Annotated in this window: 49 protein-coding genes; 30 read left to right on the forward strand and 19 right to left on the reverse strand. The window is 64.0% G+C overall.

From position 1 onward, the window contains the following. The 7 genes from AADZ90_RS20945 to AADZ90_RS20975 form a co-directional block, all read right to left on the reverse strand. The coding region (locus tag AADZ90_RS20945; RefSeq protein ID WP_367312534.1) for a hypothetical protein at positions 1-618 on the reverse strand (618 nt) is incomplete at its 3' end. A 67-nt stretch (positions 619-685) separates the two neighbouring features. Beyond that, the gene (locus AADZ90_RS20950; protein WP_367312535.1) at positions 686-1,069 is read right to left on the reverse strand and encodes a VOC family protein; all 384 of its coding nucleotides are present in this window, start codon (positions 1,067-1,069) and stop codon (positions 686-688) included. 12 nt (positions 1,070-1,081) lie between these two features. Next, on the reverse strand, positions 1,082-2,032 hold the full coding sequence (locus AADZ90_RS20955) for an ester cyclase (RefSeq protein ID WP_367312536.1): 951 nt from the start codon (positions 2,030-2,032) through the stop codon (positions 1,082-1,084). Between the two features lie 101 nt (positions 2,033-2,133). Further along, positions 2,134-3,459, reverse strand: coding sequence for a histidinol dehydrogenase (gene hisD / locus AADZ90_RS20960; protein WP_367312537.1), 1,326 nt, complete (start codon positions 3,457-3,459; stop codon positions 2,134-2,136). A gap of 75 nt (positions 3,460-3,534) precedes the next feature. Continuing rightward, positions 3,535-4,881, reverse strand: a complete 1,347-nt coding sequence (locus tag AADZ90_RS20965) for an MFS transporter (protein ID WP_367312538.1) — start codon at positions 4,879-4,881, stop codon at positions 3,535-3,537. Between the two features lie 128 nt (positions 4,882-5,009). Continuing rightward, a complete protein-coding gene (locus AADZ90_RS20970; RefSeq protein ID WP_367312539.1) occupies positions 5,010-5,747 on the reverse strand; it encodes an alpha/beta hydrolase in 738 nt (245 codons plus the stop codon). Next, positions 5,744-7,033, reverse strand: coding sequence for an MFS transporter (locus AADZ90_RS20975; protein ID WP_367312540.1), 1,290 nt, complete (start codon positions 7,031-7,033; stop codon positions 5,744-5,746). The genes AADZ90_RS20970 and AADZ90_RS20975 overlap by 4 nt, the downstream gene beginning before the upstream one ends. Positions 7,034-7,154: 121 nt before the next feature. Between AADZ90_RS20975 and AADZ90_RS20980 the strand changes: the two genes are divergently transcribed. From AADZ90_RS20980 to AADZ90_RS21020, 9 genes are all read left to right on the forward strand, one after another. Continuing rightward, positions 7,155-7,916 (forward strand): ArsR/SmtB family transcription factor, encoded by a 762-nt coding sequence (locus tag AADZ90_RS20980; RefSeq protein ID WP_367312542.1) that lies wholly within the window; start codon positions 7,155-7,157, stop codon positions 7,914-7,916. Beyond that, positions 7,913-8,332, forward strand: a complete 420-nt coding sequence (locus AADZ90_RS20985) for an MAPEG family protein (RefSeq protein WP_367312543.1) — start codon at positions 7,913-7,915, stop codon at positions 8,330-8,332. The genes AADZ90_RS20980 and AADZ90_RS20985 overlap by 4 nt, the downstream gene beginning before the upstream one ends. Before the next feature lie 141 nt (positions 8,333-8,473). Next, entirely contained in the window at positions 8,474-9,655 is a 1,182-nt protein-coding gene (locus AADZ90_RS20990) for an MFS transporter (protein ID WP_367312544.1), read from the forward strand. A gap of 86 nt (positions 9,656-9,741) precedes the next feature. Then, positions 9,742-11,688, forward strand: a complete 1,947-nt coding sequence (thrS, locus tag AADZ90_RS20995) for a threonine--tRNA ligase (RefSeq protein ID WP_367312545.1) — start codon at positions 9,742-9,744, stop codon at positions 11,686-11,688. A 154-nt stretch (positions 11,689-11,842) separates the two neighbouring features. Then, positions 11,843-12,145, forward strand: coding sequence for a BufA1 family periplasmic bufferin-type metallophore (locus AADZ90_RS21000; RefSeq protein ID WP_367312546.1), 303 nt, complete (start codon positions 11,843-11,845; stop codon positions 12,143-12,145). A 62-nt stretch (positions 12,146-12,207) separates the two neighbouring features. After that, a complete protein-coding gene (bufB, locus tag AADZ90_RS21005; protein WP_367312547.1) occupies positions 12,208-13,050 on the forward strand; it encodes an MNIO family bufferin maturase in 843 nt (280 codons plus the stop codon). Then, a complete protein-coding gene (locus tag AADZ90_RS21010) occupies positions 13,047-13,760 on the forward strand; it encodes an HvfC/BufC N-terminal domain-containing protein (RefSeq protein ID WP_367312548.1) in 714 nt (237 codons plus the stop codon). The genes bufB and AADZ90_RS21010 overlap by 4 nt, the downstream gene beginning before the upstream one ends. Then, positions 13,757-14,287, forward strand: a complete 531-nt coding sequence (locus AADZ90_RS21015; RefSeq protein WP_367312549.1) for a DoxX family membrane protein — start codon at positions 13,757-13,759, stop codon at positions 14,285-14,287. The genes AADZ90_RS21010 and AADZ90_RS21015 overlap by 4 nt, the downstream gene beginning before the upstream one ends. Positions 14,288-14,459: 172 nt before the next feature. Further along, on the forward strand, positions 14,460-14,666 hold the full coding sequence (locus tag AADZ90_RS21020; RefSeq protein ID WP_367312550.1) for a cold-shock protein: 207 nt from the start codon (positions 14,460-14,462) through the stop codon (positions 14,664-14,666). 31 nt (positions 14,667-14,697) lie between these two features. On the opposite strand, the gene thyX is transcribed toward AADZ90_RS21020, so the two are convergent. Next, entirely contained in the window at positions 14,698-15,603 is a 906-nt protein-coding gene (thyX, locus tag AADZ90_RS21025) for an FAD-dependent thymidylate synthase (protein ID WP_367312551.1), read from the reverse strand. A 139-nt stretch (positions 15,604-15,742) separates the two neighbouring features. Between thyX and AADZ90_RS21030 the strand changes: the two genes are divergently transcribed. Next, the gene (locus tag AADZ90_RS21030) at positions 15,743-16,171 is read left to right on the forward strand and encodes a VOC family protein (RefSeq protein WP_367312552.1); all 429 of its coding nucleotides are present in this window, start codon (positions 15,743-15,745) and stop codon (positions 16,169-16,171) included. A 62-nt stretch (positions 16,172-16,233) separates the two neighbouring features. Next, positions 16,234-16,983 (forward strand): DUF1194 domain-containing protein, encoded by a 750-nt coding sequence (locus tag AADZ90_RS21035; protein WP_367312553.1) that lies wholly within the window; start codon positions 16,234-16,236, stop codon positions 16,981-16,983. A gap of 19 nt (positions 16,984-17,002) precedes the next feature. Here AADZ90_RS21035 and AADZ90_RS21040 read toward each other — a convergent pair whose 3' ends face one another. The 3 genes from AADZ90_RS21040 to AADZ90_RS21050 form a co-directional block, all read right to left on the reverse strand. Beyond that, positions 17,003-17,512, reverse strand: coding sequence for a MarR family winged helix-turn-helix transcriptional regulator (locus AADZ90_RS21040; protein ID WP_367312585.1), 510 nt, complete (start codon positions 17,510-17,512; stop codon positions 17,003-17,005). A gap of 82 nt (positions 17,513-17,594) precedes the next feature. Then, a complete protein-coding gene (locus AADZ90_RS21045; RefSeq protein WP_367312554.1) occupies positions 17,595-17,864 on the reverse strand; it encodes an FAD assembly factor SdhE in 270 nt (89 codons plus the stop codon). Next, positions 17,861-18,244, reverse strand: a complete 384-nt coding sequence (locus tag AADZ90_RS21050) for a helix-turn-helix domain-containing protein (protein ID WP_367312555.1) — start codon at positions 18,242-18,244, stop codon at positions 17,861-17,863. Before AADZ90_RS21050 ends, AADZ90_RS21045 begins: the two co-directional genes overlap by 4 nt. A 75-nt stretch (positions 18,245-18,319) precedes the next feature. Here AADZ90_RS21050 and AADZ90_RS21055 point away from each other — a divergent pair, with 75 nt between their 5' ends. Together AADZ90_RS21055 and AADZ90_RS21060 are read left to right on the forward strand one after the other, a co-directional pair. Then, complete coding sequence (locus AADZ90_RS21055; RefSeq protein WP_367312556.1) at positions 18,320-19,522, forward strand: pyridoxal phosphate-dependent aminotransferase; 1,203 nt, start codon at positions 18,320-18,322, stop codon at positions 19,520-19,522. A gap of 91 nt (positions 19,523-19,613) precedes the next feature. Next, entirely contained in the window at positions 19,614-20,018 is a 405-nt protein-coding gene (locus tag AADZ90_RS21060) for a hypothetical protein (RefSeq protein WP_367312557.1), read from the forward strand. Between the two features lie 151 nt (positions 20,019-20,169). Here AADZ90_RS21060 and AADZ90_RS21065 read toward each other — a convergent pair whose 3' ends face one another. Next, the gene (locus tag AADZ90_RS21065; protein ID WP_367312558.1) at positions 20,170-20,754 is read right to left on the reverse strand and encodes a TetR/AcrR family transcriptional regulator; all 585 of its coding nucleotides are present in this window, start codon (positions 20,752-20,754) and stop codon (positions 20,170-20,172) included. An 88-nt stretch (positions 20,755-20,842) separates the two neighbouring features. Between AADZ90_RS21065 and AADZ90_RS21070 the strand changes: the two genes are divergently transcribed. The 7 genes from AADZ90_RS21070 to AADZ90_RS21100 all read left to right on the forward strand — a co-directional run bounded on the left by AADZ90_RS21070 (position 20,843) and on the right by AADZ90_RS21100 (position 25,365). Continuing rightward, positions 20,843-21,238, forward strand: coding sequence for an antibiotic biosynthesis monooxygenase (locus AADZ90_RS21070; protein ID WP_367312559.1), 396 nt, complete (start codon positions 20,843-20,845; stop codon positions 21,236-21,238). 4 nt (positions 21,239-21,242) lie between these two features. After that, complete coding sequence (locus AADZ90_RS21075) at positions 21,243-21,920, forward strand: glutathione S-transferase family protein (protein ID WP_367312560.1); 678 nt, start codon at positions 21,243-21,245, stop codon at positions 21,918-21,920. Between the two features lie 135 nt (positions 21,921-22,055). Next, complete coding sequence (locus tag AADZ90_RS21080; protein WP_367312561.1) at positions 22,056-22,343, forward strand: GNAT family N-acetyltransferase; 288 nt, start codon at positions 22,056-22,058, stop codon at positions 22,341-22,343. Positions 22,344-22,616: 273 nt separating this feature from the next. Next, positions 22,617-23,126 (forward strand): RrF2 family transcriptional regulator, encoded by a 510-nt coding sequence (locus tag AADZ90_RS21085; protein WP_367312562.1) that lies wholly within the window; start codon positions 22,617-22,619, stop codon positions 23,124-23,126. 14 nt (positions 23,127-23,140) lie between these two features. Then, on the forward strand, positions 23,141-23,596 hold the full coding sequence (locus AADZ90_RS21090; protein ID WP_367312563.1) for a carboxymuconolactone decarboxylase family protein: 456 nt from the start codon (positions 23,141-23,143) through the stop codon (positions 23,594-23,596). A gap of 47 nt (positions 23,597-23,643) precedes the next feature. After that, positions 23,644-24,015: a bleomycin resistance protein gene (locus tag AADZ90_RS21095; RefSeq protein WP_411997139.1), complete on the forward strand. Its 372-nt coding sequence runs from the start codon at positions 23,644-23,646 to the stop codon at positions 24,013-24,015. Between the two features lie 87 nt (positions 24,016-24,102). Continuing rightward, positions 24,103-25,365, forward strand: coding sequence for a glycosyltransferase (locus AADZ90_RS21100; protein WP_367312565.1), 1,263 nt, complete (start codon positions 24,103-24,105; stop codon positions 25,363-25,365). A 430-nt stretch (positions 25,366-25,795) separates the two neighbouring features. Here AADZ90_RS21100 and AADZ90_RS21105 read toward each other — a convergent pair whose 3' ends face one another. From AADZ90_RS21105 to AADZ90_RS21130, 6 genes are read right to left on the reverse strand one after another with little or no spacing between them, the layout of a single operon-like run. Beyond that, complete coding sequence (locus tag AADZ90_RS21105; protein WP_367312566.1) at positions 25,796-26,677, reverse strand: TonB family protein; 882 nt, start codon at positions 26,675-26,677, stop codon at positions 25,796-25,798. Further along, positions 26,674-27,060: an ExbD/TolR family protein gene (locus AADZ90_RS21110; RefSeq protein WP_367312567.1), complete on the reverse strand. Its 387-nt coding sequence runs from the start codon at positions 27,058-27,060 to the stop codon at positions 26,674-26,676. Before AADZ90_RS21110 ends, AADZ90_RS21105 begins: the two co-directional genes overlap by 4 nt. After that, on the reverse strand, positions 27,057-27,422 hold the full coding sequence (locus tag AADZ90_RS21115; RefSeq protein ID WP_367312569.1) for a biopolymer transporter ExbD: 366 nt from the start codon (positions 27,420-27,422) through the stop codon (positions 27,057-27,059). The genes AADZ90_RS21110 and AADZ90_RS21115 overlap by 4 nt, the downstream gene beginning before the upstream one ends. After that, positions 27,412-28,083: a MotA/TolQ/ExbB proton channel family protein gene (locus AADZ90_RS21120; protein WP_367312570.1), complete on the reverse strand. Its 672-nt coding sequence runs from the start codon at positions 28,081-28,083 to the stop codon at positions 27,412-27,414. Before AADZ90_RS21120 ends, AADZ90_RS21115 begins: the two co-directional genes overlap by 11 nt. Next, entirely contained in the window at positions 28,080-28,523 is a 444-nt protein-coding gene (locus AADZ90_RS21125; protein ID WP_367312571.1) for a hypothetical protein, read from the reverse strand. Before AADZ90_RS21125 ends, AADZ90_RS21120 begins: the two co-directional genes overlap by 4 nt. A gap of 14 nt (positions 28,524-28,537) precedes the next feature. Further along, positions 28,538-30,565, reverse strand: coding sequence for a TonB-dependent receptor domain-containing protein (locus AADZ90_RS21130; protein ID WP_367312572.1), 2,028 nt, complete (start codon positions 30,563-30,565; stop codon positions 28,538-28,540). A 224-nt stretch (positions 30,566-30,789) separates the two neighbouring features. Between AADZ90_RS21130 and AADZ90_RS21135 the strand changes: the two genes are divergently transcribed. The 10 genes from AADZ90_RS21135 to AADZ90_RS21180 all read left to right on the forward strand — a co-directional run bounded on the left by AADZ90_RS21135 (position 30,790) and on the right by AADZ90_RS21180 (position 38,782). Next, positions 30,790-31,830 (forward strand): hemin-degrading factor, encoded by a 1,041-nt coding sequence (locus AADZ90_RS21135; RefSeq protein ID WP_367312573.1) that lies wholly within the window; start codon positions 30,790-30,792, stop codon positions 31,828-31,830. Further along, entirely contained in the window at positions 31,827-32,699 is an 873-nt protein-coding gene (locus tag AADZ90_RS21140; RefSeq protein ID WP_367312574.1) for a heme/hemin ABC transporter substrate-binding protein, read from the forward strand. The genes AADZ90_RS21135 and AADZ90_RS21140 overlap by 4 nt, the downstream gene beginning before the upstream one ends. Further along, entirely contained in the window at positions 32,689-33,765 is a 1,077-nt protein-coding gene (locus AADZ90_RS21145; protein WP_367312575.1) for a FecCD family ABC transporter permease, read from the forward strand. The genes AADZ90_RS21140 and AADZ90_RS21145 overlap by 11 nt, the downstream gene beginning before the upstream one ends. A gap of 3 nt (positions 33,766-33,768) precedes the next feature. Further along, positions 33,769-34,542: a heme ABC transporter ATP-binding protein gene (locus AADZ90_RS21150; RefSeq protein WP_367312576.1), complete on the forward strand. Its 774-nt coding sequence runs from the start codon at positions 33,769-33,771 to the stop codon at positions 34,540-34,542. Positions 34,543-34,737: 195 nt separating this feature from the next. Then, entirely contained in the window at positions 34,738-34,866 is a 129-nt protein-coding gene (locus AADZ90_RS21155; RefSeq protein ID WP_367312577.1) for a hypothetical protein, read from the forward strand. A gap of 64 nt (positions 34,867-34,930) precedes the next feature. Beyond that, on the forward strand, positions 34,931-35,620 hold the full coding sequence (locus AADZ90_RS21160) for a DUF4332 domain-containing protein (RefSeq protein ID WP_367312578.1): 690 nt from the start codon (positions 34,931-34,933) through the stop codon (positions 35,618-35,620). A 1,069-nt stretch (positions 35,621-36,689) separates the two neighbouring features. Further along, on the forward strand, positions 36,690-36,884 hold the full coding sequence (locus tag AADZ90_RS21165) for a transposase (protein WP_367312580.1): 195 nt from the start codon (positions 36,690-36,692) through the stop codon (positions 36,882-36,884). 134 nt (positions 36,885-37,018) lie between these two features. Beyond that, complete coding sequence (locus AADZ90_RS21170; RefSeq protein WP_367312581.1) at positions 37,019-37,252, forward strand: IS3 family transposase; 234 nt, start codon at positions 37,019-37,021, stop codon at positions 37,250-37,252. Positions 37,253-37,300: 48 nt separating this feature from the next. Continuing rightward, positions 37,301-38,311, forward strand: coding sequence for a hypothetical protein (locus AADZ90_RS21175; RefSeq protein ID WP_411997140.1), 1,011 nt, complete (start codon positions 37,301-37,303; stop codon positions 38,309-38,311). Between the two features lie 45 nt (positions 38,312-38,356). After that, on the forward strand, positions 38,357-38,782 hold the full coding sequence (locus tag AADZ90_RS21180) for a class I SAM-dependent methyltransferase (protein WP_367312583.1): 426 nt from the start codon (positions 38,357-38,359) through the stop codon (positions 38,780-38,782). Here the strand turns inward: AADZ90_RS21180 and AADZ90_RS21185 are convergent. Then, positions 38,779-40,854, reverse strand: coding sequence for a glycosyltransferase (locus AADZ90_RS21185; protein ID WP_411997141.1), 2,076 nt, complete (start codon positions 40,852-40,854; stop codon positions 38,779-38,781). The two genes, AADZ90_RS21180 and AADZ90_RS21185, sit on opposite strands and share 4 nt — an antisense overlap. Positions 40,855-41,596 lie beyond the last annotated feature (742 nt).

A 41,596-nucleotide genomic window follows, 5' to 3' on the forward strand; every position in this document is an offset into this window, starting at 1 on the left:
CCCCCCGCCCAGCGCAACGCCCCGGACAGGCGGAAAATCCGCATACCGCGCACGCCGGGCCTCCGCGCTCTCAGATGGCTCTTCTCCCGCGCGCAGAAGCATCCCGCGCGGCACAACGTAAGACGAGATCGTCCGCCGCGGCACCGCCCGCCATACCAGGTTGAACGCACAGAGCTTGGGGAAAAACCATATCTCGGAATAGGGCAGATGATCATGCACCCACCAGGCCAGATCCCGCCAATCCCGCCCTGCCTCATAAAGATCGGCGAACCAGGGAATAATGATACTCGCCCCGGCAACCGCTTCCTCCCCGGACGCCCAATCCCAGATATGGCATTCCATGGGGTTATCGTTCCGCGCGCAGTTCAGCTTGTTCGCGTTGCCGAACGCATTCACCGCCCGCGAGCGATATCCCGACCTTACGGCGACCCGCCCAAAGGTCTCCTCCAGCGGATCGAGCAATTCCGTACAGAACCGCGTCCCCGTCTCCACCACCAGATCGGGATCGTCCGGGATATTCTGCATCCCGTAAAAATTCGCGACCTCGGAATACAGAAACTCGCGCATGTAAAAGTACTTCGACAGCCGCACCCGCCCCAGCGTCTCGAGGCTCCACATGCTTCCCGGCCGCCGCAGAGCCTAGACTCCCAGCTTCATCTGGCCAAAAATACTCAAGAATCCCGCCCTACCAACTCGGCGCTTCGGTCTGGGGCGAATAGGTGCCGAAACTCCACTCATGCCCTTCGGGATCCTTGGCCCGCCACCGCTGCGTGCCCCACTCCGTGTCCTCAGGCGGATAGACCTCCACAGCCCCTGCCGCCATCGCCTGCCGGTGATGCGCCGCCACATCCTCGACCACCAGATAGATCCCCGGCGATCCCTTCGGCAGCTCCGCCGTCCCCATCAGGATCACGCCATTCCCGTGTCGCAGCTCCGCGTGCTGCAAGACGCCGTCGTCATCCTCCTGCTTGAACAGCAGCTCCAGCCCGAAGGCCGTCGTCAGAAACTCGATCGCCGCGGCCCCATCCTTGTAGGACAGGTACGGCACAACACTCGGATGATCGGCCATTCCACCCTCCGTTCAAAGAATCTCCCGCATCCTTCCTAGCACATCGACACCGAGCTGCGCCCACACATCCAGCGGATCGATCAGCACCCAGTTCTCCCGGATCTTGCCGTCCGCAACCCGCCAGAAATCCAGTGATCGCATGGTGATCCGCTGCCCCGCCGGCGCGATCCCCAGCCAGCCGTCACCGGTCACCGTCATGTGCATCCCGGGCCAGCCGGTGAAGCCCACGTAATCGCCCTGCGCAAACAGGTGCCCGTTCGCCGGATCCCCGTTCCTGTCAGGCAGGGCGTTCAGAAACGGCACCTGATGATGCGCCCGAAATCCATCGATCCCGCGCGCCGTCCCGATCCCCGCGGGCCCGTACCACGAGCAATGCGGGTGCCAAAACTCCGGCAGCCGCATCGCCTCCACGCTTTCGGTGGACTTGCCCAGATGCTCCAGCATCTCCCGCACGACGTCCAGCGCCGCAGCGCCATCCCCGGACACGCGCAGACCATCCTGAGTCTGCGGCCCAGGCACCTGCCACTCCCGCCCGATCGACGGCCCCATCGGCCAGGCACCGGCCTGCCTCATCAGCTCTGGAATATCCCAGACCGCCTGCACTTCCACGATCTTGCCGTCCTCGATCCGGAAGAAATCGTGATACCGCATCGCCGCGATCCGGCCCGTCGGCGGGATCCCAAGATAGGGCGCCGCGAACCGCCCGGCCCAGTACCCGCACACGCCGATCCACGCGGCCCCATCGGCATCGCGCCCGGCGACCCGGATCAGGTCGCGCCGCTCCAGATCCGGGAACGCAGCGAACAAAGGCGCCATACCAAGCTCGAACAACCCCTCCGCCCCGACCGCGTCCCCCAAAGGATGACACAGGCGAACCGCCGCCTCGGGCGCCAGAACAGCCCGTAGCGCGTCCCGGTAGCCTTCGGGCCCCTCATCCGCCGCCAACACCAACGCCTCGATCACAGCGTCACCCCATCCTCATCTTGCCCGAAATACGCCCGGCGAAGCCGAACGGGACGGTGGGCGGGGCGACGCGCGATAGCGCGAGCGTCGTCCCGCTGTCCCTATTCCGCCGCCTCGCGATACGGCGCGCCCTCGCCATAAGGCACGTTCACCCCGCCATAGCGCCGAACCCGGACATTGCACTGCTCCGCATGCCCCACGAACCCCTCGAGGATACACAGCCGCGACCCGTAGGCGCCCACCAAGGCCGCCGCCTCATCAGTCGTGATCTTCTGGTAGGAGTGGGTTTTCAGAAACTTCCCGACCCACAGCCCGCCGGTATACCGCCCCGCCTTCTTCGTCGGCAGCGTGTGGTTCGTCCCGATCACCTTGTCGCCATTGGCCACATTGGTCCGCGGCCCGAGGAACAGCGCCCCGTAGGAGTGCATGTTCTCCAGATACCAATCGTCGCGGTCGGTCATCACCTGCACATGCTCCGACGCGATCTCGTTGGCGAGCCGTAGCATCTCGTCGTGATCCCCGCACAGGATCACCTCACCGTAATCCCGCCACGACACCTCCGCTGTGTCCCGCGTCGGCAGGATCTCCAGGATCCGGTCGATCTCGGCCAGCGTCGCCTCCGCCAGCTTGCGAGACACCGTCAGCATCACCGCCGGCGAGTTATACCCATGCTCCGCCTGCCCCAGCAGATCCGTCGCGCACATCTCGGCATCGACCGTGTCATCGGCGATCACCATCGTCTCGGTCGGCCCGGCGAACAGATCGATCCCCACCCGTCCGAAAAGCTGCCGCTTTGCCTCGGCGACAAAGGCATTCCCTGGCCCCACAAGCATATCGACCGGCGCGATCGTCTCGGTCCCCAGCGCCATCGCACCCACCGCCTGCACGCCGCCCAGCACATAGATCTCGTGCGCCCCGCCCATCTGCATCGCCGCCACGACCGCCGCGTTGGGTTTGCCCTGAAACGGCGGCACGCAGCCCACGATGCGCGGCACGCCCGCGACCGTCGCCGTCGCGATCGACATATGGGCCGAGGCGACCATCGGGAACTTGCCCGCCGGCACGTAGCAGCCCACCGATTGCACCGGGATCGTCCGGTGACCCAGGATCACCCCGGGCATCGGCTCCACCTCGATATCGGTGATGGACGCCCGCTGCGCCTCGGCAAAGGCCACGACCTGATCGTGGGCGAACCGGATATCGTCCATCTCCCGGTCCGACACCTCGGCGATCAGATCCGCGATCTCCTCCTCCGACAATCGGTAGCTTTCTCGCGAGAACCCGTCGAATTTCTCGGCCATCTCGCGCACGGCCGCATCGCCCCGCGCTTCGATATCGGCCAGCAGCCCCTCGACCGTGGCGCGCACCTTCGCGTCGTCCTCTGCCCGGTCCTGCTGGCTCCGTGCCGTTTTCAGATGCTCCGCCATCGCTCCCTCCCGTCCCGACTCGTCACCTTCGGATCATAGGGAGAGCTTTGCGTGCCTCAACGGCAAATGCCCGGCTCAGCCGCGCGTCGGCAAAAGCGCCCGCTCGGCCGGCCGATAGATCCAGACCAGCGCCAGGATCGAAAGCGCCAGCAGCCCGGCAGGCAGCAGCGTCGCCGCGGCCAGCAGCGCCCAGACCGCATCGGGGGATTGCGCCACCACCTCCCCGCCCGATGCCTCCAGCCACCCGAACGCTCCCAGCACCAGCGACAGGATCAGCGGGCCGATCGCATTGGCCGCCTTCTGCCCGAATAGCCAGATCGCCGAAAACGCCCCCTCGATCGCCTCCCCGGTCGCGCGCCGTGTGACGTCCATAAGATCCGGATAGATCGCCCAGGGGATCTGCTGATAGGCCCCGTTCGCCGCGCCCACCAGCAGGAAGACGCCGCATACCAGGCCCAGGACCTCGGACGGCAACACCACATAAACCAGACACAACACGCAGATGTAGAAGATCAGCCCCGACACCAGCGCCCGCACCTTCCCCAGCCGCGCCGACAGCCAGACCCAGACGGCCTGGCTCAGGATCGAGCCCACCACGAAGGCCGCGAACATCAGCGACGCCATCGGCAGCCCGGTCGCCGCCTGACTGAACACCGATGTCCCCGGATCCAGCACCAGATAGACCGCCGCAAACGGCACTGCCGCCGTCAGCACCGCGATCCCCAGCGTCATCAGCCCGTAGATCAGGACAAGCCGCATGAAGGCCCCGTTTGCCAGCACCAACCGCGCCAAGGCAACGAACGACCCCTCCGCCGGTGTCACGATCTTCGGCGCGCCCGCGGTCAACCCGACCGAGCCCCAGACGGCCACCACCGTCACCGGCGCGAAGACCAGCATCGCCTGAAAGAACCCGACCGACCCCGCCAGCGCCGGGATCGCCGCCCCGCCCACAAGGATCCCGAGCGAGGCGAAAGCCATGCGCCACCCCGTCATCTGCGACCGCTCCCGCGGGTCCTGGGTCATCTCGCCCGCCATCGCGCCATAGGGGATCGCCACCATGGTGAACCCCACCGTCGCGACGACGAAGAACCCGCCGACCCAGGCCAGATCGGCCGACGCACTCCCATCCGGCGCGGCAAAGATACCGACCATCCCGCCCGCCAGAACGACCGCACCGGCAACCATCCACGGCACCCGCCGCCCGAACCGGCTCCGCGTCCGGTCACTCAGATAGCCGACAGCGGGGTCGGTGATCATGTCGAAGATCAGGATGCCGGTGGTCAGCGCCCCGGCCCAGACCACCGGAACGGCCAGGTATTGCGTCAGGAAGGACAGGACCAGCAGCTGCTTGACGACGACGAAGACGTTGATGCCCATATCGGCCAGGCCCCAGCCCGCCTTCTGCCGCATGCTCAACGCCATGGGACCTCTCCGAAACAACGCTCCAAAAAGCCTAGGTGCCCACCCCGACCAAAAACACCAGAAACGAAGCGCCACCGGAAGGTTGGGTGGGCGGGTGTCGCGCAAAGCGCGCAGTCGCCCCGCCAACCTCAGATCCGACCCAGAACCTCCTCGACCGCCCCTTCGATCAGAGCCAGCTCGTCCGGTCCGGAAAACCGGTGATCCGCCCCCTTCACCAGCCGCAGATGCACATCGCTCCCCTCGACATGCGCGAGCAACCGCAAGGCCCATTCCATCGGCACGTCCGCATCCGCCGTGCCCTGCAACATCCGCACCGGCACATCCAAGGCCAACGGCGTCCGCAGAACCAGCCGCGTCCGTCCATCCTCAATCAGCCGCTTCGTGATCGGATAGGGATCCCCGTACTCCGACGGCACCAGCACGACCCCCGCGCTCTCAAGCTCCGCCCGCTGCGTGTCCGAAAAGCCGGCCCAAGACCCGTCCTCCGTGAAATCCGGCGCCGCCGCGATCGTCACCAGCCCCGCGACCAACGCTGGCCGCTCCCGCGCGATCAGAAGCGAGATCCAGCCCCCCATCGACGAGCCCACGATCACCTGCGGGCCCTCCGTCACCGCATCAATGACGGCCAGCGCATCCTCGTACCAGTCGCCGATCGATCCGTCCTCGAATACCCCGTCCGACGCGCCGTGCCCGCCGTAATCCAGCCGCAGGAACGCCCGCCCGCGCGCCTTGGCCCACTCCTCCAGATGCACCGCCTTGGTGCCGGTCATGTCGGACTTGAAGCCGCCCAGGAACACCACGCCGGGCCCGTCGCCCTCGGTCCTCTCATAGGCCAGCCGCCCGCGCAGCCCATTGGTAAAGCTCATTCCACCTCCTTCAGCCCATAGGCGACAACGGCGCCCACAACCGACAAGGCGGCATAAAGCGCGATCACCCAGCCGACGCCCACCGACGCCACCGCAGCCGATAACCCGCCGGCCACCAACAACACCACCCCCACGACGGTGTTCGACACCGCCGTATAGGCCGCCCGCTCGTCCTCGGGCGCCATGTCGACTAGATAGGTCGACCGCCCGTTCCGCACCCCGTGATAGGCGATCATCAACCCGAACAGCACCACCGGCACGGCCCAGACTGTCCCGGCGAGCCCCAGCGCCCGCGCCGCCAAGGCCGCCAGCAGCGCGAGGGCCGAGGCCACGCCTGCCAGCATCAGAACCCGCCGCGACGACCGGTCCGCCATCCGCCCCCAGACGAAGGACGACAGCAGCGATGCCCCGGACGAGGCCAGAACCAGCACGCCCAGATTGCTCAGCCCGCTCTCCCCCGCCTCTTGCGCCAGCACCACCAGATACGGCGGCGCCAACGCCGTTCCCACCAACAGCGACCGCGCCGTGATGAACCGCACCAGCTGCGGCCGGTCTCTCAGCAGCGACAGCTGCCCCAAGGCCTCGCCCAGCGTGTTCTTCGGCGGCTCCGTGTCCGAGGCGATCTCGGTCAACGTCGCAAAGATCGCCCCCGCCAGCAGCCAGAACCCCGCCGCCAGCGCCACCGCGCCGATCACGATCGCATACCGGTCGCCCCACCCCGCGATCAGAACGCCCGCGAAAACCAGAACCGCCGCGGCCGATACCGACGAGGCCGCCCCCGTCACGGTCCCCCGCCGCGTCTTGCCCACCGTCTTGCCCAGCACATCCTTGAAGGCCACCGAACAGACCGACCGGCTCAGCGCCAGAAGCCCCAGCAGCGCCACAATCACCCAGCCCGCCGCGGCGCCCTCCAGCGTCAGCCCGGCCAGGGCGATCCCGCCCGCCGCGATCCCCTGCCCCGCAGCGCCCGCCGCCCAGGCCCATTTCCGCCGGGCCATCGCGTGGATCCGCGCCGCCGTGAAGAGCTGCGGCAGCAGCGCGCCGGCCTCCCGCACCGGCACCAGCAGCCCGGCAATCCCGGCCCCCGCGCCCAGATGAGTGACCAGCCAGCTCAGCACCAGCTTCGGGTCGATCAGCCCGTCGGCCATCTTCGACAGCGACAGGGCGCCTGCATGGCGCAGGAAGTTCCCGGGCTCGGCCGCCTGTTCCTTCTCCCCCAGCCCACCGGAAGCGTCCGGATCCTCCACCAGGATCTCGAACAGCTCTTCCTCAATCGACGTCTCCATACCCAACCCCCTCCTCGGAACCCTTTTCACGGGCGTCCAACCCGCAGCCGACCGGGAGGTTTCGGAAAAACATTAGGTGACTATATTGTCACGTGACTATAGAATCACATATAAGCCTCCCATGGACGCGATCTTCAAGGCCCTCGCCGACCCCGCCCGCCGGTCCCTGCTCGACAGCCTGGCGGCCAAGGACGGCCAGACCCTCAAAGAGCTCGAGGCCCAGCTCGACATGACCCGCTTCGGCGTCATGAAACACCTCAAAGTGCTGGAAGAGGCGGGCCTCGTGATCCCCCGGCGGTCAGGCCGGTTCAAACACCACTTCCTGAACGCCGCACCCTTGGAGGAGGCGATCGACCGCTGGATCGCCCCCTACCGCCCCGCCGCCAAGGCGACCCTCACCCTCAAGCAACGATTGGAGACACCGATGACCGACAAGCCCGATTTTGTGATGCAGACCTATATCCGCTGCACCCGCGACGCCCTCTGGGACGCACTGACCGATGCCGACCAGATGGCCGAATACCACTTCCTCGCCCGCAAGGTGACCGAGGAAGACAAGATCTACCGCTACTATTTCGAGGGCGGCGAACCGATGTTCACCGCCCGCACGCTCGAGGCCGAGCCCAAGTCCCGCATCGTCTCGACCTTCGAGCCGCATTGGGAAGAAGATGCCGTCGTCTCAAGATCCACCTTCCTGATCGACGAGGAAGGTCCCTATTGCCGGCTCACCATCGAACACCGTGACCTGAAATACCCGGTCGCCCCCGGCGAAGGCGTGGCCGACGGCTGGACCCGCTGGGCGGCGGGCCTCAAGACCTTCCTCGAAACCGGCCAATCCGTCCGCTTCTCCGCCGAGGCCCAGAAAGAGGACGAGCCCGCATGAGCGTCGAACTCTACGCCCTGACGGCCGTCGCGCTGCTGGCCGCATCGCTCTGGATCCCCTACATCGCCGGTGTGAACACGTCCGAACCGGGCAGCCCGGCCGATGCGGATAGCAAGGACTTCTCGCGCCCCGCGAACCCGGCACTCCAGCGGCCCTGGGTCCGCCGCGCCTACCGCGCGCACCTGAACCTGCTGGAACAGGGGATGCCATTTGCGATCCTCGTCCTGATCGCCTTCCAACTGGGCATCTCGTCGGGCGTCACGGTCTGGGCGTCCGTCCTCTTCGTCGCCCTGCGCCTCGCCCATGCGATCGGCATGATCACCGGCATGGCCCGGTTCCCGGCCCGCCCGATCATCTTTACCGCCGCCTGGGCCTGCTGCATCGCGATCGGGGTGGAGATCCTGCGCCTCGGATGAGGCCGCAGGGCAAGCCCCCGCCGCTGGAGCGGGGGTTTCGCACCCCCGCACCCCCGCGGGATATTTGACAGGCAAAGACAGGCGCAGCGCGCCTCTGCAAAAACGCCTCGCAAAAACCCCGCGTTTCGTCATTCTGTGCCGATGACCGAGACCGCCGCCCCCACCGCCGGAACCCGCAGCATCATCGCGATCCTGTCGACCAGCAACTTCGTCATCGGCATGGGCGCGTTCGTCGTCATTGGGATGCTGGAGCCCCTTTCCGACGACCTGGGCATCACCCCGGCCGAGGCGGGCTGGCTGATGACCATCTACGCGCTGGCCTATGCCGTCTTCTCCCCGATCCTCGTCTCGCTGACCGGGCGGATCGGGCGGCGGCGCATTCTGGCCGCCGCACTTGGCATCTTCGCGACCGCCTCACTTCTTGGTGCAATGGCGCCGGATCCAATCACGCTGAATGCAACCCGCATCCTCGCCGCAGCAGGCGCAGGCCTCTTCACCCCGAATACGGCCGCCGTTGCCGCGCTCCTCTCCGCACCGGAGGCGCGCGGCAAGGCGCTTGCCGCCGTCTTCATGGGCCTGACGCTCGCTCAGGTCGCGGGCGTCCCGGCGGGCAGCTTCATCGCCTATACCTTCGGCTGGCGCCTGGCCCTTTTGCTGGTGGCCGTCCTCGCCCTGCCGTGTCTCTGGCTGATCTGGACGCGCGTACCCGCGGGCCTCGCCTTCCAGCCCTCCCGGCTGTCCGACCTCGCAAGGACGCTCCGGCACGGGCCGACCATGCTCGCCGTGCTCTTCACCACGAGCTTCCTCGCCGCGATCTACGTTCTCTTCACCTATATCGCCCCGCTTCTGACCGCCCAGATGGGTTACGGGCGCAACGGCATCACCCTGATCCTCGTTGTCTTCGGGCTGGGCGCGGTCGTGGGCAACCTCGGCGGCGGCTGGCTGGCCGACCGGATCGGGGCCGTGCGCACCCTGACGCTGCTGGCCACGGCCCAGATCCTGATCATGCCGGTCTTCTCGATCCTGCCCATCGCGACCCCGGCCCTGATCGCCCTTGCCTTCACCTGGTCCGTCGCCGGCTGGTCTTTCATGGCGGGCCAGCAGCTGCGCCTGATCAGCCTCGCCCCGGCCGAGGCCAATGTCGTCCTCGCCCTGAATGCCGCGGCAATCTATGTCGGCGCGGCGCTCGGCTCCGCTGCCGGCGGCGCTGTGCTGGCCACCTTCGGCCCCGGCGCGCTCGGCCTCGCTGCAGGCGCCATGGCCATCCTCGCCCTGATCCACATCACCGTCTCCGCCCGGTTATCCGGCACCGCGCCCTCTTGACGCAGGCCCTGCGCCCCGTCATGTGAGGCGCACATAACCCGCAACCGGGCGTTCCGTGGGCGCCAAACCGACGAGGAGCTAGGCCGATGAGCCAGATTTCCCTGACCTTTCCCGATGGCAACAGCCGCCCCTTCGACGCGGGCGTGACCCCGCAAGAGGTCGCCGCGTCGATCTCCAACTCGCTCGCGAAAAAGGCGATCTCCGCCCAGGTCGACGGCGCCCATTGGGATCTCCAATGGCCGATCGACCGCGACGCCGCCATCGAGATCAACACGATGAAGGACGAGGCGCCGGCCCTCGAACTGATCCGCCACGACCTCGCCCACATCATGGCCCGCGCCGTGCAAGAGATCTGGCCAGACGTGCAGGTCACCATCGGCCCGGTCATCGCCAACGGCTGGTACTACGACTTCGACCGGGAGGAGCCCTTCACCCCAGAAGACCTCGGCGCGATCGAGAAGAAGATGAAGGACATCATCAACCTGCGCGCTCCCGTCCGGACCGAGGTCTGGGACCGCGATCGCGCGATCCAACACTACAAGGACGCGGGCGAACCCTACAAGATCGAGCTGATCGAAAGCATCCCGGGCGACGAGCCGCTGCGCATGTATTGGCACGGCGACTGGCAGGATCTCTGTCGCGGCCCCCACCTGCAGAACACCGGCCAGGTCCCCGGCGACGCCTGGAAACTGATGTCCGTCGCGGGCGCCTATTGGCGCGGCGACAGCGACCGCCCGATGCTGCAGCGGATCTACGGGGTGGCCTTCCGCAACAAGGAAGACCTCAAGAAGCACCTCCTGATGCTGGAAGAGGCCGCGAAGCGCGACCACCGCAAGCTGGGGCGCGAAATGAACCTCTTCCACATGCAGGAAGAGGCGCCCGGCCAGGTCTTCTGGCACCCGAACGGCTGGACGATCTACACCGAGCTTCAGGATTTCATCCGCCGCAAACAGCGCGCCGGGGACTATAACGAGATCAACACCCCCCAGGTCCTCAACCGGACCTTCTGGGAGAAATCCGGCCACTGGGAGAACTACGGCGACCACATGTTCGTCGTCGAGGTCGAGGAGGAGCACGCCAAGGAAAAGGCGATCAATGCGCTCAAGCCGATGAATTGCCCCTGCCACGTGCAGGTCTTCAATTCGGGGATAAAGAGCTACCGTGACCTGCCCCTGCGGCTGGCCGAATTCGGCTCCTGCTCCCGCTACGAGCCGTCCGGCGCGCTCCACGGCATCATGCGCGTGCGCGGCTTCACCCAGGATGACGGCCACATCTTCTGCACCGCCGACCAGATCGAGGCGGAATGCGTGAGGTTCGTCAATTACCTCGACGGTGTCTATCGCGACCTCGGCTTCGAAAACTTCGATATCCGCTTCGCCACCCGGCCCGAAAAGCGCGTCGGCTCGGAAGAGGTCTGGGACCATGCCGAAGCCGCCCTTGAATCGGCGGTCAAGGCCACCGGCCGCCCCTATCTGCTGGAACCGGGTGACGGTGCCTTCTACGGCCCCAAGCTAGACTTCTACCTGACCGACGCGATCGGCCGGGTCTGGCAATGCGGCACCTTCCAGGTCGACCCCAACCTGCCCGAACGGCTGGGCGCCACCTATATCGGCGAAGACGGCGCCAAGCACCGCCCTTTCATGCTGCACCGCGCCTGCCTCGGGTCCTTCGAGCGTTTCATCGGCATCCTGATTGAGAACTCCGCCGGTAAGCTGCCCTTCTGGCTTGCCCCCCGGCAGGTCGTCGTCGCGACCATCGTGTCCGAGGCGGATGAGTTCGCTCAGGAAATCGTCGAAACGCTCCGCAAGAACGGCGTCCGGGCCGAGGCCGACATCCGCAACGAAAAGATCAACTACAAGGTTCGCGAACACTCCGTCGGCAAGGTCCCCGTGATCCTCGCTCTCGGCGCGCGCGAGGTCGAGGACCGCACAGTTTCGTTACGGCGCCTGGGCGAAAAGCAAAGCCAGGTTCTGCCCTTCGATCAGGTCGTTACAGATTTGGCTGGCGAGGCCACGCCGCCAGACCTTCGCTGAAACAAAGCGCGACAAAATTAGGCGTTCCGCTAACGCCTGCGTGATGCACGGCGTCGTGAGTGGGACCGGATCCGCCTTTGCGCCACCCTGCGACCAGCCGCCGCGCCTGACCGGTGCGGCGTCTTCGTCACGGGAAACAGCAAAGGGAAGTTCCATGTCCAACACCGCGAAGACCCTCGCCATCGCCTCCGCCGTCGCGACCGCCGTCGCCGGCCTCGCCACCACGGCCCACGCCCAGGCCAACGAAAAGTGCTTCGGCATCAGCCTCGCCGGCGAAAACGATTGCGCCGCAGGCCCCGGCACCACCTGCGCCGGTACCTCGACCGTCGACTATCAGGGCAACGCCTGGACGCTCGTCCCCGCCGGCACCTGCTCCGAGATCGAGTTGCCCGCCATGGCCGACGGCACGCCCCGCGAAGGCTCGCTGGAAGAGCTCGACCGCGACCTGCCCGCATAAGACCAGAGGCGCCCGTCCCGCCACGGGCGGGCGCCAACTCTCTGAGATCAAAGGCAAACCCGATGCTCGACACGATCCGCGACGCACTCCCCAACCGGCCCGGCATCGGCTACAAATCCCAACATTTTCAGGACCTCCTCGACACGCCCGGCCCTGTCGCCTGGCTAGAGATCCACGCCGAGAACTATATGGGCGACGGCGGCCGCCCCCTCGCCCAACTGCGCGCTCTGGCCGACCGATTTCCGATCTCCGTCCACGGCGTCGGCCTCTCGATCGGCGGTGAGACACCGCTCGACCGGGACCACCTCGCGCGCCTCAAGCACCTCTGCGACTGGCTGCAGCCCGCCAGCTTCTCCGAACATCTCGCCTGGTCGACCCACGATGTCGGCTACCTCAACGACCTCCTCCCCCTGCCCTACAACGCGGGCACCCTGACCCGCGTCGCCGACCATATCGACCAGGTGCAACAGACGCTCGGCCGCCAGATGCTGCTCGAAAACCCATCGAGCTACCTGGCCTTCACAACCTCGACCTATTCGGAAACCGATTTCCTGGCAGAGCTCATCCGCCGCACCGGCTGCGGTCTGCTGCTTGACGTGAACAACGTCTTCGTCTCAGCCACCAACCTGCAAACCTCGCCCAAAGCCTATATCGACGCCTTCCCGACCGAGGCCGTCGGCGAAATCCACCTCGGCGGCCACGACGAGGACCATGACAGCGACGCCCCTCTCCTGATCGACAGCCACGGGAAACCCGTCGCCGATCCGGTCTGGGCGCTGCTCGACTACACGCTCGCGAAAACCGGCCCCAAGCCGCTCCTCATCGAATGGGACACCGACGTGCCCCCCTTCGCCACCCTCCGGGACGAAGCCGCCCGCGCCGAAACGGCCCTCGCCGCCCTATGACCGACTTCGTCTCGGCCCTCCTCGACCCGCAGCAGACCCCGCCCGCGGACCTGATCGACCCCACCGGGTGCCGCTTCAACGTCTACCGCAACAACGTCGCCGTCTCCCTGACCGAAGCGCTCGAGGCCGCCTTTCCGGTCACCAAGGCCCTCGTCGGCGACGAGTTCTTCAAGGCGATGGCTGGCGTCTTTCTTCGCCAGCATCCGCCCGCCTCTCCCCGCCTCGCCCTCTACGGTGACACCCTCCCCGCTTTCCTCGAGACCTTCGAGCCTGCGAAAAGCCTCCCCTACCTCCCCGACGTCGCGCGGCTCGAGCAGGGCTTGCGCGAAAGCTACCACGCCGCCGATCACACCCCGCTCGACGCCAATGCCCTCGCCGGAATGGCCGAGGGTACCCTCCTCAAAACGCGCCTCGTCTTCGCCCCCTCCACATGCCTGATCACCTCCGACTGGCCCATCGCCTCCCTCTGGCGCAGCCATACCGAGGGCCTCCCGATGCCGAAGATGGCCCCCGAAACCGTCCTCATCACCCGCCCCGAATGGGACCCGGTCCCACACGCGGTACCACAGCACAACGCGGCCACCCTCCAAAACCTCATGACAGGCGCGTCCCTCGGCGAAGCCCTGACACCAGAGGCCGATTTCGCCGCCCTTCTCAGCCTCCTGCTGACCCAAAACGCGCTCCAAGACCCCGAAAGGCCCACGACATGACCGCCGTCCTCGCCCGCGTGACCGAGCCGCTGACGCTCCCGCTCGACCGCGCCGCTTCCGCCGTTCTCCCGACCCTCGCACGCCTCGTCTTCGCGGGTGTCCTCCTCGTCTACTATCTCCATTCCGCGGGCACCAAGCATGAGGGCCTCAGCCTCTCTCTCGGCGCCTATGCCCAGATCTACCCCAAGGCGATGGCCGCCGCGGGCTTCGACATCACGCAGATGTCCGCCTTCCAGACCCTCGTCGTCACCGCCGGAACCATCGCCGAATACGTCCTGCCGATCCTTCTGCTTGTCGGCCTGCTCACTCGCCTCTCAGCCCTCGGGATGATTGGTTTCGTCCTCGTCCAGACCGCGACCGACATCTGGGGCCACGATGCCGGGCCCGAAACCATCGGCACCTGGTTCGACCGGCTGCCCGACGCCGCACTGGCCGACCAGCGCGCCCTCTGGATCATGCTCCTGCTGATTCCCGTCTTCCACGGCGGCGGCCCGCTATCCCTCGATCGCCTCTTTCTGAGGCGCTAGCGCGTCCCGGATCGGCAAGACATTACCGACCCCGCTCGTTTCGCCTTCGACGCTCTTGTTTTTTACAGAATCGCGCTAGCGTTGTAGCACCAGCCGACGTGACGTCCCTCACGAGAGGGCGCCAGACCAACGGCACCTGGTCCTTTTGGACGCGAAGTGAGGAGAGACGGAAATGCCCAGTGGCACCGTGAAATGGTTTAACACAACCAAAGGTTACGGGTTCATTGCGCCGGATGACGGCGGGAAAGACGTGTTCGTTCACATTTCGGCGGTCGAGCGATCCGGCCTGACCGGCCTCGCCGACGACCAGAAAGTGGAATTCGATCTGGAAGAGGGACGCGACGGCCGGACCATGGCCGGAAACCTCCGGGCGGTCTGAAACCGGGCGGCCTAAAGCCGCCAGGCCGCGCTTACTTCAGCGCGGCCTCGAATTCCCGCCACTCGCCCTTCGACATGCCCGACGTCTCGAACGTCACCTCTTCGCCTGCCAGCATCCGCTTGAGGCACGCCATGCCGGCGGCCGAGAACTGCTCGCCGCCCAACCGGTAATCCTCGAACGCGCCATAGGCCAGCGGCACCCAATCCTTGACGATCTGGCACATCAACTCGGCATAGACGCGGATCTCCATCTGCGCGTGGCTGTCCGCCCGCAGACGCAGGAAATGGAACAGGTTATGAAGGTCCACCTTCCAGTACCACTGGGTGTAGACATTGGCCGGCAGGTTCATCCGCGCCAGCTCCCGCGCCAACCCCTTCTGCCCGTCCTGTGACAGCATCTCTTCGTAATGGTCGTAGGCCCGCGTCGCGTCCGAGTTCAGCATCTCCAGCACCCGGTCCGCCTCGTCGCCTTCCAGCACCTCGCCGCGACCCTGGTTGTTCACCGTGGACTGCGCCGCCAGCGCGTCCGGCGCCGGAATATAGAACTCCCGGTCGAGGATCGAATAGCGCGCCGAATACTCGTTCACATTCGCCGTCCGGTGACGGATCCACTGGCGGGCCACGAAGACCGGCAGCTTGACGTGGAACTTGACCTCGCACATCTCGAACGGCGTCGAATGCCAGTGCCGCATCAGATAGCGGATCAGCCCCTCGTCGTTCTGAACCGACTTGGTTCCCCGCCCGTAGGACACCCGCGCCGCCTGACAGATCGCCGCATCGTCGCCCATATAGTCGATGACGCGGATAAAGCCGTGATCCAGCACCTCATGCGCCTTGTAGAGATGCTCTTCCATGCCGTCGCTGACAGCGCGGCGGGTCGGGCGCGAGACCTCCCGCAGCGTCTCGATCTCGGCCTGTTGTTCCGGCGTGACGGGCATGGCATCTCCTGACGGAAAAATGAGTCGCCTGATACCTTATATGGCGCGCCGGACCGATGCACGCCCCAGATCGTGTATCATGTTGTTTTGACGGCGCCGGTGCTAGATGATCGGCAAGACAGGGACGAAGGAATAGCTCATGAGCCTGAAATACCTACACACCATGGTCCGCGTCAAAGACCTGGAAAAGTCGATGGCATTCTACGAACTGCTCGGCCTGAGAGAGACCAAGCGCATGGACAACGAAGGCGGCCGTTTCACGCTCGTCTTCATGGCACCCACGGGTCAGGAGGAGTGCCCGGTCGAGCTCACCTACAACTGGGACGGTGACGACGCCCTGCCCGACGACAGCCGCCATTTCGGCCACCTCGCCTACCGGGTCGACGACATCTACGACATGTGCGCCAAGCTGCAGGAGGCCGGCGTGACCATCAACCGGCCCCCGCGCGACGGGCACATGGCCTTCGTCCGTTCGCCCGATAACATCTCGATCGAGCTTCTTCAGGCAGGCGACGCCTTGCCCCCGAAAGAGCCTTGGGCCAGCATGGAAAGCACAGGTCACTGGTAAAGACTTAAGTGTTGGTCGGGACTGGGTTTTAGTACAACACGTGTATTGGTAGGAACCCGCTCATGATTGATCAGGGACGGTTGTTCGGCCTCTGCGCAAGCGCACTTGCCTGCCTTGGCCTCGCGGCGCCACAGCAGGCAGGTGCAGCGGAATGCCGCCAGGCATTGGCGCTGGCGCTCGATGTGTCGGGATCCGTCGACCTGGCGGAGTACCGTTTGCAGCGCGACGGGCTTGCCGCCGCCCTTGCGGCCCCTGCGGTGCGGGCAGCCCTTCTTTCCGATACCGCGGCGCCGGTCCGGATCGCAGTCTACGAATGGTCCGGCCAGGACAACCAGCGCATCCTCTCGCCCTTTACCGAGATCGTGGACGATGCCGCGCTTGACGCGCTGATCGCCCGGATCGAGGGAACCGAGCGGCGCCCGGCCGATCCCGCAACCGCGCTCGGCGTCGCCATGCAATACGGCGCGTTTCTGCTGGCTGCCCAGCCCTGCTGGGTCCGCACGCTCGATGTCTCGGGCGACGGCAAGGCCAATACCGGCCCCCTGCCGCAATCCCTGAACCTGCCGGCCGATATCACCGTCAATGCGCTCGTGATCTCCGACCCGCCCGATCCGAACGGGCGGATGGCGGTCACCCGCGGCGGTCTGATCACGTATTTCGAGGATGCCGTTATCCGCGGTCCCGGCGCCTTCGCCGAGGTGGCCGCCGGTTTCGCCGATTACGAGCGGGCGATGACCCGCAAGCTGCTGCGCGAGATCGAAAGCATCGCCATCGGCGCGGTCGAAACAGAGGATGACGGCGCCCCGTCGTGACCGCCCGCCGACAGCAAGCTCAATAGATGTACCGGATCTGATCCGTCCAGTACCGCTCTACCCGGCGCAGCGCCCCGGTGATCGTATCCATGCCCTCGACCCCCAGAACGCCATTGTCCTGCAGCCCGCTCGCGTGGTTCTCGAACAGCTTGCTGACAACATCATGGATCATTCGGCCCTTGCCCGTCAGGCGCACGCGGACCGACCGGCGGTCGATCTCGCACCGCTGGTGGTGCATATACCCCGCCTCGACCAGCTTCTTGAGATTGTAGCTTACGTTGCTGCCCTGGTAGTAGCCGCGCGTCTTCAGCTCGCCCGCCGTCACCTCGTTGTCGCCGATATTGAACAGAAGCAATGCCTGAACCGCGTTGATCTCCAGAATACCCAGCCGTTCGAATTCGTCCTTGATCACGTCGAGCAACAGCCGGTGCAGACGTTCCACAAGCGCCAGTGATTCAAGATAGCTCGTCATGAAACCGGCCTTGTGGCCAGGCTCTGCGCCGAATTCCAGATCGGTATGCACCGTCATCGTCGTCTCCGTCATCCATTCGTCTGGGCGACAGGGATGACGCAGATTTCCTGACAATCGGTTAAACCGGCCTCAAAACCATCTAAAAGTCGACAGATCTCGCGATATGGGCGCGGATATCCCCCACGATTGCCGCATGGTCCGCGGGCGCCTCTTCCTGGCCGCTGACCCAGCGGTAAAGGTCCTGATCATTCTCCGACAAGAGCGCCTCGTACCGGTCGAGCGCCCCTGCATCCAGCCCCGCCAAATGGGCCTCGGAATAGGCCGAGAGGATCACGTCCATCTCCTTGATCCCCCGGCGGATCGACCGCATCCGCAGGCGCCGCAGTCGGATTTCTGGCGCCTCGCTCACGACAGCTCCACCAGCCGCTTGCGCAGGCGCTTTTCCAGCACCGCCAAGCGCTTACCGGTGCTTTCCAGTCCCGTCCGCAGATCGCGCATCTCGGCCAGCATCTTCTGCAGATCCGGATCGGCCTCCGCCGTCTCGGGCTCTGCGATGCCGTCTCCGTCTCCGGTCAGAAGCCAGCTCAGCGACACGCCCAGGATGCCAGACAGCATCTGCAGCTTGTTGGCCCGCGGCTCGTTCAGATCCTCTTCCCAGTTCCGAAGAGTGTTGACCTTGATACCCAGCCGCTTGGCCAGGTCCGGCGGCTCCAGCCCCGCCGCCTCGCGCGCGCCCGCGATCCGGTCGCCCAGGGTTGCCGTCTCCGCTCCGTACCAGCCATCGGTCATGCCCACCTCGCCTTGCGTGTAAAATCGCCTGCCCGTATGACAGCCGTATTGCCTGAATCCAACCGGGGGGCTCCGATGTCTTTCCTCTCTGCGACGCTCGATCGCGTGCAACCGTCGGCCACCATCGCCGTCACCAACAAGGCACGCGAACTCAAGGCCGCCGGCCGCGACGTCATCGGCCTCGGCGCCGGAGAGCCCGATTTCGACACGCCGGACAACATCAAGGAGGCCGCGAAGGCCGCCATCGATGCGGGCAAGACCAAATACACCGCCGTCGACGGCATCCCCGAGCTGAAAGAGGCGATCTGCGCCAAGTTCAAGCGCGACAACGGGCTGGACTACGCGCCCGCCCAGATCTCGGTCGGAACCGGCGGCAAGCAGATCCTCTACAACGCCCTGATGGCCACTCTGAACCCCGGCGACGAAGTGGTGATCCCCGCCCCCTACTGGGTCAGCTATCCGGATATGGTCAAACTCGCTGGCGGCACGCCCGTCTTCATAGAGGCGGGCGTCGATCAGAACTTCAAGATCACGCCCGACCAGCTTGATGCGGCAATCACCGACAAGACCAAGTGGATGATCTTCAACTCCCCCTCCAACCCCACGGGCGCGGGCTACACCGCAGATGAAGTCAAGGGCCTGACGGACGTGCTGCTCAAGCATCCCCAGGTCTGGGTGATGACCGACGACATGTACGAGCACCTGACCTACGACAACTACGTCTTCGCCACCCCCGCCCAGGTCGAACCACAGCTCACCGAGCGGACGCTGACCTGCAACGGGGTCTCCAAGGCCTATGCGATGACCGGCTGGCGCATCGGCTATGCGGGCGGGCCGGAAAAGCTCATCGCGGCGATGCGCAAGATCCAGTCGCAATCGACCTCCAACCCCTGCTCCATCTCGCAATGGGCGGCGGTCGAGGCCTTGAACGGCACGCAGGACTTCATCCCCGAGAACAACCGCACCTTCAAACGCCGGCGGGACCTCGTCCTCAAGATGCTGCGCGAGATCGACGGGATGACCTGCCCGACGCCGGAAGGCGCCTTCTACGTCTACCCGTCGATCCACGGCCTGATCGGCAAGACCTCCGCCGCGGGCACCCTGATCGACAGCGACGAGGCCTTCGCGACGGCGCTGCTCGAGGAGAAAGGCGTGGCCGTCGTCTTCGGGGCGGCCTTCGGCCTCTCGCCCGCCTTCCGCATCAGCTACGCCACCTCCGACGAGGCGCTGAAAGAGGCCTGCACCCGCATCCAGGAGTTCTGCGCAAACCTGACATGATTTAAAGAGCGACCAGCCGCCATATTCTCGTAGAGGTGGCGGCGGTCTCACGCCACTGTTAGGACGGTCGGGAACTACCCAAGGTCTACCAATGTCCAGCGATCTGCCTCCCTACTACTTCCGCGTCCGCGAAAACGGCGCCGCTGTGTTCCGCGTCGACACCCAGAACCGCCAGAGGCGGATCGAGATGGACCAGATCGCGGTCGTCAACATCCGCAACGGCGACGTCAAACCCCAAGGCGACCGCACCCTAACGGACGAGGACAAGGCCGAGATCGACCGCTGGATGACGGCCCGCCGCGAGGTGATTGCCCAGCGCGACATCGACGACATCCTCCGCGCCGTCGACTACCTGAACCTCACCACCCAATGGGCCCAGTCCAAGGCCACCGACACACAGCTGGAAGAGGTCACCGACGCTCTCCTGATGGCCATGCACGACCTCCGCTCCGTCCTCGTCCGCAAAAAGGCCGACCGGCTGCAGAAGGGCGATTGAGCGCGCTCCGCCCCCGGACCGGCACAGCTGAACAGGGACGTCCGAGAACCGCACGTCTAACGCCGATGCTTATGGATCAGTAATCGTCGGCAAGCGCACAGGTCGGCTTCAGGCGCCAAACTGCAGGATGCCGCGAGCATCCGGCTGACCGCTATCGGCTGATGAGTGCCTCGACAGCCTTCTGCAGCTCGACCTTCGATCGTCCTGCACGTGCCTCTGAAGACAGGCCGCGCATGGCGAGAATGACAGCATTTGCACTGGCCTCGGCATCCCGTGCGCCAAGAGACGTGAATTTTTCGGTCAGAAACCTGCGCGTCTGATCCACCAACACTTTTGCAGCTTGCCGCGCTTCGTTGTCGGCACTCCCATAGGCGGTTTCCAAAGCCAGACAGCCTCGCCGATCGGGATCGTCGGTGTAGATGTCCGCTGATGTCGAAAGCACCTTGCGTGTCAGATCGGCAGGCGTCTGCGATCGTGCGGCTTCCTCGGGGACAAAGGACGCAAACGGACCGCTCGCGTAGCGTTCGAGAGCTGCCTCGAAGAGGCCCGCCTTGCTGCCGAAGACGCGATATAGCGCCGGCTGGCGGACACCAAGCGCATCGCAAAGTGCCGCGACCCCAAGCTGGTCATATCCGTCACGGTGAAACAGGCGCTCGGCGATGGCTGCGCCTTCCCCCCTGCCGAGGCGCGCCGGGCGACCTCGGCTTCTTTTTGTATCGCTCGATATGTTTTTCATTGACAAGGAGCTCACAATTATCGTATCGAGCGATACGTAAAGAGTTATGGCCGTTCTGGCAAGCGCTCGAGACCGAAAGGATCAAACAATGAAACGCCTTCTGACAGCGGTCGCCGTGGCCGCCCTCTCTTCTGCTGCCCTGGCGCAGGATACCACGATCACTACCGACCGCGACGGCGTGGTCTTCGTCAACCTCATGACCCCGGCAGAAGGTGTGACGCTGGATCAGCTCGCAGCTGAACTGACCCGGGCGATGGAGACCGAAATCCGCTTCCAGCCCGGCTTTCGCGCCGCGTCGGTCCATGTCGCGCGCGACGGCAGCTATGTGCTGAACTACGCGCAGTGGGATAACACCGAAAGCGTTGATGCCGTGGTCGCGCTGGTTCAGGCGGGCGAATTACCTGAGCTGGCAGAGGCGTTCACGATATCCGCACCAGAGTTCCACCCCTATGACGTCGTATCTGTCACGCTTGCGGCGGAGTGACCCGATGATCCAACTTCACTTCCACCCCTCGCCGAACCCGATGAAAGTCCTCCTGATGTTGGAGGAAACCGGGCTCGATTACGAGATCACACCCGTCGACACCTTCAAGGGCGAACAACACCATACAGGTTTCACGGCAATCTCTCCCAACGCAAAGGTTCCGGTGATCGAGGACGATGGCACATTGATCTTCGACTCGAACGCAATCCTTCTGCACTTGGCCGACAAGACCGGTCAGTTTATCCCGCCGCCCGGAACGGAAAGGGCCGCGTTGCTGTCGTGGCTGTTCTTCGTGGCGACCGGTCTCTCGCCCTTCTCGGGGCAGGCGGTGCACTTCCTGCACATGTGCCCTGAAGACATTCCCTACGCGAAGAACCGCTATCTGAAGGAGGTGGAGCGGCACTACACAGTTATGGACAAACGCCTGAGCGAGGCCGAATGGCTGGCCGGGGCCGAGTATTCCATCGCCGACATGGCCGCCTGGGGGTGGCTCAACCTGTCATCTTACTTCTTCGGCGAGGCGGGGTTGTCGGCTTGGCCGAACCTTGCCCGGATGCATGCAAGGATATCAGAGCGTCCGTCGGCGGTCCGCGCGCTGGAGGTAAAGGATCAATTCGCCTTCAAGCAGGACTTGGATGCAGACGCCGCCCGTGCACTTTTCCCGCAAAACTATGCCGCATAGTACTGCGCATCTATCGGAAGCGGGCATTCGATCCGGTGCAGCGAATGCCAACTTCGTCCCGCCGACACGCCCCTTGAACCGGCACCGGATGCCGTACCCGCAGTGAATGCCTCCTCTGACAGGCCGCGGCGCAGCATGACCAAGGAGAACAAACTCCAACAGATGTATGTGTCGCCAAAAGCGCGCGGTTCCGGCGTCGCCCAAGCGCTGATGGAGGACGCCGAAAATCGTATCAGCACAGCGGGTCACCCCATGGCTTGGCTGGCTTGCGCTGTTGGTAATGGTCCGGCCAGCCGCTTCGACGAAAAGTCGGGCTGGACCAACGCAGGTCGGCACGTCGTGGCGCTCGATACCTCGGACGGAGCGTTCCCATTGGAGGTATGGCGTTTCGAGAAGCAGCTGAGCACGAGCAACGTCGGCTAGGCCGAAACGTCGGCGAAGTCGAGATCTTGCTTTAGGGCGAGCCGCTTTCGCGAGGCCAGCAATACTCCAACGAGGGCGGTGTACGCGCTGTTATCCCATACGTGCTCCCTACGATCTTTGACGTCTCCCAGAAAGGCTATGGCCAGGGCACAGGCCAACTTCGAGAAACGGCCTTCAATCTAAATCTCGATCAGCAAGAGGCGTAAAACTTCCGTGGGTTGACCACCATCATTATCGCAGATAATTTTTATCCACGAATCAGGAGCGCATCAAGTGAAGCTAAGCGACGGTGTTGAACAGGCTATCCACTCGGTGGCGATGCTGGCGGGCTTATCGCCTGGGCAAGTCCTGTCGGCGGCAGCATTGGCGGAGTTCCATGGCGTGTCGTCCAGCTATCTGCTCAAGCATCTGCAAGCACTCTCGCGGGTCGGCATTCTCGGAACGGTTCCCGGCCCGAAGGGAGGCTACCACCTTGCCAAGCTGCCGGAAGACATCTCGCTCCTTGCTGTCATTCTGGCGGTCGAGGGACCGGAACCCGCATTTCGGTGCAAGGAGATCCGCCGCAACGGTCCCGATCCGATGCCGGATAGCTACTTCACCGCCCCCTGCCAGATCAACGCGGCCATGCTGCGCGCCGAGAGGGCCTATCGCACCGAACTGAGCAAAGTGACCATCGCCGATTTGCTGGAGCAGGTCATAAGGGACGATGACGGCACTCTTGCCGCGCGCAGTTGTGCCTTTCTCGAAGCCAATGTCCGCAGCTCAAATTCAACAAGACGCTAGAAAGAGGAAAACCAATGCAGCCCCGTTTCGACTATATGAAGGCATCACCGGAAGCGTTTCAGGCCGTTTGGGCGCTCGAGCAGTTCGTCTCCAAGAAGGCCGGCCTGGACAAACGGTTTCTGTACCTCGTGAAGATCCGTGCATCTCAGATCAACGGCTGTGCCTTCTGCATCGACATGCACGTGAAGGAGGCCCGCTGGGAGGGGTTCGGCAACCAGTGGATCACACTGATTTCGGCCTGGCGGGAATCGCCCGTCTACGATGAGAAAGAGCGGGCGGTTCTGGCCTGGACGGATTCTCTGACCAATGTTGCGCAGACCGGCGCGTCGGATGGGGATTTCGAGCTTTTAAGGCCCCACTTCACCGATGAAGAGATCACGAAGCTCACCGTCGCCATCGGCACGATCAACATCTGGAACCGTATCGCTCTTGGCTTCCGCTCGCAGCACGCTGTCGATCCGACGAACTGACCTGCTCGACAAACGGCCCACACATGACGACACGAAGAGATGACGAGATGCTCAAAAGCGTATGCCCCATTCTGCCCAGCCGGGATTTCGACGCGACATCGGCGTTTTATGGCAAGTTGGGCTTCAGAGAGGCCGCGCGGTTCGATGTCGAGGGGTACTCAATACTCGTCCGCGACAACGTCGAGCTCCACTTTTTCAATCATTCCAAGCATGATCCCGACGTCTCCGAACATGGTGCCTTTGTCCGCGTCGACGATGCAGCGGACCTGTCAGCACGCTTTGAAACGATCGACCTGCCCTCCGAAGGCATTCCACGCTTCGCCAAGGCCGAGAACAAGCCGTGGGGTGTATGTGAATTGCAGATCGTCGATCCGGACGGGAACCTTCTCCGGATGGGGCATATTGTCGATGAGCGCTGATCTCTGGCGCAACCTTCGTCAGATTGGGACGGCCCGCCTATGCAAGGCGTCCCAATCCGCGCGTCTGCGTTTCGCGTTCGATGACACATGAACATTCTCGTACTGACATACGGCACACGGGGCGACGTGCAGCCGTTCGTCGCCCTGAGCCGGGGGCTTCAGCAAGGCGGCCACGCGGTGACGCTTGCCTCCGCAAAGCGCTTCCAGGCCCTGGTCCAGGCCCATGGCGTGGCATTCGAGCCGCTGGGCGACGAGTTGCTGAACATAATCGATACGCAGCAGGGCCGGCGCGCGATGGAAGGCGCTCTCGGCTTTTGGGGCATCCTGAAGGCCAATTTAAAGCTGCTGCGTCGCGTCAAACCGCTACAGGTGGCACTTGTCGAAGATTGCTGGACCGTCGCCGGCAAAGTCAGACCTGACCTCATTCTGTTTCACCCAAAGGCCTTTGCTGCCTATGCCTTGTCCGATCGGCTGAAAGTGCCGCTGATCATGGCGCTTCTCGCCCCGATGATCGTTCCCAGTCGAGAGACGCCGCACCTGGGCTTCCCGAAGCTCAAGTTGGGGCGATGGTACAACCGCCTGACGCACGGGTCCGTGCAGCTTCTGATGCGCCTTCCCGCGGGTAGGATCCTGAATACCTGGCGGCGTCAGCACGGTTTGGAACCAAAACCGCTAGAACTGTTCCGGGACGGCACTGGTGCCAGCATCCCGGTCGTCGCTGGCTATAGCGGTTCTGTTGTCGACACGCCGGGAGACTGGCCGGCCAATTCCGCAGTTACCGGCTACTGGTTTCTCGAAAGCGAGACCTCGGAAACTCTACCTGAAGAGGTCGAGATGTTCCTTCGCGACGGGAACCCGCCAGTTTGCTTCGGCTTCGGCTCGATGGTCGGCTCAGACCCGTCCCGCCTACGCGACGTGGTTCTGAACGCGCTCAAGCGGACGGGACAGCGTGGCCTGATCATCTCCGGTTGGGGAGGTCTGTCGATCGGGCCGACGCCAGAAGGGGTTCTTGAAGTTCCATCGGCGCCCCACGACCTGCTCTTTCCACGCGTCGCAGCCGTCGTTCACCATGGCGGCGCCGGCACCACCGCGGCCGCGCTTCGGGCGGGTAAGCCTCAGGTCGTCGTGCCGTTCATGGGCGATCAACCGTTTTGGAGCAAGCGCATGCAGGCCTTGGAGGTCGCACCGGCGCCGCTCTTCCAGAAGGACCTGACAGCTTCAAATCTCGCAGACGCGATCAACCGCGTTGTCAGCGAGACCGCGTTTCGAAGCAAAGCCCAGACACTTGGTGAAACCATCCGCTCCGAAAAGGGCGTCCATCATGCGGTCGCCTTCATCGAAAGTGTTTGAGAGAGCCAAGTCAAACAGGCTTGAGCCTCCAGTCAGTCTGACAGCATCCCAACGGCATTGGCTTCGCGCAAGTTGATGGTCGACGTGACTTGCACCCGTTGTCCCTGACGACCTCGGCCGCCTTCTTTAACCCTCGCGGGTCTCGGTCTCATCCCTGCCTTTTAGCGGTTCAGATAAGCCAGAAATCCTTCGCTGCTCGATCACCCCGATCTATCCCATCAGCGCTGATCCCCGACACAGCCACGTGACGATGCTCGGCGGGGCCGCCATGCTCATCAGCAGCGCATTGATGTGGCTGAGGGTCCGGATACCCGGCCCGGACCTTAACTCCTGCGGGGGAACCAGACAAAGTACGGCGCCGAGTGCGATCGCGTGATCGAGGCCGGGGTCATCCTGCGATATCAGGATAGGTCGCCCGCCCGTACCACCGTCACAGGCGCCCTTCGACCTCGTAGTCGTAGTCACGGCGGGCGCCAGGGGGCGGTGGCGGAAACGGGGCGGCACGGCGCACGAGCTCGATTGCGGCCCGGTCAAGCGAGGGATTTCCGGAACTTCTGCTGATCGAGACCGCGGCCAGATTGCCGCTGTCGGCGATAACGAACGCGACGCGTGCGGACCCGCTTGCCCTGACATTAGGGCGCCGCACCCGTTGCAACCGGCGTTTTATCTCTCCGCGATAGTTGGTGGCCGCCGCGTTGGTGCCCCGCTCGGCCGCCCTGCCCTGCTGGCCGGACCGGTCGGATCTGGCCTGCGTCTCTGCCACCCCCTGCGCGCTTCCGGCGACCTCCCGGCGCGACGCGGTGTTGCCTCGCGGTGCGGGCGCGGGTTGCTGTGATGTTCTTTGACGGGATCGATCCGGGCGGGCTTGCGGCCGTTCCGATCTGAGAACCGCCGTCGCGATGTCACTGCCCGTGACGGTCTCGCGTGGCGGCTCGGGCGCGAGGGGCAGCCCGACCGCGGAGGAAACGCTGGGCACCGATCGAACGGCGGCCACGGCCACGCGGGACGGGCCTTGGGCAATGTCGGCGGATGCCGGCGCAACAGCCTCCGGCGGAGCCCCGCCGCTGGGGGCCTCTCCGGAAATCTCGTCCGGCACGACGGGCTCTATTGTCTCGGCCACGTCCTCCGGATCGCCATCGAGCGTTCCAACGGCCATGTCGGCAAAGCTGGTTCCGATCGATCCAACGTCCCCGGCCTGAAGGCCCCCCGCGATCCTCGCCTCGTCCGACGGGAGGGCCAAGGCAATGAGCAGGTGCAGCGCAAGCGCCGTCAATCCGGCACCCGTCCAGGCGAAAGGAGAGGTCGGGATCATCGCATCCCCCGCTCGGTGACGATCAGGATGCGGTCAGCTCCCGCTCGCCGCAGATCGTTGCTGACGGTCAGAAGCGTCCGCGCCGACAGGTCCCTGTCCGGGACGATCCGCACCGCCTCGCGCGCACCCTCGTCAAGCAGCCCGTAGGCGACGGTCGCGGAGGGCACGGTTGCGCCCCGCAGGCGGAGACTCCCGTCCTCATGAATAACAAGGGCATTCGGCGGTTCGCGCCCGTCCAGATCAGACGTCTGGATCAGGGCGACATCGCCCTCCATCGCCGGGGCGAGCGTTCCGGCGACCATGAAGAAAACGAGCATCAGGAAGACAATGTTGATCAAGGCAATCGTGGGTTCGCGCCCCGGCCTTCTGCGAAGGCGCCTCATGACGGCACCAAGACCTGAACGCCGATCCCGTCGAGCGTATTGAGCACCACCAGAAGATCGGTCAGACGCTGGGATGAGACATCGCGCGCGACATTCACGATAACGACCGCCGGGCGATCGACGGATGCGAAGGCACCTTCCAGCGCTTCAAGCGGCCGATCCTCACCGTTGAGCGACAACCGGTCCTCGCGAAGCTGAAGGAAAAGCGGCGTGCCGGCATCGGCGGCGCCCCCTGCCCCGGCGGTCATCAGCTCCACATCCGCAAAGCGCGAGAAGGTCGAGGACAGCATGAAAAACAGCAGCAGAAGGAAGATGACGTCGATCAGCGGCGTCATCGAAAGCGGCCGGCGCCTACGTCGCATGGGCCATCGCCGGGGTGGCGTCGACACCGGGTTGCAGTCCCGGCGCGATGAGCGCCGAAAGGTACGCCTCCGCCGCGACCCGCTCCGCCTCGGTCCGGCCTTCAAGCCAGGCGAGCAGAAGCGAGGTCGGCATCGCAACGGCAAGTCCGGCCGCCGTTGTCAGAAGGGCCACCCAGATCCCCCCGGCCAGGACCGACGGATCAACTTGCGATCCCGCCGATTGCAGGGCCTGAAACGCCTCGATCATCCCCAGCACCGTTCCGAACAGCCCCAGAAGCGGCGCGATCTGGGCGATCGAATCCAAAAACCGGAACCCCGCCTCAAGGCGCGAAAGCGCGGCATCGATCTGGGCCCGGGCCCGCGTCTGCGCCTCCGGCGAAAGCGGCGCGTCTGCCTCGACCACCTGACGAAGGATCGGGGCAAGATAGCTCGGGCTCTCCGACAAGGCGCGTGTCGCGTCGGAAATCCGTCCGTCATCGCGGGCAGCAACGGCCTCCCCAAGATCGGCGCGCTTGCCCACGCCCGCGCGCTGGAACTGCCAGATCTTGAAAAGGATCACGGTCGTCGCGAGAACCGACAAGAGGGCCAGCAGGGCCACAACCGGCCCGCCAAGATCGACGATGCCTCGCACTCGCTCAAAGAGATCGACGATACCGGTCATCCCTGCACCTCCACATCCGTTCGACTGGTCAATCGGGGGCGCGCGCTGCAGGCCTGTCGGGCTGCACCCGCTGTCTCGCAGATGCTCGCATCGGCGAAGAACACCCGCCCCAGGGCACCGCATTCCAGGCCAGGCGCGGTCAGGCGGCGGATCCGCCGCGCCTCGGCTGGGATATCGCCAAAGTCGATCAGGGCCAGCCGGCTAAGCTCCCCCGCCTTCGTGAAGAAGGCGCCTTCATAGACAAGGCGGTCGATATCTGCGGGGGTCGCGTTCCAGATCTGGAATGTCAGATGGCAACCGCGGGGGGCTTCGCTGACCGCGTTCAATTCGATGGCCAGCCCCGACCCGTCATCGCGGATGTCGGCGCCCAGCACGGTCGCGCCAAGGCAAAGACCGGCGGTGAGCGCCGCAAAGACGGGTCTTCCGACAGGAGGGGGCATCCGGGGATCTCGCATCAGAAGGTGCGGGCCAGGGTCAGCTTGATGTTGCGTCCAGGCGCCGGCCGGGTGGACAGATGCGGCGTGTATTCGCGGTCGAACGCGTTCTCGACGCCCAGCCTCAGCTCCGTTCCCTCCAGAACACCGGCCTGCGGGATGTAGGTCGCCCGCAGGTTATGAACGGCAAAGCCCGGGCTGCTGTCGTCCTCCCGGGTTTCCTCCCGCGCGGCGACGACTTCCCAGCTCAGGTCCAGCTCTTCCTCGAACCGCCGGCCGATCGTCAGCCGCGCGCTGTCGGCCGGTGTGATCCGCCAGTCAGAGATGTCGCCACCGGCATCGGTCTCCTCGCCAGAGATGACGTTGGCGTTGAAATCGACGTAAAGGCCGCTGGCCATCGCGTAAGAGGCCTCGAATTCCAAACCTTCTGTCTCAACCCGGTCAAGCGGCTGGGACTCGATGTCGTCCGGCCCCGGGCCGACCACAACGTCCGAGACGTAGGAGGTCACCTCCGTCAGCTCCGTCCGGTAAAGCGTCCCCTTCAGGGCAAGGGCGTCACCGTCGGAGAAGACGCTGGTGCTGTCATAGGACGCGCCGATCTCATAGGTCGTGGCCTCTTCGGCCCGCTCCATCAGATCCGCAACCTCGAGGTCGTCGATGATGGGCAGGCTTTCGGTATAGGCGGCCGAGCCGAACAGGGCCAACCCGCTCTCGAAGGCATAGCGAACGGACAGACCGCCGACGAGCGCGTCGTTCTCGTAAGAGACGTCCGTGCCGTCATCCAGCGTCCCCTCGATCTCGGACGTCTCATAGCGAAGGGCCGGCGTGATCGTCCACGCCTCGCCGATCCGCATCTCATTGACGGCAAAGATGGCAAAGCGGTTGTCCTCACCGCCCGGCGCAGAGGCCGCATCGAGCCGCTCCTTGCGGATGAACTCAATGCCGGTGCGCAGGTCGTGATCAACCGCCCCCGTCACGAAGAGGCTGGTGTTTTTGACGCTCAGCTTGGTCGTCTCGTATTGCTGATCCGCATTGACGACGTCGAAGCCGCCATCGGGGAACGGGAATCCGCAGGGAAAGGGCGGACCGCCCTCACAGGAAGAAGACCCTTCAACATACTCCTGCTCGATCTCCTGATTGGCGTAGGACAGATCCACCGTCAGATCGATCAGATCGTTGGCGACGGGGTTATAATCATAGGACAGGATCGCCGTTTCGGTCTCGATATCCCGGTCGACATTTCCAAAGACGTCATCCGTCGTCAGGAAGGTGTCGTAGAGGACGTCGCGCTGGCTCTCGCTCGTCTCGGTATAGGTGAAGGACAGCGCATGCGCCCGGTCGTTCCCGAACCGGTAGCGCCCTTTGATAAGCGATGACGGCAGCTCGAACTCACTGTTGCCGATCTCCTCGCCGTCGCCATCGGTCTGCGTGTCCTGCTCGCGCCACGTGTAATTGGCCAGAAACTCCAGATCCTCGGTCGGCTGCCAGGCCAGGATCGACGACAATGTCAGCCCGTCGCCATTGCTTGAGAACTGCAGCGTCTGACGGAACCGCACCCCCGGCTCGCCGCCGGTGAAGTCGCTCGCATCCTTGGTCTCCAGCAGGACCACACCGCCCACGATCCCGGTTCCGAACTCAAAACTGCCGACAGTGCCGCGGATGACCGAGACGGTCTTGAACAGCTCCGGATCGGTGAACAGCTGGGTGCCGATCCGGTAGATTTCCTCGCTGCCGACGCTCGCGCCGTCGATTTGGATCGCCACCTTCTGGTCGCTGCCGAAGGTGCCGTTGGCGCCGAAGCCGCGGATGTTGATCCCCGACCCGTTCGGTGTCGATCCATTGACCAGGCTCACGCCCGGCACGGAATCGATCAGCTCGGCCACGGTCCCCGCCTGCCGGTCGTCGATCTCGGTCTGGTCGACTTCGGTCACGGGCACAGCGGTATCGGTCGCCACCTCGCGCTTGCTCTCGCCCAACACGATCGTGCCGAGGAAGCCGTCATCTCCCTCCTGCCCTATCGCCGCGGTCGTGCCGGCGCACGTTATCATAAAGCTCGTCCCGAAGAGCAGTACAGGTCGTAAAGTCATGGCTGGTCCCTTGCAGCGAAGTCTTGGTGCCGGACGCTCGCAAGGGGCTGGCTGGGCGGCTTTCCCGTATTCTGACTTTTTTTGTCAGAGATACCTTGAGGTGCGTATAAAGGCCGACTAAAAAAGTCAACTATGTGAGGCGGACGGAATGCCTCACCCCACTGTCCCCCAGGCAGGAGCCGCCCATGTCCGAGACCTTAGAGTTGACCCCGACAGATCTGCGCGCCGCCCGGGCCGAACATCCCAAGCTGCGCGACCGCGATCTGGCCGACAAGCTGGGGGTGTCCGAGGCCCAGCTTCTTGCGGCGCAGACCGGACTGACGGCGACCCGAATCGCAGCCCATCCCGACCGGTTGATGCCCGCGACCGAGACGCTCGGCACCGTCATGGCGCTCACGCGCAACCCGTCCTGCGTGCACGAGAAGGACGGGCAATACGCCAACTACTATCCCGGCCAGCACGCCGCGATGATCCTGAACGGGGCGATCGACCTGCGGATCTTTCCCTCCCACTGGCGGCATGCCTTCGCCGTCGAGACCGAGACGGAGGGCGGCACGCGCCGCTCGCTCCAGGTCTTCGACGCGGCAGGTGACGCCGTCCACAAGATCTACCTCCGCGACGGCGCCGATCTCGATGCGTGGACGCGCCTGAAGGCGGATCTCGCGATCGACGATCAGGGCCAGACCCTCGCCTGCGATCCGCGCACGCCACCCGAGGCGCCGAAATCGAACCTCAACAAGGCCGATATCCTGCGCGACGAATGGCGCCGCCTGACCGACACGCATCAGTTCCTGCGCCTCTGCGCCAAGCTCAAGATGAACCGGCTCGGCGCTTACCGCATCGCGGGGGCACCCTTCGTGCGGCGGCTCAAGACCGACGCGCTCGACGCCATGCTCCACAAGGCCGCCGCCGACGCGGTGCCGATCATGGTCTTCGTCGGCAACCGCGGCTGCATCCAGATCCACAGCGGCCCGATCGAAACGCTCAAGCCGATAGGCCCCTGGCAGAACGTGCTCGACCCCGACTTCAACCTCCACCTCCGCCTCGACCACGTGGCCGAGGTCTGGGCGGTCGACAAACCCACCCAGCGCGGCCCCGCCATCTCGGTCGAGGCGTTCGATGCCGACGGCAGCCTGATCCTGCAGACCTTCGGGATCGGCAAGGACGGCGCCGACACCCGCCCCGCCTGGAACGCCCTCGTCGACACGCTGGAAAGCGCGTCATGAGGGCCACCGGCGCCATCGCGACCCGATCCGGCACCGCCCTGCTCGCCACCCTCATGGCCATCGGCTGGCCGCTCGCGGCAAAGGCAGAGCCCAGCCGCGTCGTCGCCCTCGGCGGCTCGGTGACCGAGATCATCTATGCCCTCGGCGAAGAAGAACGTCTGATCGCCCGCGACACGACCTCAGTCTATCCTGAGGCCGCGACGGATCTTCCCGATGTCGGCTATATGCGGGCCCTGTCCGCCGAGGGCGTGCTGTCGGTCGAGCCCAATCTGATCCTCGCCGAAGAAGGCGCCGGCCCGCCAGAGGTGGTCGACATCCTGGAAAACGCCCGCATTCCCTTCGTGACGATCCCCGATGACTATTCCCCCGACGGCATTCTCGCCAAGATCGATGCCGTCGGCGCCGCGCTGGATGTCATGGAGAAGGCCCAGGATCTGCGGACCGAAGTGGCCGCCGATCTCAGCTCTGCCAACAGTCAGGCAGAAAGCCTGGCAAATGGGGGCGAGAAGCGGGTCCTCTTCATCCTCAGCTTGCAGGACGGCCGCGTCATGGCATCCGGCACCAATACCGCGGCCCACGGCATCATCGAGATGGCAGGGGCCGAGAACGCCGTCACCTCCTTCACGGGCTACAAGCTCCTGACGGACGAGGCGCTGGCGGCCGCCGCCCCCGACGCGATCCTGATGATGGACCGCACCGGCGACCACGCCGCCACCAACGAAGATCTCTTCGCGATCCCGGCCCTTTCCCTGACCCCCGCGGCAGAGGCAGAGGCGGTGATCCGAATGAACGGTCTCTACCTCCTCGGCTTCGGCCCCCGTACGGCAGAGGCCGTCCGCGATCTGAGCGTGGCACTCTATGGCGGCTGACGCAGCCGCCACCCTGCCGCTGCCCAAAACGCGCGACCGGCAGACCTTCGCGCGCTGGATGCATCTGTGGCTTCTGCTGCTCCTGATCGCCACAAGCCTTCTCAGCCTCGGCTACGGGGCCGCCGATGCCTCTCTCTTCGGCGCACTTGCCGCCCTGATGAACGGCGAGGCGATCAGCCATATTGAGCAGGTGATCCTCCTTGACGTCCGCCTGCCCCGCCTTCTGCTGGGGATCACGGTCGGTGCCGCGCTCGCTATCTCCGGCGTCCTGATGCAGGGCCTCTTCCGCAACCCGCTCGCCGATCCCGGCATCGTGGGCGTCAGCGCCGGGGCGTCGCTCGGGGCCATCATGGCCATCGTTCTGGGTCCCCTCCTCCCTGCCGGTCTGCTGGCGCTTACCGGGAACGCGCTGATCGCCCTCTCGGCCTTCGCAGGCGCCTGGATCGCCATGTTGATCCTCTACCGTGTCTCGACCCGCCAGGGCCGCACCTCCGTCGCGACGATGCTGCTGGCGGGGATCGCGCTCGCGGCGCTCACCGGCGCGGCTTCCGGGCTGCTGATCTATCTGGCCGACGACCAGCAACTCCGCGACTTCACGTTCTGGAGCCTCGGCTCCCTCGGCGGGACAAGCTGGGCCAAGGTCTGGATCACTGCGCCCATCGTCTTCGGCGCGATCCTTCTGGCCATCCGGCTGGCCCACGGCCTGAACTGCCTGGCCCTCGGCGAAGCCGCCGCGCGTCACCTCGGCATCCGGACCGAGCAGCTGAAATCCGGCGCAGTCCTCCTGACGGCTGCCGCTACCGGCTCCGCCGTTGCCGTCTCAGGCGGGATCGGCTTCATCGGCATTGTCGTGCCGCACCTCCTGCGGCTCGGCACCGGGCCCGATCACCGCCCCCTTCTCATCAACGCAGCCCTTCTGGGGGCCACCCTCCTTGTCGGCGCGGATATCATCAGCCGCACAATTGTCGCTCCGGCCGAGCTTCCCATAGGCATCGTGACGGCCATCCTCGGCGCACCGGTCTTCCTCTGGATCCTGCTGCGCCGGCGCGGTCTGGTCGATCTCTAGCCTATGCTCGAAGCGCGCGATCTTCACATCCGGCTCGGCAGGAAGCCGATCCTGACCGACGTCTCCTGCACCGCTGCACCGGGCGAGATCACGGTGATCATCGGCCCCAACGGATCGGGCAAGACGACGCTGCTGCGCGCCCTTTCGGGGGACATTCCCTATGACGGCCGCGTCACGCTGGATGGCCTCGACATCGCAACAGCCGATCCCGCGTTTCTCGCCGGGATCCGGGCCGTACTGCCCCAGGCAACGCCGCTGGCCTTCCCGTTTACCGTGCACGAGGTCGTCTCGCTCGGCGCCACCGCGGGCCTCTCGGGCGCCGATCCGACCCTCGCCGACCGCGCCCTCGCCAAGGTCGACCTCGCAGGCTACGGCCCCCGCTTCTATCAGGAGCTCTCCGGCGGCGAACAGCAACGCGTCCAGCTGGCCCGCATCCTCGCCCAGGTCTGGCAGCCGCTGGTCGACGGCGCGCCGCGCTGGCTGCTCCTGGACGAACCCGTCTCAAGCCTCGATCTGGCGCACCAGATCCTCGTCATGCGCCTGGCCGAACGCTTCGCGCAGGCCGGCGGCGGCGTTGTCATCATCCTCCACGATCTGAACCTGACCGGCATGTTCGCGGATCAGGTCCTCCTGATGTCGAACGGTACCCTGGCCCAGTCCGGCACGCCCGACCGGGTTCTGACGGATGCGAATATCGGCGCGGCCTACGGATGCAGGGTCCGCAGCAGGAAGACACCGCGGGAGGACAGCTTCTTCCTCCTTCCGCACCTGATCTGACCGCTCGACCCAGACAGCGGATCATGCGGCCTGCCCGGGTCTCACTCGCGTTCCGATCGACGCCATTCAGCGCTCTCGAACCGAAGTCTCGAACACGTCTGAGGATCAGCGGCGCGATTGATGCTTATCAAGGCACATCCGCCGATCCACGGCTAGCACCGCCCCACGATAGACCCCTCACCGAACCGAGGACACATGACGATCTCACCGATGCTCTTTATCTGCCTCTTCTTTGCCGGCTTCGGGATTTTCCTGATCGGAGCCGGCGTGATCTGGTGGGTCTCGCTGCAAGCCAGGAAACTCGGGCAGGAGATGAGCCGCTAATTCCTCAACGCGCAGCGCCCCGTCTCCTGTCCCACCGCGCGAGAGGCGTCCCGGAGGACGACCCGTGACAAGCTACTATCTCGACGATAGCGCGATCGACCTGGCCGCTTTGGGGCAGCGCCTCGCAACCTCCGATCTGATTCCAAGCCAGGACCCCCTGCTCGACGGGCTCGATGCCAAACTGACCGCGCTCCGCGCTGCGGGGATACACTCCCTCGCAGATCTTCGCGCCGCGCTTAAGTCGCAAAAGACCCTGGAAACGCTCTCGGCCGCCTCCGGCATCGACCCCGACTACCTTCGATTGCTCAAGCGCGCGGTCGGTGGCTTCTTCCCCAAACCAAGATCGCTCGATGAAATCGACTGGCTGGAAAGCGGCCTCGTCTCGCGCCTCGAAAAGGCGGGTTTGACGAACACCCAAAAGCTGTTCGAGGCGGCATCCAAGGGAGCGACCGTGCTGGCAAAGGACCTCGGCGTGGAGGAAAGCGATCTGACAGACCTCATCGCAATCTCCGATCTATGCCGCATTCAATGGGTCAGCCCGACATATGCACGGGCGCTTCTGGCCACCGGCCAGACCGGCGCCGGAACTGTTGCCGAAGCGGATCCCGAAGCCCTGTTCCATGCGATCGCGAAAGCCAATGAGGGCGCCAGATACTACAGCGGCAAGGTGGGGCTGAGAGACGTCAGACGATTGGTGGCAGCCGCGGCCTACGTTCCGCAGGCACCCGACACAGCGCAGCCAGATGCGCCTTAACCGCCATCGCAGCGGCCTCGGATCAGACACACGACCGTAAGACCGGCAGAGCTCGCTCTCACCTGTGCGACGGACCGTTTCGACCCACAGAGGAACGGCGTCTGGCCGATATATATATATAATCTCGAACCTCTATCGCGGCTTGCAGCACTGCTCCCAGAGCAGCCTCAAAGCCGAACTGAAATCATGCGGCATTGAAATTGACGGCATGAACAACAGATCTGATACGAGCGACACAGAGGCTCTCTCGTTTACGGTCGTTGCAAAACCATCCGCACACTGACGCCGGACCTGGCATGACCAACGACCGCAATGTCCGCCCGGACACCCATAGATCCCGGCAAGTGCAGGAAAAGTCAGCCCTGACAGGCCGCGCCGCAGCATCCTTGCTGACCGTCCGGGGCCGCCTATGGGCCAATGCGCGCCAGACAACCAAGCTGCTCGCGCCGTTTATGCTACGTATCGCTGCCGAGGTCCGGAAAGAGCCCAAACCTACTTGCTTATTGCTGTCGCGGCGAATGTCTTGTTTTGATGGCTCCCGCATAGCAAGGGTTAAATGGAATTGCGCGTACCGTTTCAGAAGCGGTCTTGTGTCCGGCCTGTTTGCGCGGTCATGACCGCTGACCCTGATGGGATCCGCAGATCAGCTTCCTAGCTGCTTTGCGGGCAATGGCGCCCGGGACATTCGGCGGAGCGTCCTGATCATTGAGGCTGAAGGGTACACCATCACAACGTTGATCTTGCTATCTCGTTGTTCCTCTACTCCTCAGGCAGCGTGCGGCCGGTAGGGTTCGTTCTTCTTCAACACCGCCCACATGATCCGAGCGGTCTCATCTAATCCTTGCTATGCGGGAGCCATCCACACAAGACACTAGCGACCATGAGCGTTCTCAAAACTGACCAGCACCCTTTGACCGAAAAGAAGTCCGACTCCGTTTGCCGCCCGTAGTAGCCACCGAGGTTTAACCCCTTAAATCCGATTTTCCTTCCCCCGTAGAACTGGGCCATGACACTGGCGTCAAGAGGAGGATCATGGATGGCAAAGAAGTGACACACAGGCGAAGACATTTTGAAGCTGCTGCGTGAGATCGAGCTGAAGCTGACGGCCGGCGATGATGTTGGCACAGCATGCAGAAGTGTCGGGATTAGCGACGTGACTTACTACGACTGGCGGAAGCGATTTGGTGGGATGGGCCGTTCGCAGCTCTCGGAGATGAAGAGCCTGGAAAACGAGACTGCTCGGCTCAGGAAGAGCTTGGCTTAGCTTGAGCTGGATAAGCTCATTCCCAAGGAAAGTCTGAACCACCTAAAACCCAGGGCCTGACCACACAAGAGCTCCGTCAGGCCGTCATTCATACACGCCGGAAGCTCGCGAAGTCTAAGCGACGCACTTGCTGGGTGATCGGCTTGGCGCGGAGCTCCCTGCAATATCGACCAGCCCCACGAGATGATGATGCACTGCGGCTCACTCTAATCCGGCTGGCAAAGCAGTACGGTCGATATGGCTACCGCAAGATCACGGAACTGCTTCACGTCGAAGGTTGGCGGGTCAACCATAAAAAGGTCGAGCGGCTGTGGCGCGAAGAAGGTCTGCAGCTCCCGGAACGCCACAGAAAGCGCAAGCCGTCCTGACCCTAGTAGAGAAACCCCAAATCAGTGGCCAGAAGCTGGGCGCTAGACATGACTGGAGAACACCAGCTAACATGGCGAAGCGCAAGCATCGCACGGCAAGGCAAAACCATGCCTGTGCTATCGACCTCCCGCCGATTGTATGTCACCTTGAGTTATATTTCAGAAGGGAAGTTCTGTTTGGTCCGCGGCTACATCGATCACTTGAATCATCGCGCGATTCAAGGCTGGCTCGCAGGTGAAAACGACGACGCGCCGCGACTGGCCCAAGTCTTTGCAGACGGGCGCGAAATCGGGTCGGTATTGGCGTCTCGTCACCGCTCCGATCTGGCCGAATTGGGCATAGCCAATGGGACGGGGGGCTTCGAATTCGAATTCCCTCCCGGCAGCATTCCCCTCGATCGTGCTTGCCGCATAGAGGTGAAGGACAAAGAGACCGGAGCGCTGCTTCCGTGCCGCCAACCGATGCTGGACAGTCTTTTCGACACCTTCGGCACCCTGCCGCCCGTCTTCGTCTCCGAGATCGTCGATGTGAGATGGACCGACAGATCCGTGACTGCCACGCTGAGATTCATGTCTGCGTCGTCGGAACCTCCGGTGCCCCGGTGTCAGCCCGGCCGGATCATATCCTCAACCATCGAGCCGCAAAAGACCTCGCCTGGCCTGCCGGGATACTTTTTCACCGTGCTGACACTGGAGATCGAAACTCCGGAAGAGACACCACTCGTCGACGTGAGCCTGGTCGATGAGACCGCCGATGCCCGTGCGCAGGCGACTTCAAAGATAAGGCTCTTCGCCAGCGCGCCGGACTACCTCAATACCTTCGGCACGGAGAACATGGAGCGCGTCAACGGCAAGGGCCTGAAACGCAACGCTTTTGTCGCCAACGGCGCACATATTGTTGGACGGATGTACAACCTCATCCACCACGCGACGGGCCGAGATATCTCGCAGTTCAACAACATTCTCGACTGGGGCGGGGGCTGTGGCCGGGTCAGCGTGCCGATGCGTCGGTTCTTTTTGCCGCAGGCAAACCGCATCACCAACGTGGACGTTGACTAGTACAACATCGAATTCGGCGCCAAGACCTTCAACGACGTCGAATTCGTGCGTGGCCCCTTCTATCCACCTGTGGATCTTCCCTCCGACACCTACGACCTGATCACGGGCATCTCGGTGATGACCCACCTGACCGAGGCCGCGCAGCAGATCTGGTTACAGGAACTACGGCGCGTCCTGCGCGACGACGGCCTCGTCTTGCTGTCGATTCACGGCGCCTACGCAACGTACAACGCGGCGCGGCTCGGACATGTCACTCCGATGGTTGATGTTCTGGAAAGCGGTCTGCACGACAGGACCCCGGATCGGAACCTCGGCCCCAAACTCGACATCCCGACCTATTACAAGGCGACGTACACCAGCATCGACTACATCCGAAGCTCATGGAGCGGGCATTTCGAGGTCGTCGACCACTTTCCATCGACCAACAACCTCAAGCAGGATTTTGTGCTCCTGCGCCCCAGGCCTGCTTAGATATCCCAGTGCGCCCGGCGATAGCCAAGCGACGCCATCTCCTGCTCCGACCACCTGTTTTTCTTGAACATCAGGTCGAAGTCGCTGTCGTTCGTCTTTCTAAGACACTCGGTCGCCCGCTGCAGCTTGTGGACAACGTGCGCGGTCGGCACGTGATAGATCTTCCGCCTCGCCACTTGACGAACCAGATCGCAGTAGACCCGGTCTGAGCGATAGTGCCGCCCGAACTCGGCGTCGAGCGGCCCAACCTCATCAATGACATCGCGTCGGATGTAGGTCGCAAAAAATGGCGCAAAGGTCAGCTCCACCGGCCCGCCGTCGTGGATCAGGCCGATCCGGACCACGTTGCGATGATGCGCTGAGATATTCACATCAACAGGACGATCCGGATCGGCATAGGGCACGTGCGTGCGCATCGTCTTCGTCTGTGGCTCCAGGATCTGACGCGGCACCGTCAGGCCAGCGTCGGGCAGCTCATAGGCAGCGGCCTGAAGTTCCTGGATCGCGCCCGGACGGACAATCGCGTCATTGTTCAATATGAGGATGTCGTCGTCCTGCGCGGCCGTCGCAATGCCCTGGTTAACGGCGTAGGTAAAGCCGTAGTTGACAGCATTTTCCACAAGCCGGAGGCCGGACATTTCTCTTATGGCTGAGACGACGGCGTGCGACGAGTTGTTGTCGACCACGACAACCGAAAGCTGCTCATCCCACTCCCCTGACTGCAGCGCGGCGACGCAGTCCCTGAGATCGTCCAGCGACTCCCAGTTCGGAATTACGACAGTCACTGGGCGCTTAAGCGGCTGTCGCGCCGCTGCGGCCAGGATCGACGCGCGCCGCTCCTCGTGCTTTTCTCGAATACGGTCGAGGTCCTGCCACTCGGGCTTGTTCGAGCTTATCGCATTTGGCGTGCGGTGGAGATAGTAGTTGCACAACAGAAGCGGCGCCGACGCGAAGTGTCCAAGGTCGGACAGGCGAAGGCACAGATCGTAATCGACATAGCGGCGCAGGCTCGCATCGAAGGGAGCCGACCCCTCGAACAGGCTGCGCCGATGCGTAATGCAGTTGGTGTCGAGGTAGTTCCGGTTGTCGAGCAGCCCGAAATTGAGGTGGCCGAACATGACGCTGTGCGGCATCTTTTCCTGCCCTCTGAAGACAAGGCGACCGCTTACCGTCGCATTCAGATCCGGCCTCTCGGCGTAAAGCCCGGCAACGGCGGCGAGGTAGCGGCTATCCCAGGTGTTGTCGCTGTCGAGATAGGCAACAATGTCACCTGTCGCAGCGTCGAACCCGACGTTCCTAGCCCGTGTATGACCTCTGTTCTCTACGAGCCGGATCAGTTTGACCCGATCATCGCCCACCGCTTCCACGATATCGGCGCTGTCATCCGTACTGCCGTCGTCAACAACGATCACTTCAAACCACGGATAGCTTTGCGCCAAAATGCTGCCGATCGATTCTTTGACGGTATCGGCGCGGTTATAGACCGGCATGATGACGCTGAACTTCGGCCGGTTCGCTGCCGCCAATCCTTTCGACTCGAATCGGTTTGCCAGAACCTCCATCGTCGCGAAGACGCGCTTGTCGTTTTCCGAGAACGGTGCGGTGATCGACGGTTGTGTCAGCGAGTACGCCAGAAACTCCTCAAGGTTGGCATAGGCGCGCCGCTCGACAGTCCACGCCTGCTTCCGGCGCGAAATCTCCCGCCCGGTCTCCCCGTCGATCAATTGGATAAGATGCGTCTTGCCGTCGTAGAGCTCAAGAGGAACGGACACCGAGAAACCATGACGCCCATCGTTGATCCCGCGGTCCTTCAGGTCCTGCCGCGTGAGATTTGCCAGCAGACGGACTTCGCCATGAGGGAAGACAATCCTGGCCGTGCGAGGTTGAAAATCGCCTGAAACCGCAATCCAGCCATTAATGACGGAACTGTCGCGACTGGTTTCCAAAAACCCCTTGACCAACTGCGCGTCGCTCTTCTCCGGCCGGGATATCTCCTTGCCAAGAGTGCCTCGGATCGGCATGGGGCGCCCTTCGACGTGACCGTAGCTCGCGAAATGATCGAACGGATCCATACCACTCTCTGCCACGTCGGGATTCATCTCGAGGTAGCGATCACGGTCGAACGTCTCTTGGAACTCTCGCCGAATTCGACGCGCCCGGAATGTTCGAATGACACGCGACTGCAGAAGACCCGAAGGAAATCTCGATCTGAAATAAGTCACCCCAGCCCTCTCGCCCCAACGGCAGTGTGGATGTCTGCTTGCCTGCCCCATGTCGGCCGTTATGCGCCACCTCACAGGTACATTCAACACGGCCCGGTCTGGTAACTCAACCGCAAATAGCTGTCCCGTTGCTGTTCTCCGAGTGTTCAGCGTCTCAACCGAACTACTGGCCGGAACCATCCTTTCTTAACGCCAAAAAGCAGTATGGTGAGTTTGCCGACAAATCGGTATCGGTTCGCGAAAGCCTCGCCGTTTTTTGAGACGCCCAGTCGGCGCGGGTCGTGATCGTCGACAAAAACGAGCCACCAGACTTCGTCTTGTAGGAGCGGCAACTGCCTACTTCACGCGCGCGCCAAACTACGGTCGATTTGACTCGCTGCCGGTGAATGAAGACCCGAATGATCAGCTGCTTTGATTATGGCGCCCCTCAGTGTTGCCGCTTAGCAGCGAAAGTCGGGAAAGAGAGATTCTGTGGAAAAACAACGTGTTGCGCGTGCAGAAAGTGGTGCGCTGAACTGAGCGCGAGTGCCTTACTGGTCAGGCTTTGCGCGTTTGCTGCGGTGCGGGAAAGATCTTCGCGAGCTTCCTCAGG

This window comes from Aestuariibius violaceus (assembly GCF_040779325.2).
GTDB lineage: Bacteria > Pseudomonadota > Alphaproteobacteria > Rhodobacterales > Rhodobacteraceae > Aestuariibius > Aestuariibius violaceus.

Excerpts from the sequence above, each read along its gene's own strand:
- AADZ90_RS20950 (WP_367312535.1), bottom strand. The coding sequence starts at position 1,069 with ATGGCCGATCATCCGAGTGTTGTGCCGTACCTGTCCTACAAGGATGGG.
- hisD (WP_367312537.1), bottom strand. The coding sequence starts at position 3,459 with ATGGCGGAGCATCTGAAAACGGCACGGAGCCAGCAGGACCGGGCAGAG.
- AADZ90_RS20965 (WP_367312538.1), bottom strand. The coding sequence starts at position 4,881 with ATGGCGTTGAGCATGCGGCAGAAGGCGGGCTGGGGCCTGGCCGATATG.
- AADZ90_RS20970 (WP_367312539.1), bottom strand. The coding sequence starts at position 5,747 with ATGAGCTTTACCAATGGGCTGCGCGGGCGGCTGGCCTATGAGAGGACC.
- AADZ90_RS20975 (WP_367312540.1), bottom strand. The coding sequence starts at position 7,033 with ATGGAGACGTCGATTGAGGAAGAGCTGTTCGAGATCCTGGTGGAGGAT.
- AADZ90_RS20980 (WP_367312542.1), top strand. The coding sequence starts at position 7,155 with ATGGACGCGATCTTCAAGGCCCTCGCCGACCCCGCCCGCCGGTCCCTG.
- AADZ90_RS20985 (WP_367312543.1), top strand. The coding sequence starts at position 7,913 with ATGAGCGTCGAACTCTACGCCCTGACGGCCGTCGCGCTGCTGGCCGCA.
- AADZ90_RS20990 (WP_367312544.1), top strand. The coding sequence starts at position 8,474 with ATGACCGAGACCGCCGCCCCCACCGCCGGAACCCGCAGCATCATCGCG.
- thrS (WP_367312545.1), top strand. The coding sequence starts at position 9,742 with ATGAGCCAGATTTCCCTGACCTTTCCCGATGGCAACAGCCGCCCCTTC.
- AADZ90_RS21000 (WP_367312546.1), top strand. The coding sequence starts at position 11,843 with ATGTCCAACACCGCGAAGACCCTCGCCATCGCCTCCGCCGTCGCGACC.
- bufB (WP_367312547.1), top strand. The coding sequence starts at position 12,208 with ATGCTCGACACGATCCGCGACGCACTCCCCAACCGGCCCGGCATCGGC.
- AADZ90_RS21010 (WP_367312548.1), top strand. The coding sequence starts at position 13,047 with ATGACCGACTTCGTCTCGGCCCTCCTCGACCCGCAGCAGACCCCGCCC.
- AADZ90_RS21015 (WP_367312549.1), top strand. The coding sequence starts at position 13,757 with ATGACCGCCGTCCTCGCCCGCGTGACCGAGCCGCTGACGCTCCCGCTC.
- AADZ90_RS21020 (WP_367312550.1), top strand. The coding sequence starts at position 14,460 with ATGCCCAGTGGCACCGTGAAATGGTTTAACACAACCAAAGGTTACGGG.
- thyX (WP_367312551.1), bottom strand. The coding sequence starts at position 15,603 with ATGCCCGTCACGCCGGAACAACAGGCCGAGATCGAGACGCTGCGGGAG.
- AADZ90_RS21030 (WP_367312552.1), top strand. The coding sequence starts at position 15,743 with ATGAGCCTGAAATACCTACACACCATGGTCCGCGTCAAAGACCTGGAA.
- AADZ90_RS21035 (WP_367312553.1), top strand. The coding sequence starts at position 16,234 with ATGATTGATCAGGGACGGTTGTTCGGCCTCTGCGCAAGCGCACTTGCC.
- AADZ90_RS21040 (WP_367312585.1), bottom strand. The coding sequence starts at position 17,512 with ATGACGGTGCATACCGATCTGGAATTCGGCGCAGAGCCTGGCCACAAG.
- AADZ90_RS21050 (WP_367312555.1), bottom strand. The coding sequence starts at position 18,244 with ATGACCGATGGCTGGTACGGAGCGGAGACGGCAACCCTGGGCGACCGG.
- AADZ90_RS21055 (WP_367312556.1), top strand. The coding sequence starts at position 18,320 with ATGTCTTTCCTCTCTGCGACGCTCGATCGCGTGCAACCGTCGGCCACC.
- AADZ90_RS21060 (WP_367312557.1), top strand. The coding sequence starts at position 19,614 with ATGTCCAGCGATCTGCCTCCCTACTACTTCCGCGTCCGCGAAAACGGC.
- AADZ90_RS21065 (WP_367312558.1), bottom strand. The coding sequence starts at position 20,754 with ATGAAAAACATATCGAGCGATACAAAAAGAAGCCGAGGTCGCCCGGCG.
- AADZ90_RS21070 (WP_367312559.1), top strand. The coding sequence starts at position 20,843 with ATGAAACGCCTTCTGACAGCGGTCGCCGTGGCCGCCCTCTCTTCTGCT.
- AADZ90_RS21075 (WP_367312560.1), top strand. The coding sequence starts at position 21,243 with ATGATCCAACTTCACTTCCACCCCTCGCCGAACCCGATGAAAGTCCTC.
- AADZ90_RS21080 (WP_367312561.1), top strand. The coding sequence starts at position 22,056 with ATGACCAAGGAGAACAAACTCCAACAGATGTATGTGTCGCCAAAAGCG.
- AADZ90_RS21090 (WP_367312563.1), top strand. The coding sequence starts at position 23,141 with ATGCAGCCCCGTTTCGACTATATGAAGGCATCACCGGAAGCGTTTCAG.
- AADZ90_RS21095 (WP_411997139.1), top strand. The coding sequence starts at position 23,644 with ATGCTCAAAAGCGTATGCCCCATTCTGCCCAGCCGGGATTTCGACGCG.
- AADZ90_RS21100 (WP_367312565.1), top strand. The coding sequence starts at position 24,103 with ATGAACATTCTCGTACTGACATACGGCACACGGGGCGACGTGCAGCCG.
- AADZ90_RS21105 (WP_367312566.1), bottom strand. The coding sequence starts at position 26,677 with ATGATCCCGACCTCTCCTTTCGCCTGGACGGGTGCCGGATTGACGGCG.
- AADZ90_RS21110 (WP_367312567.1), bottom strand. The coding sequence starts at position 27,060 with ATGAGGCGCCTTCGCAGAAGGCCGGGGCGCGAACCCACGATTGCCTTG.
- AADZ90_RS21115 (WP_367312569.1), bottom strand. The coding sequence starts at position 27,422 with ATGCGACGTAGGCGCCGGCCGCTTTCGATGACGCCGCTGATCGACGTC.
- AADZ90_RS21120 (WP_367312570.1), bottom strand. The coding sequence starts at position 28,083 with ATGACCGGTATCGTCGATCTCTTTGAGCGAGTGCGAGGCATCGTCGAT.
- AADZ90_RS21125 (WP_367312571.1), bottom strand. The coding sequence starts at position 28,523 with ATGCCCCCTCCTGTCGGAAGACCCGTCTTTGCGGCGCTCACCGCCGGT.
- AADZ90_RS21130 (WP_367312572.1), bottom strand. The coding sequence starts at position 30,565 with ATGATAACGTGCGCCGGCACGACCGCGGCGATAGGGCAGGAGGGAGAT.
- AADZ90_RS21135 (WP_367312573.1), top strand. The coding sequence starts at position 30,790 with ATGTCCGAGACCTTAGAGTTGACCCCGACAGATCTGCGCGCCGCCCGG.
- AADZ90_RS21140 (WP_367312574.1), top strand. The coding sequence starts at position 31,827 with ATGAGGGCCACCGGCGCCATCGCGACCCGATCCGGCACCGCCCTGCTC.
- AADZ90_RS21145 (WP_367312575.1), top strand. The coding sequence starts at position 32,689 with ATGGCGGCTGACGCAGCCGCCACCCTGCCGCTGCCCAAAACGCGCGAC.
- AADZ90_RS21150 (WP_367312576.1), top strand. The coding sequence starts at position 33,769 with ATGCTCGAAGCGCGCGATCTTCACATCCGGCTCGGCAGGAAGCCGATC.
- AADZ90_RS21155 (WP_367312577.1), top strand. The coding sequence starts at position 34,738 with ATGACGATCTCACCGATGCTCTTTATCTGCCTCTTCTTTGCCGGCTTC.
- AADZ90_RS21175 (WP_411997140.1), top strand. The coding sequence starts at position 37,301 with ATGACTGGAGAACACCAGCTAACATGGCGAAGCGCAAGCATCGCACGG.
- AADZ90_RS21185 (WP_411997141.1), bottom strand. The coding sequence starts at position 40,854 with ATGGATCCGTTCGATCATTTCGCGAGCTACGGTCACGTCGAAGGGCGC.